50 protein-coding genes and 2 pseudogenes (1 of these 52 running past the window's edge) are annotated in these 57,671 nt (G+C 39.6%); 43 read left to right on the plus strand and 9 right to left on the minus strand.

Translation table 11 applies throughout. From position 1 onward, the window contains the following. Window positions 1–312 carry the 5' end (the start) of a substrate-binding domain-containing protein gene (locus ACZ9EE_RS18650; RefSeq protein WP_476029376.1) on the minus strand. Its footprint begins 2,271 nt before the window's first position, so 312 of the gene's 2,583 nt are visible here — the first part of the coding sequence; its start codon is at window positions 310–312; its stop codon lies off the left edge, out of view. A 470-nt stretch (window positions 313–782) separates the two neighbouring features. Between ACZ9EE_RS18650 and ACZ9EE_RS18655 the strand changes: the two genes are divergently transcribed. The 29 genes and pseudogenes from ACZ9EE_RS18655 to ACZ9EE_RS18795 all read left to right on the plus strand — a co-directional run bounded on the left by ACZ9EE_RS18655 (window position 783) and on the right by ACZ9EE_RS18795 (window position 31,516). Further along, window positions 783–1,496: a LytR/AlgR family response regulator transcription factor gene (locus ACZ9EE_RS18655; RefSeq protein ID WP_476029378.1), complete on the plus strand. Its 714-nt coding sequence runs from the start codon at window positions 783–785 to the stop codon at window positions 1,494–1,496. 129 nt (window positions 1,497–1,625) lie between these two features. Continuing rightward, a complete protein-coding gene (locus ACZ9EE_RS18660) occupies window positions 1,626–2,570 on the plus strand; it encodes a substrate-binding domain-containing protein (RefSeq protein WP_476029380.1) in 945 nt (314 codons plus the stop codon). A 198-nt stretch (window positions 2,571–2,768) separates the two neighbouring features. Beyond that, window positions 2,769–3,938 (plus strand): substrate-binding domain-containing protein, encoded by a 1,170-nt coding sequence (locus tag ACZ9EE_RS18665; RefSeq protein WP_335575645.1) that lies wholly within the window; start codon window positions 2,769–2,771, stop codon window positions 3,936–3,938. A 65-nt stretch (window positions 3,939–4,003) separates the two neighbouring features. Further along, window positions 4,004–5,500, plus strand: coding sequence for a sugar ABC transporter ATP-binding protein (locus tag ACZ9EE_RS18670; protein WP_476029382.1), 1,497 nt, complete (start codon window positions 4,004–4,006; stop codon window positions 5,498–5,500). Further along, on the plus strand, window positions 5,481–6,461 hold the full coding sequence (locus ACZ9EE_RS18675; RefSeq protein WP_476029384.1) for an ABC transporter permease: 981 nt from the start codon (window positions 5,481–5,483) through the stop codon (window positions 6,459–6,461). Before ACZ9EE_RS18670 ends, ACZ9EE_RS18675 begins: the two co-directional genes overlap by 20 nt. Window positions 6,462–6,675: 214 nt before the next feature. Then, a complete protein-coding gene (locus ACZ9EE_RS18680) occupies window positions 6,676–7,854 on the plus strand; it encodes a Gfo/Idh/MocA family protein (RefSeq protein WP_476029386.1) in 1,179 nt (392 codons plus the stop codon). Further along, entirely contained in the window at window positions 7,851–8,822 is a 972-nt protein-coding gene (locus ACZ9EE_RS18685) for a sugar phosphate isomerase/epimerase family protein (RefSeq protein WP_476029388.1), read from the plus strand. The genes ACZ9EE_RS18680 and ACZ9EE_RS18685 overlap by 4 nt, the downstream gene beginning before the upstream one ends. Window positions 8,823–8,939: 117 nt before the next feature. After that, a complete protein-coding gene (locus ACZ9EE_RS18690) occupies window positions 8,940–9,974 on the plus strand; it encodes a zinc-dependent alcohol dehydrogenase family protein (protein ID WP_251565891.1) in 1,035 nt (344 codons plus the stop codon). A gap of 56 nt (window positions 9,975–10,030) precedes the next feature. After that, window positions 10,031–10,873, plus strand: coding sequence for a sugar phosphate isomerase/epimerase family protein (locus ACZ9EE_RS18695; RefSeq protein WP_342042061.1), 843 nt, complete (start codon window positions 10,031–10,033; stop codon window positions 10,871–10,873). Between the two features lie 305 nt (window positions 10,874–11,178). Then, window positions 11,179–12,357, plus strand: a complete 1,179-nt coding sequence (locus ACZ9EE_RS18700) for a substrate-binding domain-containing protein (protein WP_476029391.1) — start codon at window positions 11,179–11,181, stop codon at window positions 12,355–12,357. Window positions 12,358–12,398: 41 nt separating this feature from the next. Then, window positions 12,399–12,635, plus strand: coding sequence for a hypothetical protein (locus ACZ9EE_RS18705; protein WP_476029393.1), 237 nt, complete (start codon window positions 12,399–12,401; stop codon window positions 12,633–12,635). Then, window positions 12,628–13,569: a substrate-binding domain-containing protein gene (locus ACZ9EE_RS18710; RefSeq protein WP_476029395.1), complete on the plus strand. Its 942-nt coding sequence runs from the start codon at window positions 12,628–12,630 to the stop codon at window positions 13,567–13,569. The genes ACZ9EE_RS18705 and ACZ9EE_RS18710 overlap by 8 nt, the downstream gene beginning before the upstream one ends. Before the next feature lie 138 nt (window positions 13,570–13,707). Next, window positions 13,708–14,532: a TIM barrel protein gene (locus ACZ9EE_RS18715; RefSeq protein ID WP_476029397.1), complete on the plus strand. Its 825-nt coding sequence runs from the start codon at window positions 13,708–13,710 to the stop codon at window positions 14,530–14,532. A 1-nt stretch (window position 14,533) separates the two neighbouring features. Beyond that, a complete protein-coding gene (locus ACZ9EE_RS18720) occupies window positions 14,534–15,619 on the plus strand; it encodes a zinc-dependent alcohol dehydrogenase (protein ID WP_476029399.1) in 1,086 nt (361 codons plus the stop codon). A gap of 73 nt (window positions 15,620–15,692) precedes the next feature. Beyond that, window positions 15,693–16,526, plus strand: coding sequence for a sugar phosphate isomerase/epimerase family protein (locus ACZ9EE_RS18725; RefSeq protein ID WP_476029401.1), 834 nt, complete (start codon window positions 15,693–15,695; stop codon window positions 16,524–16,526). Between the two features lie 31 nt (window positions 16,527–16,557). Continuing rightward, window positions 16,558–16,857 carry a putative quinol monooxygenase gene (locus ACZ9EE_RS18730; protein ID WP_476029403.1) on the plus strand — a complete coding sequence of 100 codons (300 nt, stop codon included), beginning with the start codon at window positions 16,558–16,560 and terminating at the stop codon, window positions 16,855–16,857. A gap of 249 nt (window positions 16,858–17,106) precedes the next feature. Next, window positions 17,107–17,916 (plus strand): AraC family transcriptional regulator, encoded by an 810-nt coding sequence (locus ACZ9EE_RS18735; RefSeq protein WP_476029405.1) that lies wholly within the window; start codon window positions 17,107–17,109, stop codon window positions 17,914–17,916. 353 nt (window positions 17,917–18,269) lie between these two features. Continuing rightward, window positions 18,270–19,181, plus strand: coding sequence for an alpha/beta fold hydrolase (locus ACZ9EE_RS18740; RefSeq protein WP_476029407.1), 912 nt, complete (start codon window positions 18,270–18,272; stop codon window positions 19,179–19,181). 124 nt (window positions 19,182–19,305) lie between these two features. After that, a complete protein-coding gene (locus ACZ9EE_RS18745; RefSeq protein WP_476029409.1) occupies window positions 19,306–20,541 on the plus strand; it encodes a substrate-binding domain-containing protein in 1,236 nt (411 codons plus the stop codon). 1,001 nt (window positions 20,542–21,542) lie between these two features. Next, window positions 21,543–22,550, plus strand: a complete 1,008-nt coding sequence (locus ACZ9EE_RS18750; protein ID WP_476029411.1) for a LacI family DNA-binding transcriptional regulator — start codon at window positions 21,543–21,545, stop codon at window positions 22,548–22,550. A 469-nt stretch (window positions 22,551–23,019) separates the two neighbouring features. Beyond that, window positions 23,020–24,199 (plus strand): annotated as a pseudogene (locus ACZ9EE_RS18755) (Gfo/Idh/MocA family protein). Next, window positions 24,196–25,167, plus strand: a complete 972-nt coding sequence (locus tag ACZ9EE_RS18760) for a sugar phosphate isomerase/epimerase family protein (protein ID WP_476029413.1) — start codon at window positions 24,196–24,198, stop codon at window positions 25,165–25,167. The pseudogene ACZ9EE_RS18755 and the gene ACZ9EE_RS18760 overlap by 4 nt, the downstream one beginning before the upstream one ends. Window positions 25,168–25,251: 84 nt before the next feature. Beyond that, entirely contained in the window at window positions 25,252–26,529 is a 1,278-nt protein-coding gene (locus tag ACZ9EE_RS18765) for an MFS transporter (RefSeq protein WP_476029415.1), read from the plus strand. A 39-nt stretch (window positions 26,530–26,568) separates the two neighbouring features. Next, window positions 26,569–26,862, plus strand: coding sequence for a putative quinol monooxygenase (locus tag ACZ9EE_RS18770; protein ID WP_476029417.1), 294 nt, complete (start codon window positions 26,569–26,571; stop codon window positions 26,860–26,862). 108 nt (window positions 26,863–26,970) lie between these two features. After that, window positions 26,971–27,771, plus strand: coding sequence for an SDR family NAD(P)-dependent oxidoreductase (locus tag ACZ9EE_RS18775; protein WP_476029419.1), 801 nt, complete (start codon window positions 26,971–26,973; stop codon window positions 27,769–27,771). Next, window positions 27,758–27,982, plus strand: a complete 225-nt coding sequence (locus ACZ9EE_RS18780) for a histidine kinase dimerization/phospho-acceptor domain-containing protein (RefSeq protein ID WP_476029420.1) — start codon at window positions 27,758–27,760, stop codon at window positions 27,980–27,982. The genes ACZ9EE_RS18775 and ACZ9EE_RS18780 overlap by 14 nt, the downstream gene beginning before the upstream one ends. Window positions 27,983–28,309: 327 nt before the next feature. After that, window positions 28,310–29,131 carry a sugar phosphate isomerase/epimerase family protein gene (locus ACZ9EE_RS18785; RefSeq protein WP_476029422.1) on the plus strand — a complete coding sequence of 274 codons (822 nt, stop codon included), beginning with the start codon at window positions 28,310–28,312 and terminating at the stop codon, window positions 29,129–29,131. Between the two features lie 66 nt (window positions 29,132–29,197). Continuing rightward, window positions 29,198–30,385, plus strand: coding sequence for a levoglucosan dehydrogenase (locus ACZ9EE_RS18790; protein ID WP_476029424.1), 1,188 nt, complete (start codon window positions 29,198–29,200; stop codon window positions 30,383–30,385). A gap of 147 nt (window positions 30,386–30,532) precedes the next feature. After that, window positions 30,533–31,516 carry an ROK family glucokinase gene (locus ACZ9EE_RS18795; protein ID WP_476029426.1) on the plus strand — a complete coding sequence of 328 codons (984 nt, stop codon included), beginning with the start codon at window positions 30,533–30,535 and terminating at the stop codon, window positions 31,514–31,516. A 125-nt stretch (window positions 31,517–31,641) separates the two neighbouring features. Here the strand turns inward: ACZ9EE_RS18795 and brnQ are convergent, their stop codons facing one another. The 7 genes from brnQ to ACZ9EE_RS18830 all read right to left on the minus strand — a co-directional run bounded on the left by brnQ (window position 31,642) and on the right by ACZ9EE_RS18830 (window position 38,839). Then, a complete protein-coding gene (brnQ, locus tag ACZ9EE_RS18800) occupies window positions 31,642–32,994 on the minus strand; it encodes a branched-chain amino acid transport system II carrier protein (protein WP_476029428.1) in 1,353 nt (450 codons plus the stop codon). A 188-nt stretch (window positions 32,995–33,182) separates the two neighbouring features. Next, complete coding sequence (locus tag ACZ9EE_RS18805) at window positions 33,183–35,030, minus strand: bifunctional diguanylate cyclase/phosphohydrolase (RefSeq protein WP_476033009.1); 1,848 nt, start codon at window positions 35,028–35,030, stop codon at window positions 33,183–33,185. A 173-nt stretch (window positions 35,031–35,203) separates the two neighbouring features. Further along, window positions 35,204–35,785, minus strand: coding sequence for a DUF5317 domain-containing protein (locus ACZ9EE_RS18810; RefSeq protein WP_476029429.1), 582 nt, complete (start codon window positions 35,783–35,785; stop codon window positions 35,204–35,206). Between the two features lie 748 nt (window positions 35,786–36,533). Then, entirely contained in the window at window positions 36,534–37,235 is a 702-nt protein-coding gene (locus tag ACZ9EE_RS18815; protein WP_476029431.1) for an HAD family hydrolase, read from the minus strand. 64 nt (window positions 37,236–37,299) lie between these two features. Then, window positions 37,300–38,166, minus strand: coding sequence for a hypothetical protein (locus ACZ9EE_RS18820; protein ID WP_476029433.1), 867 nt, complete (start codon window positions 38,164–38,166; stop codon window positions 37,300–37,302). 159 nt (window positions 38,167–38,325) lie between these two features. Further along, window positions 38,326–38,544 (minus strand): hypothetical protein, encoded by a 219-nt coding sequence (locus tag ACZ9EE_RS18825; RefSeq protein WP_476029435.1) that lies wholly within the window; start codon window positions 38,542–38,544, stop codon window positions 38,326–38,328. Window positions 38,545–38,638: 94 nt separating this feature from the next. Then, entirely contained in the window at window positions 38,639–38,839 is a 201-nt protein-coding gene (locus ACZ9EE_RS18830; RefSeq protein ID WP_476029437.1) for a hypothetical protein, read from the minus strand. A gap of 350 nt (window positions 38,840–39,189) precedes the next feature. Between ACZ9EE_RS18830 and ACZ9EE_RS18835 the strand changes: the two genes are divergently transcribed. After that, window positions 39,190–40,434: a cation:dicarboxylate symporter family transporter gene (locus ACZ9EE_RS18835; protein WP_476029439.1), complete on the plus strand. Its 1,245-nt coding sequence runs from the start codon at window positions 39,190–39,192 to the stop codon at window positions 40,432–40,434. A 190-nt stretch (window positions 40,435–40,624) separates the two neighbouring features. Here the strand turns inward: ACZ9EE_RS18835 and ACZ9EE_RS18840 are convergent, their stop codons facing one another. After that, on the minus strand, window positions 40,625–41,452 hold the full coding sequence (locus ACZ9EE_RS18840; protein WP_476029441.1) for a TetR/AcrR family transcriptional regulator: 828 nt from the start codon (window positions 41,450–41,452) through the stop codon (window positions 40,625–40,627). A 94-nt stretch (window positions 41,453–41,546) separates the two neighbouring features. Between ACZ9EE_RS18840 and ACZ9EE_RS18845 the strand changes: the two genes are divergently transcribed. The 13 genes and pseudogenes from ACZ9EE_RS18845 to ACZ9EE_RS18905 all read left to right on the plus strand — a co-directional run bounded on the left by ACZ9EE_RS18845 (window position 41,547) and on the right by ACZ9EE_RS18905 (window position 57,654). Next, window positions 41,547–44,630 carry an efflux RND transporter permease subunit gene (locus ACZ9EE_RS18845; protein ID WP_476029443.1) on the plus strand — a complete coding sequence of 1,028 codons (3,084 nt, stop codon included), beginning with the start codon at window positions 41,547–41,549 and terminating at the stop codon, window positions 44,628–44,630. A gap of 950 nt (window positions 44,631–45,580) precedes the next feature. Then, window positions 45,581–47,119 carry a maltose/glucose-specific PTS transporter subunit IIC gene (locus ACZ9EE_RS18850; RefSeq protein ID WP_476029445.1) on the plus strand — a complete coding sequence of 513 codons (1,539 nt, stop codon included), beginning with the start codon at window positions 45,581–45,583 and terminating at the stop codon, window positions 47,117–47,119. A gap of 33 nt (window positions 47,120–47,152) precedes the next feature. Then, on the plus strand, window positions 47,153–47,845 hold the full coding sequence (locus ACZ9EE_RS18855; RefSeq protein ID WP_476029447.1) for an N-acetylmannosamine-6-phosphate 2-epimerase: 693 nt from the start codon (window positions 47,153–47,155) through the stop codon (window positions 47,843–47,845). Between the two features lie 185 nt (window positions 47,846–48,030). After that, window positions 48,031–48,873, plus strand: a complete 843-nt coding sequence (locus tag ACZ9EE_RS18860; protein WP_476029449.1) for a MurR/RpiR family transcriptional regulator — start codon at window positions 48,031–48,033, stop codon at window positions 48,871–48,873. Between the two features lie 269 nt (window positions 48,874–49,142). Further along, a complete protein-coding gene (locus ACZ9EE_RS18865; protein WP_476029451.1) occupies window positions 49,143–49,268 on the plus strand; it encodes a hypothetical protein in 126 nt (41 codons plus the stop codon). A gap of 1,432 nt (window positions 49,269–50,700) precedes the next feature. After that, window positions 50,701–51,039: pseudogene (locus tag ACZ9EE_RS18870) on the plus strand (C40 family peptidase); the annotation flags it as partial. A gap of 451 nt (window positions 51,040–51,490) precedes the next feature. After that, window positions 51,491–51,835 carry a lmo0954 family membrane protein gene (locus tag ACZ9EE_RS18875; protein WP_476029453.1) on the plus strand — a complete coding sequence of 115 codons (345 nt, stop codon included), beginning with the start codon at window positions 51,491–51,493 and terminating at the stop codon, window positions 51,833–51,835. A gap of 25 nt (window positions 51,836–51,860) precedes the next feature. Then, window positions 51,861–52,502 carry a PspA/IM30 family protein gene (locus ACZ9EE_RS18880; RefSeq protein WP_476029455.1) on the plus strand — a complete coding sequence of 214 codons (642 nt, stop codon included), beginning with the start codon at window positions 51,861–51,863 and terminating at the stop codon, window positions 52,500–52,502. A gap of 169 nt (window positions 52,503–52,671) precedes the next feature. Further along, window positions 52,672–53,502, plus strand: a complete 831-nt coding sequence (locus ACZ9EE_RS18885) for an alpha/beta fold hydrolase (RefSeq protein ID WP_476029457.1) — start codon at window positions 52,672–52,674, stop codon at window positions 53,500–53,502. Window positions 53,503–53,557: 55 nt separating this feature from the next. Continuing rightward, complete coding sequence (locus tag ACZ9EE_RS18890) at window positions 53,558–54,349, plus strand: IclR family transcriptional regulator (protein ID WP_215041593.1); 792 nt, start codon at window positions 53,558–53,560, stop codon at window positions 54,347–54,349. A gap of 275 nt (window positions 54,350–54,624) precedes the next feature. Further along, window positions 54,625–55,902, plus strand: coding sequence for an MFS transporter (locus ACZ9EE_RS18895; protein ID WP_476029459.1), 1,278 nt, complete (start codon window positions 54,625–54,627; stop codon window positions 55,900–55,902). A gap of 159 nt (window positions 55,903–56,061) precedes the next feature. Beyond that, a complete protein-coding gene (locus ACZ9EE_RS18900; RefSeq protein WP_476029461.1) occupies window positions 56,062–56,598 on the plus strand; it encodes a cupin domain-containing protein in 537 nt (178 codons plus the stop codon). Window positions 56,599–56,739: 141 nt separating this feature from the next. After that, a complete protein-coding gene (locus ACZ9EE_RS18905; protein ID WP_476029463.1) occupies window positions 56,740–57,654 on the plus strand; it encodes a VOC family protein in 915 nt (304 codons plus the stop codon). Window positions 57,655–57,671: the final 17 nt, after the last annotated feature.

The following is a 57,671-nucleotide window of genomic DNA, read 5'->3' on the forward strand; positions in this document are numbered from 1 at the left end:
TGAAGTAATCGAAAGCCATTTAGTCCCATTATGTCGATCGCTTAATCCCAATACATAATCATGAAAAGGAATCCCCTGTTCGAGGGTGATAATTCCTGGCAATTCCGAATAGGGCAGGGGGGATCCATCTTCTTTTACATATTCTAATTGGCTTACATTGGATTCTGTTAATAAATCTGATTTAATCCCTAATACCTTTTCAACATTTTCATTAAGCGCAATCATTATCCCCGACTTTTCATGAATAATGACGCACTCGGACATGGTTTGTAAAACTTCCTTATATAAATTTTCTTTGGGGTTAATCTCCATTTTTATATCCTGCCTTTGAACGAATAGTTTTACATTTTCTTGGATGCCTTAGCTTTAGTATAGTCCACAGTATTTCTTCTTTAAAACTGCAAAAATCATCATACCTATTTAATATTAGGCTGTGTTAATCATTTATGTTGATTTCCGCTCCAGGCGGCTTCGCTTTCCGCGGGGTCTCCCCTGCCCCGTACTCCCGCAGGACTTTGAATTTGCATCCTCGAATCCGCCCACGCACGAAGGAAATGCGATAGCATTTTCGAGGAGTCTTCGCCGCCTTCCGCTCCAATCAACATGCTAAAAATCAACAATATTCTTTAACACAGTCAATATTTAAATACTTCCTATCCTGCTTAAACTACCTTATACTGAGAGTAGTTAGTTTGACAGCGATTTCAAATAGTAGTACGTTATCTATTAATTTTTATCTTAATGTTCCACTTAAATAAAAGCTTTTAATATGAGGTGATCTTTTGAGAGTTTTAATTGCAGAGGACCATGCACCATCCAGAAAACTATTGAAGCATCTCATTAAACCTTTGCAGAGTTATGAAATGGTTGGAGAAGCCGTTAATGGTGAGGATTTAATTTGCAAGGTGATGATAGAAAAGCCAGACATCATTTTGGTTGATATTAATATGCCATTGTTGAATGGGATGGAAGCGGTAAAATCTTGTAAAAAAGTAGTCCCCTCATTGCAAGTTATCTTTATCACCGGGCATGATGAGTTTGCCTTAGAAGCTTTTAATGTAAGTGCAATCGATTACATTGTCAAGCCTATTGACCGTGACCGTCTTTATGCAGCGTTAGGACGAGCAGCTGCACTTGCCAAGCCTCCAGTCGAAAGCGAACGCCAAACCGTTAAGAAGGATTTAATGGTTAAACAGTCCAATCAGTTTTCTTTTATACCGTTAGATGACATTATTTTTATTGAACGAGCAGACCGGAAGGCCGTCATCCATACAATTGATCAAAAAATAGAGGTAAATGAAGCATTAACGAATCTTGAAGAACTCCTTGATTCCCGTTTTGTAGCCTCCCATCGTTCCTATATTATTAATTTGCAATATTTAAAGAGGATTGAAACGGCAGGGCAAACGTACAAAGCATATTTTAAAAATTATGAGGAGACAGCAAAGGTTTCCAAGAATAAATTAGCTGAATTACAAAAAAATAAATCGTTGTGAGGTCCGGATTTACCGGACCTCACTTTTTTTGGTTTTTTTAAAAATTTATGATTTTATTGTCCGAATGAACGATGATTTTGTCCAAAAGGATAGAAAGCGATTTCGGTTGGATAAAAACCTTGTCGGAAGATGATTAGACGACAATTTTGTAATCGATTACAATCCAAATATAGAAACAAGAAAGGACAAATAACAAAGATGGTAGGAAGTGTAGATGTAGCAAAGAAGGAATTTGTTTCAGCTAAAACCATTCTAGTTGTTGTACCTGACATAACAAATCCGTTTTTTTCAAAGGTGTTTAGGGGGATTGAAGCAGTAGCGGTTACGAATGGATATCAAGTTATACTCGGCGATACAGGCAATGAACTGGTAAGAGAAAAGTGGTTTTTAAACCTTTTGCATCAAAAAAAAGCAGATGGAATGGTTTTATTAACTGCCCAAACGGATGCAGCGACCGTTGAAGAGACGGCCCAAAGATTTCCGTTGGTCCTTGCATGTGAGAATATCGAAGATTCCAACATCACAACTGTTTCGATTGGTAACATAAGCGGTGCCAGAAAAGCAACGGAATATTTAATCGATTTGGGACACGAAAGAATTGGCTGCATTATTGGACCTCTCAATAGTGTCTTGAACCGAGACCGTCTCAAAGGATTTTATCAAGCAATGTCAAGCAACAACCTTATCGTGGATCCAGTGTTAGTCCAGGAAGGTCATTTCTCTTTTGAAAGCGGTTTTAACCTCATGATGAAGTTTTTTGCCATTGGTCAACTCCCATCTGCGATTTTCGCTGCCAATGATGAAATGGCAATGGGAGTCATTAAAGCCATTAAATCTAAGGGGCTTAAGGTGCCAGAGGATATTTCGGTTCTCGGTTTTGATAATCTGAAATTCTCGTCCATATTCGAACCAGGTCTGACAACGATTGCCCAGCCCGCGTTTGAAATGGGAGAGAAAGTGGCCGAATTACTATTGAGGCTCATCAATAAAGAGGAAATCAAACACGAGCAAATGTTTTTCACTGACCAGTTGATTGTAAGACAGTCTTGTCAGCAGTATGTGAAAAATTTTTAGAAAAAAATGTAATCAATTACATTTTTTGAAGTCCATAGAAGCCTGGTTTTATAACTTAAATCAATGTAATCGATTACTAGTAATATTCTATTAAGCTTACATTTATGAAAAGGGGGTGGTGCCACACTTATAGATTGTAAGGTGGTACCGACAAATAACGAGCTTCAACTAAATAACTACTATAGTGGGGGTAATCAAATGAAAAAGAGTTTTTCTATTACAGTTTTACTGTTACTTGTTTTAAGTGTTTTTCTTGCAGGGTGTGGCGGAAAAAAATCTACATCTGAACCAGCGAGCACGAAAAAGAATGAAAACTACTCAGAAACAGCTTCAGGACCATTAACGATCAATCCAAAGATTCCTGATTTAGCGGTACAAGATAAAGGGCCGAACGGAGAACAGGCCGTTTCAGCTAAGACATTGCAGCTTACGCAAGATGAGCTAAAGAAGATTAAAGAAGGTCATTATAAAGCGGCGATTGTTATGCACTACTCTGGTACTGACTATATGAATGCCGCAGTTGGTGCGATGAAGGATACATTTAAGAAGATGGGCATCAAGATCGTTGCTGTAACAGATGCACAGTTCAAAGCGGAAAAGCAAGTAAATGATATCGAAACCGTTTTAGCGAAAAAGCCGGACATTATGATTTCTGTTCCAGTTGATGCCGTATCTACCGCACCAGCTTATAAAAAGGCTGTTGCCCAAGGCGTAAAGTTAGTATTCATGGATGGTGCTGCACAAGGTTTAGTTGCAGGTAAAGATTACATCAGTATTGTGTCTGGTGACAACATGGGTAACGGAGCAACAGCAGCAGACATTATGGCTGAAAAACTTGGCGGAAAGGGTAAAGTCGGTATTTTGTATCACGATGTAAACTTCTTTGTAACCAAAAACCGTTCTGATGCTTTTGAAAAAAGAATCAAAGAAAAATATCCAAATATTGAGATTGTCGCAAAAAGTGGGATTACTGGTCCAAATCAGGCAGAAGAAGTAGCATCCGCTATGATGACAAGACACCATGATATTGATGGTATCTTCGCTCCATGGGATGTACCGGCTGAAGGTGTTATGGCTGCAGCAAGAACGGCTGGCAGGGATGACTTAGTTGTTACAACAGTTGATTTAGGTACAAACGTAGCAATCTCCATTGCACAAGATGGAATTGTTAAAGGTCTTGGAGCACAGCTGCCATATGACCAAGGTGTAGCACAAGCTATCCTTGCCGGCTATGCCCTATTAGGAAAAGAAGCACCAGCGTATGTTGCTTCACCATCAATCAAAGTTACGAAAGAGAATGTATTAGATGAATGGAAGTTAATCTACGGAACAGAGGCTCCTGACACAGTAAAAAATGCGATGAAGTAATTTTAAAAAAAGGATAGAGGCTGCTTTTGAAAGCAGCCTCTAACATAAAAAGAAGGTGAACTTGGATGGAACAACCGATTCTCGAAATGAGAGGTATTAATAAAGCTTTTAATGGGATTACCGTTTTAAACGATGTTCATTTTTCCGTCAAAAAAGGTGAAGTTCACGCCTTGATGGGGGGAAATGGTGCCGGGAAATCGACGTTAATGAAAATCCTCACAGGCGTATACTCTGCAGACAGCGGCGAGATTTTAATTGAAGGAAAACCGGTAAGCATCAAAAGTTATGATGATGCTCAAAAGAATAATATATCGATGATTTTCCAAGAGTTTAGTTTAATTCCTACCCTTACCGTCGCCCAAAACATCTATCTTACTCGTGAGAAGAAAACATCATTAGGGCTGCTCGATGATAAGGATTGTGAGAAGAAAACAGAAAAATTGCTAGAAGAATTAGGCGTAGATATTAGACCAAATGATGTCGTTCAAAATTTGGGGGTTGGCTATTGGCAGATGACGGAAATTGCCAAAGCGCTTTCCCAAGAAGCAAAGATTCTGATTATGGATGAGCCAACCTCGTCCTTAACCAAAAATGAAACGGAAGTACTCTTTAGTTTTATTAACAAATTGAAAGCAAAAGGTTATTCCATCATCTATATTTCTCACCGGATGGATGAAATCTTTCAAATATGTGACCGAATCACGATTATGCGTGATGGCCAATATATCACAACAGAAAAATGCAGTGAAACCGATCTTGATACTGTAATCTCACATATTGTCGGAATGCAATTTGACCAAGCGTTTGAATGGAAAGAACGTACCTATGCAACGGACGTGCCGCCCATTTTTGAAGTTAGAAACTTAAGTGGCGACCATGTCCAGGATATTAATCTAAAAATTCAGCCGGGTGAAATCGTTGGAATTGCCGGGTTAATGGGAAGCGGCCGGACGGAATTACTTCGAAATCTCTTTGGGATTGACCCAATTAAGAGTGGAGACGTCTACATCAATGGTCAAAAACAATCCATTAAGAATCCTAAGAATGCCATAGAAGCCGGACTTGCACTGATTCCAGAGGACCGCCGGATGCAAGGATTGGTCCTTGAACATAGTGTCAAGGATAATATGATTCTTCCAATTCTTTCGAAGGTGAAAAAAGGGGCTTTTATTGATAGTAAGAAATCCAATGAGATTAGTAATGAATTTGTAAGGAAGTTAAATATTAAAACGGATAATATTTTTAAAAAGGCCGGGTTGTTATCGGGCGGTAATCAGCAAAAAATCGTTCTAGCTAAATGGCTGGCCAACGACCCTACTGTCTTGATGTTGGATGAACCAACGATTGGTGTAGATATTGGTGCAAAAACGGAAATTGTGGAGATTATTAGAGCCATGGCCGAAAACGGCAAGGCAATCCTTGTGGTTTCTTCCGAACTTCCAGAACTGCTTGCTTTGAGTGATCGTGTCATCGTTATGCATGATGGGGAAATTAAAAAGGAAATGACCCGCAGGGAGATTAAATCAGAGGAGGAATTACAATATGCAATCCAAGGTTTCTAGTATTCAAAAACCAGCCACTCCTTCATTGAAAGGATTCGAGTGGCGTAATTATATTGTCTATTTTGCCTTCGTGGGCGTATTAATCTATTTTTCTATCACCTTAAGTGATGAAGGTTTCTTAACTTCAGGGAACTTATTAAACATTGTTAGACAAACAGCGACGATTTCTTTGATGGCGTTGGCCATGACATTTGTTATTAGTACAGGGGAGATTGACCTTTCTGTTGGTTCCATTGCTGCCCTTTCTTCTCTCGTCGGTGCATTAGCCATCCAAGCGGGTTATGGCATTATTGGTGGACTCATCGGCGGTGTAGGTACTGGACTTGTGGTTGGATTAATCAATGGTTTGCTAGTAACAAAAGTAGCAATTCCTTCTTTCTTAGTAACACTTGGAACAATGGGAGCCGTTAAAGGTGCTGCGATGTGGGTTACAGATACTGCTCCAGTTCCGATTGTAGACGCAAATTTCAATTTCATCTTTGGTTCAGGGGATATTGGGCCGATTCCAGTTCTACTTATTTGGACTCTAGTATTTACAGTGATTGCTCATTTCTTACTTCGTAAAACATCTTTTGGCCGTCAGGTATTAGCGACAGGTGGTAACGAAAATGCGGCAAGATTCTCTGGCGTAAAGACAATGAAGATCAAGCTAATGGTTTTTCTTGCAACTGGTTTAATGGCTGGGTTAGCTGGTCTCCTATATGCGGGCCGTATGAATGCCGGACGTTTTTCCTTCGGTGAAGGCGATGAGCTTTCTGTTATCGCTGCGGTTATTCTTGGTGGAACAAGCTTGTTTGGCGGTGTAGGAACAATCATCGGAACGATTGTTGGTTCCTTAATGATTGGTACGATCAACAATGGTTTGATTATCATGGGTCTTGATGTCAGCCAGCAAATGATTATCAAAGGAGTTATCATTATCTTGGCGGTGGCTTTTGGTAAGAAAGCGTTGAAGAGGTAATTTTTAATAGCGGTTTCCGCGGAATAATTGCAAAATTCTGCATAATTCCCCCGGAAATTGATGGGATTAATAAGAAAACTGGCGGAATTTCCTCGGAAATTGACGGAATTAATGATAAAAACAGCGGAATTCTTTTCAAAAAAAGCGGAATGACCCTATATGGTCTTTAAATTTCCATTCTTGAACAACACGATTATGAACAGGAGGAAGAAAGGTGGAGAAGATTAAAGTTGGTATCATCGGTACTGGTTTTATCGGGCCGACTCACATAGAAGCCATTAGAAGGCTTGGTTTTGTAGAAGTAGCTGGTTTGGCGGAAACCAGTCAAGAAATGGCTGAAAAAAAGGCAGCTGAGCTGGGAATTCCGAAGGCATTTGGTGATTACCGAGAAATGCTGAAAGACAGCGAAATCCAGGTCGTGCACAATTGCACACCAAATCATCTTCATTTTGCCATTAATAAAGAGATTATTTTAGCTGGAAAGCATGTTGTCTCAGAGAAACCACTGGCTATGAACAGTGATGAATCAGCAGAATTGTTGGAGTTAGCAGAAAAACAAGGCGTCATCCATGCGGTGAACTTTAATTACAGACAGCATGCGAGTGTACAAAACTTAAAAGCGAAAATCACTGAAGGTGAACTTGGGAAAGTGAACTTGGTTCACGGAAGCTACTTGCAGGACTGGTTATTATATGAAACAGACTACAACTGGCGTTTGGCGCCGGAAGTAGGCGGAAAGTCACGCGCAGTAGCGGACATTGGTTCCCATTGGTGTGATACTGTCCAATTTGTAACAGGCAAAAGGATTGTCGAAGTTTTTGCCGATTTAGCAACTGTTGTTCCAATAAGAAAGAAGCCGACAGGAAACGTAGCTACTTTTGGGGCACAGACGGCGGAAGATATGCAATATGAAGATGTACCAATTAATACAGAAGACTATGCATCCGTTCTTGTCCGGTTTGAAGATGGAGCACGAGGAGTCTTTACGGTATCTCAAGTAAGTGCGGGACGGAAAAATAGATTAAGCTTTGAGATTAACGGTAATCAAGCTTCAGTATTTTGGAATCAGGAAGAGCCTGAGAAGCTATGGATTGGGCACCGGGATAAAGCAAATGAAGTTCTATTAGCGGATCCGGCGTTGTTTTCACCAGAGGCAAAGTCTGCTATCCATCATCCAGGAGGGCATAATGAGGGCTGGCCGGATGCTTTGAAAAATATGATGTTGAATTTCTACTCGTTTGTTCGTGACGGCAAAAGCCTGAAAACAGACAAGCCAAATTTTGCGACATTTGCCGATGGACACCTTTCGATGTGTATCACAGACGCAATCTTAGAAAGTAACCAGCAGCAAAAATGGGTGAAGGTTCAGGCTAGCAAGGAGGTACTTGCGTGAAATTAGGTGTATTTACCCCCTTATATCAGAACCTGCCTTTTGAAGAAATGTTGGATAAACTGGCAGCCATGGGTGTGGAGGCTGTTGAATTGGGGACAGGGAATTATCCCGGCAATCATCACTGTAATCCGGATGAGTTGCTTGAATCTCCTGAAAAAAGAAAATCATTCCTGAGAGCGCTTGAAGCTAGGGGAATAACGATCAGCGGCTTAAGCTGCCACGGTAACCCGCTTCATCCAAATGTAAACATTGCTCAAGAGTCACATGACGTTTGGCGAAAAACGGTATTACTTGCAGAACTTTTGGAAGTTCCTGTAATCAATGGCTTCTCCGGCTGTCCGGGTGATCATATAAGTGCAAAAAATCCAAACTGGGTTACATGCTCATGGCCTCCGGAATATTTAGAAGTGCTGAACTGGCAATGGAACGAAGTCGTTATTCCTTATTGGAAAGAGGAAGCAAAATTCGCGAAGTTGCACGGCATTAATCAAATAGCTTTTGAGATGCACCCAGGATTTGTAGTTTATAATCCTGAAACTCTACTAAAGTTAAGGGAGCATGCCGGCGAAAACATTGGAGCAAACTTTGATCCGAGCCATCTTGTTTGGCAAGGAATTGACCCGGTCGAGGCCATCAAAAAGCTTGGCAGAGAAAATGCGATCTTCCATTTCCATGCGAAGGACACTTATTTAGATCAAGCAAATATCAAGATTAATGGTGTTTTAGATACAAAGCATTATAGCCAAATTTTAGACCGCTCTTGGACATTTAGATCAGTCGGATACGGCTCGGACGAAAAAATGTGGAAAGACATTATCAGTGCCCTAAGAGCGGTGGGATATGATTATGTAGTTTCAATTGAACATGAAGATATGCTCGCTTCCACCGACGAGGGATTAAGCAAAGCTATTACTCTCCTAAAAGGGGCCATGTTCAAGGAGAAAATTACCGAGATGTGGTGGGCTTAAGGAAGCATGGGGACGGTTCTCATGCTTCCAAAGGGAGGGGCTGTTCCCTCCCGCAGCTCATTTTATGATAGGATAATTGTTTTTCAAAATTAATGATGAATGAATGGAGGCAGTACAATGACAACAATGAATGCAGTGTTTTTTCCAGGAGATAAAAAGGTAGAAATTCGTCAGGTTGAAATTCCAACGCCTGGCCAAGGGGAAGTATTAGTTCAGTTAAAAGCATCAGCGATCTGCCGAAGCGATATGAGCTTATATTATGGAACTTCCGTTTTTGAAGGAACAAAATGTGGCTGCACGGTGCCAGGGCATGAACCTGCAGGAGTTATCACAGAAGTAGGAGCTGGCGTTTCCAATTACAAAGCGGGTGACCGAGTTGCTGTTTACTTAGCTCTTGGCTGCGGGGAATGTGCTCATTGTAAGAGCGGCTACAAAATGTTCTGTAAAGAATTTAAATGTATCGGTTTTGACTCTCACGGCGGTGACGCAGAGTATATGGTCGTTCCAGCTGAAAACTGTATGAGACTGCCAGATAGCATGAGTTTCGTAACGGCTGCTGTTTCAACTGACGCTGTTGGAACCCTTTACCACGCGCAAAAGAGATTGGGAATTTCAGGAAGAGACTACTTGGTTATTTTTGGAATGGGTCCCATGGGCGGTGCGGGTGTGATGATCGCTAAAGGCCTAGGCGCAACAGTAATCGCTGTTGATATGCTTGATGAGCGCTTGGAGCTTGCGAAGGAATTGGGTGCGGATTATACCATCAATGGTAAAACCATGAATGTTCAGGAAGAAATCGCTCGTATTACAAAGGGTCTTGGTGCAGATGCTGCGATTGATTGTTCCGGAAGCCCTTACGGTGAGAATGATGCATTAGATTGCGTGAGAGCACATGGACGTGTCGCTTTTATTGGGGAAAGTAAAGAGACAACAATCAAACCAAGTGCGCAATTAATTCGTAAGCAGATTTCTGTAATGGGTTCTTGGTACTTCCCAATTCAAGAATTTGATGAAATTGCGGAGTTTATTGTTAGAAAGAATCTGCCTGTAGAAAAGTTGGTGACTCACCAATTTAAATTGGAAGAAGCGGAAACAGCTTTCCGTTTGTTTGACGAAAGAAAGACGGAAAAAGCTGTGTTTGTTTGGGAATAATCACATTGAATAACAAAAATTTGCTTTATGACTTAATTTTTGAGGAGGAACAAAAGATGAAACTTTCATTTAATACTTGGGTTTATAATTCTTTTCCATCCATGTTGCCCTTTTATCCATTAGAAGAAGTGATTAGTCGACTTGCTGCATTTGGATATGATGGAATTGAAATAGGTTGTGCGAGTCCGCATGCATGGCCTGATTATCTATCCACACAAAGACGTAAGGAAATTCTTCAGCATTTAAAAAGAAATAATCTTAATGTAGCTGCTATGCTTCCCGCACCTGGAGGTGGACCGGGAGTGAATCCAAGTTCAGCTTTGAAAGAAGAGCGTGAATTTACGATCAATCATTATAAAGAAGTCATTCGTTTAGCGCATGACTGGGAATGCCCAACTGTGATGTGGCTTGCCGGCTGGTTCGGTTTTGGTATGAACAAACAAGAAGCATGGAAGTATAGCCGCGAAGGTTTGCAAGATGTGGCAAAATACGCGAAAGACCTTGGAATCACATTAGTAGTTGAACCTCAAGCTGCTGATTGTAATTTAATTGAATCGGCAGATGATGCCCTGCAGTTGGCAGAAGAATCAGGTGAATCCAATGTGAAAGTCATGTTCGATACGTTCCATGCCCTATATCGGAATGAAGTACCGAGTGATTATGTTTATAAAATGAAAGATAAGTTGCATCATGTTCATATTTCGGATGACGATCGTTTACCGCCTGGACAAGGAACGGTAAATTGGGATTCCGTATTAAAAGCATTAAAGGAAATTGATTACAAGGGTTACCTCTCAATGGAAATTGGATTTGGTACTAGAAAAGCAGATCCTGATTGGTATGCAAAAACATCTATTGATTACTTGACAGAAAAGTTAAAAGGAATTGGATGTAAGTAATAACCTAATTGAAAAAGTATAATCGGGGCGGATGCAGGCGTTTAATTGCAACTGGTTCGCCCTGTAAATCTATTCAAATACTTAAAACATTTTTAATAGAAAACATAATCACCTAAAGAAAAACAGTAAAAATAATTTTTAATAGAAAACATAATCACCTAAAGAAAAACAGTAAAAATAATTTTTAATTAACAAAAAATGTAATCGATTACAATTCGAGAGAGGATGTGATACATAACAACAATTAAAATTCGATATTTTAATCAAAGTGTTAAAAAAATCTGATGCTCAATAGGGGGCTAATCATGAAAAAGTTACTATCTATTATCACTATGATTCTAGTTATTACTAGTATCGCACTTGTCGGCTGCGGGAAGGATAGCAGCACAACTAGCAGCGGAAGCAAAGAGACAGAGAGCACTAAAACAGAAGAAACAGCTGCAGTTTCAGGTCCAATAACGATCAACCAAGATATCCCTGATCAAGAGATTTTAAGTAAAGGCCCAAGTGGAGAAGCGGCCGTTTCTGCAAAAACATTGCAGCTTACGGAAGAAGAAGTACAAAAGATTAAAGAAGGAAAATACACAGCGGCGATAGTCATGCACTATGCAGGGAATGACTGGGCAACCGCTCAAATCGATGGATTAAAAGCAACCTTTGCAAAAATGGGAATTAAAGTAGTAGCAGTAACAGATGCACAGTTCAAGGCAGAGAAACAAGTATCCGATATTGAAACGGTTTTAGCTAAAAAGCCAGATATTATTGTTGGGATTCCGGTAGATCCTGTTTCAACTGCATCCGCTTTTAAGAAAGCGGCAGATGCAGGAGTCAAAGTTGTGTTCATGGATAATAAGCCAAAAGGATTAGAAGCTGGTAAAGATTATGTGAGCGTAGTATCTGCAGATAACTATGGGAATGGTGTTCAAGCAGCGGAAATCATGGCAAAACAGCTTGGCGGAAAAGGAAAGATCGGCGTCATTTATCATGATGCAGATTATTTTGTAACCAAACAGCGTACAGAAGCCTTTGAAAAAACAATCAAGGAAAAATATCCAAATATCAAAATCGTGGAACGCGGCGGTATCATTGGCCCTAACGATGGGGAAAAAGTAGCATCAGGTATGCTGACCAAAAATCGTGACCTTGATGGAATGTTTGTCGTTTGGGACGTTCCGGCTGAAGGTGCATTAGCAGCAGCCCGTACTGCAGGAAAGAAAGATTTTGTCATTACGACCATTGATTTAGGGACAAACGTAGCTTTAGACATCGCCTCAAATGGTTTGATTAAAGGTCTAGGTGCCCAGCTGCCATATGACCAGGGAATTTCAGAAGCAATTTTAGCCGGTTATTCTTTACTTGGTAAAGAAGCACCTGCTTATGTAGCCGTTCCTGCTTTAAATGTAACGAAAGAAAATGTATTAGGTGCATGGAAACTTGTTTACCACCAAGAGGCACCTAAGTCCATTCAAGGGGCAGCTAAATAATAAAACACTATGATTATCTAAATCTATTATTGGGGGTTACTATGAAAAAACTTACTTCACTAATCGTTACGATACTCTTAATTAGCAGTTTGGCTCTTATGGGGTGTGGAAAACAAAGTTCAACTGCTTCAGGTCAGCAAAAAGAAGGAAAAGTAGCATCAGCAAAAGTCACTTATCCTCTTACCATTAACCCTGAAATACCAAGCGATCAGAAAAATTTTAAGTACAGGTCCAAATGGAGAAACAGCCACACCTGCAGCAACTTTGCAATTGTCTGAAAAGGATGTAAAGAAAATTAAAGAAGGTAAATTCAAAGCGGCTATTTCCATGCACTATGCAGGAAATGATTTCTCAACAGCCATCATAAATGGTGTAAAAGACACTTTTGAAAAAATGGGCATCAAAGTTGTGGCCGTTACGGACGCACAATTCAAGCCTGAAAAACAAATTTCAGATATCGAAACCATCATGGCTAAAAAGCCAGATGTTATCGTAGCTCTGCCAGTTGATCCTGTTGCTACTGCTCCCGCTTTTAAAAAGGCTGCGGAAGCCGGTGTAAAACTAGTCTTCATGGATAACGTACCAAAAGGGTTCAAGGCTGGAAAAGATTATGTCAGCGTTGTTTCATCAGATAACTATGGAAACGGTATCTTTGCCGGTGAAATTATGGGTGATGAACTAAAAGGAAAAGGAAAAATCGGTGTTATTTTCCACGATGTTAATTTCTTTGTAAATAACCAGCGTAAAGAAGCATTTGAGAAAACGATTAAAGAAAAATATCCAAATATTAAAATTGTTGCCCATGGTGGAATTATCACTCCTAACGATGCTGAAAAAGTAGCTTCAGGTATGTTAACAAAACACAAGGATTTAGATGGGATTTTTGCGATTTGGGATGTACCTGCGGAAGGAACACTTGCTGCGGCTCGAACCGCAGGGAAAAATAATTTAGTTATTACGACAGTTGATTTAGGAACGAATGTAGCGCTTCAAATTGCTTCTGGAGGGAATGTAAAGGGTCTTGGCGCACAGTTACCATATGAAAATGGAGCTGCGCAAGCTCTTGTTGCCGGATATTCATTACTTGGCAAACAATTAGATCCATACTATGTTGTTCCATCGATGAAAGTTACAAAAGAAAACGTCTTAAAGGTTTGGAAAATGGCTTATCGTCAAGATGCCCCAGAAGTTATTCAAAAGGCAGCAAAATAGTCATCGCTTTAACTAATCAGAAAAGAGATTACAAACTTCCTAGAAAGGAAGTTAAATAGTGGCCGCTTTTACATGCGGCCCCTATTTAAAATCCAGAGGAAGTGTACATAGACAAAATAGTGATAAGGAGATGTTCAAATGATTAAGTATTCTTACAACACGCTAGTATATGCAGGAGAAGATATTGAAACTAGTATTGCTAGACTCGCTAAATATGGTTATAACGGTGTGGAATTTGTAGGCGAGCCAGAGCAAATGGATGCAGACCGCATTAAAGCATTATTGGAAAAATATAATATTGAAGCTTCCACTATTTGTGCGATTTATAACGCTGAAAGAGATTTAGTTTCTAGTAAAGAAAATATTAGAAGAAATGCAGTCGAGTATTTAAAAAGCTGCGTAGATTTTGCCAGCAAAATCGGAGCAAAAGGAATCTCGTTGACTCCAACTGCATGTATGAAAATTTATGGAGAGGCCGATCGAGAAACAGAATTGAAATGGGCTGAGGAAGGAATACGCGAAGCTGGTATTTATGCAGGAGAACATGGTGTCAGGTTGACAGTAGAAGCATGGAACCGCTATGAAAACTACTTAATCAATCGATTAGAGCAATCACTTGAGCTGGTCAATCGTGTGAATCTGCCAAGCGTAGGTGTGATGGGTGATACCTATCATATGAATATTGAAGAAGTCGATATTGCCGACACAATCAGAATGGTTGGGGACAAATTATATCACCTTCACATCGCCGATAGTAATCGAGCGGCACCTGGTCGCGGTCATATCGATTTTGAGCCAATCGCTCAAGCTTTACGTGATATTAACTATAGCGGTTATTTAACGATGGAGCTATTGCCTCCGTTTGCCGATCCTTTTAATGGCACTAGATGCGAAGAGTTTTATGATCAATACACTAAAGAGTCAATTACTTTCCTAAAAAACCTTTTTAAGGAGGAAAAATAAAATGGCACAAGATACAGTAGTAAACAATGAAAATTCAGAAGCAGGGTTTGATCAAAAAGTAATGAAAGCTGCTGTGTTATATGGTAAAGAGGATTTAAGATTAGAAGAAGTACCGATTCCTGAACTTGGGGATGAAGATGTATTGATAAAAGTAAAGTATACAGCAGTATGTGGTACTGACCCGCACATTTATGAAGGGCGTTTTCCTGCAAAACTTCCACTCATCTTAGGTCATGAATTTTCCGGTGAAGTGGCAAAGGTTGGTTCTAAAGTGAGCTTTGTACAGCCAGGAGACCGCGTGACAGCAGATATCAATATTGCTTGTGGTACATGCTATTACTGCCGCCATGGTCAAAAATTACATTGTGAAAAAATTACTCAATTAGGGGTACACATTAACGGAGCATTTGCTGAATTTGTAAGAGTTCCAGAGAATAATATTCATAAGTTGCCGGATTCTATGTCTTGGATCCATGGAGCCTATATTGAGCCATTAGCATGTGCAATCAGTGGTCAGGATAAAGTTAATGTCCAATACGGTGAAACAGTCGCAATTATTGGCGGAGGTCCAATGGGTATCGCTCATGCCTTACTTGCAAAATTGAAAGGTGCTGGTAAAGTAATCCTTTCCGAACTAAATCCTGCGAGAATTGAATCAGCTAAAAATATTGGTGTTGATTATGTCATCAATGCAGGTGAAGAGGACCCGGTAGAAGCTGTTAAAAGATTAACAGACGGACGCGGTGCTGACGTTGTTATTGAAGCGGTAGGTTCTGCCTATACTTACACGCAAACGTTTAAATTAGTGAGAAAAGGCGGAAAAATACTGGTTTTTGGAGCAGCCCCTGCAGATGTAACAATTCCTGTAAGCCCATTTGAAATTTACAGCCGTGAATTAACCATTGTTTCCTCCTATGCAGGAACATATGATACCTTCTCTAAAGCGATTGATTTAATCGCAAGCAAGCGTTTTGATCCAACTCCAATCTTCACAAATCATTTTGAATTTGCAGATGTGAAACACGGAATTGAAACGGCAGAGCATAATAAGGATATCCTTAAAACTGTAGTTAAAATCTCAGATTAATATATAGGTAGACAGAGTTCTCGACGGTTTGTATGGGAACTCTGATTTTTTCATTATCTAAGAGGTGAATTCAATGTTCAAATATAGTGCCACACAATGGATATTCGGAAATGAAAGTTTAGAAGATAGCTTAAAAAGGTTGAAGAAATATGGTTATCAAGGAGTCGAACTCGCTGGAGAGCCGTATACCATTGATATTGAGGAAACGAAAGAACTCTTAAAAAAGTATGAACTTGAATGCAGTTCTATTTGTGGAATTTTTACCCCTGAAAGGGATCTTTCCTCATCAAACGACGAAATTAGAAAAAAGGCAGTCGAATATGTGAAAAGATCGGTTGATTTAGCGAAGACTTTACATGCATCAACCCTAATTGTCGTTCCTACTTGTGTTGGTAAACTTAGCCCAGACACCACGCTTGAGGAAGAATGGAATAATGCCATTCAAAGTGTCAAAGAGGCGGGGCTGTATGCAAAGGAACAAGGAATCACCATAGCCATTGAAGCATTAAATCGTTATGAAACCTACTTAGTTAATAACCTCACCTTAGCCTTACGTTTTGTGGAGGAAGTGAATGTAGAAGGTGTAGGGATTATGGCGGATCTGTTCCACATGAGCATAGAGGAACGAGATATGAGGGGTTCGATAATGAAGATTTCACGTTATCTTGCCCATGTCCACATCGCTGATAATACAAGGGAAGCTGCTGGACTAGGACAAACGAATTTTGCACCAGTCATTTCCCTGCTTAAAGAACTTGGTTATAAGGGTTATATTACGATGGAGTTCCTACCTGCCGTGTCAAATCCTTATGTGGCTTCAGGCCTTCAAGGGGAAGCTAATGTTTTTGATGACTTCACAAAGCAATCTATTAAACATATGAAGGAAATTGTTGAAGCACTATCATAAAAGATATTAAGTATAAAAGGTGGATTTATAGATGATTATTATTCATGCGTACTTTAAAGTGGAACCTCAACAACGTCAAGTATTCCTGGATCAGGCAAACCTAGTAGCGGAACCATCTCAAGCCGAAGAAGGCAATATCAGCTATGAATACTTTGAAAATCCAAAACAGCCTAATACCTTTGTATTTATGGAAAAGTGGAAGGATCAAGCGGCGATTGGTGTTCATGAAGCGACCGCTCATTTTCAAAACTTCGTTAATATTGTCCCTGGACTCTTAAGTGAACCAATCCAAGTACAACTTTTCGATGCAAGCGAAATAAAAGGTGCCTAACTCTTAGAAGCTGTCCTTGCGTTATTAGTAACGAAAGAAAATGTATTGATACCATGGTAATAAAAATCACCAAAAATCTATTCAAGGTGCCGTAAAATAAACAACCAGCTGTAAAAATAAAGAGGCTCGATTTCTAGAGCCTCTTTTACTGTAAAAGCTCCTTTTTTATCAAATAAAGCAATCGGAGTGTACCTTTGGTCAAAATGGATTACTTAGAATGCTATTTATATTGAAAGGGGACATACCAGCGTGGGCAAGTCTTCTGTTTTATTAAATACTCCCCAGTTTATTAATATTAAAGAAATAAATGAAATCAGTCCAGATTGGATTAAAAAACATTCCGATCCTAATTATACAGAGATTGTGTATATTCAACAGGGGTGTGGAGAGTTTATCTTTGAAGAAAAACCTTTTATCGGACAAGAAGGAGACCTTATATTTATTCCCCCTTTTAGTCATATTGAAGGTAAATCTTGTACAGACGATCCTCTCAAAGGGATTTATATCTGTGTTTCGAATCTGCATATTAATGGTAATGATAAAGGTTGTTTAACCCATTCTAATGATCTTCCTATTATTCATTTGCAAGATGAAAAAAAGGAGATTGATAACTACTTAAGAGATATTTTAAGGGAATATCGGACGAAACATGCTGGATATCAAGACGTAATCTCTTCAATATTACAAGCGGTTATTATTAAAATTACTCGTCACTTGAAAGATTCCGATCATCAATCCTTTTCTCCTGTCTGCCTTGAAGTAAAGAAATATATAGAAGAAAATTTTAGACAAGAGCTGTCATTAAACGATTTAGCTAATCTAGTTTATGTAAGCCCCTACCATTTAGCTCATGTTTTCAAAGAAGAAGTAGGGATGCCTCCAATACAATATTTAATTCTTTGTCGTATAGAAGAAGCAAAACGGTTGCTTATGCATTCCAATCTTTCTGTAAAAGAAATTGCAGCTATTATTGGATATGAAAATCCAAACTATTTTAATTTACTGTTTAAAAAAATGACAGGCAACCCACCTGGGAAATTTAGAAAAATTAAAACCTAATGCACTAATCTTTTTAAACTTAACGAAAAGATTAGTGCGTTTTTTTGTCTTATTTAACAATTTTTGTGATTTATTTCAAAAATGGCAAAGGCACGTTCACTAGTCAATGTAGGAATGCAAATGCAAAAAAGCCTTTCTCAAAAAAATGTTGTAGCAGTCATTCTTTTATAATATGAGGAAAAAAATCACCTTATCTTTTGATTTTGGCCTTAAGCATTACCGCCATTTATAATCTTGTAAGCGTTAACAACATCGTGTAGTCATAATCGCAATTTTGTTAATTTTTAAACACTATCATCTAATGTAACATAATAACTGTAAGAACTATTATTTCTAATAGGAGGAAGAGTAAAATGGCGCAACAAATTAAAGATCACAACGGAAAAAATGTAACACACGGTAGAGAAACGGTTAATGGAGTTCGTCTTCATTATTATACAGCTGGAAAAGGAGAGGCAATTGTTCTATTGCATGGTGTGCCGAAGACTTCTTACTATTGGCGTAATGTTTTGCCAAAACTCTCTTCAGAATATACTGTTGTTGTACCTGACCTTCGTGGTTTTGGAGATTCAGGCCGCACTCTGGATGGTTACGACATGCCGAATATGGCTGAGGATATCGCACAGCTCATGGCGGTTTTAGGCCATGAAACATTCTACCTTGTTGGGGAAGATTGGGGTGCTGCAGTTGCCTATGCACTGACTGCACAATATCCGGAACGAGTGAAAAAGCTTGTTTACCAGGAAATGCTTCTTCCAGGTTTTGGACTAGAAGAATGGTCACACCTTACTACTGAGAACGTAAAAACAAACCATTGGATTTGGCATATCAACTTTTACAACGTACGTGATTTCCCAGAGCTTCTCATATCTGGTCGGGAAAAGACATACTTCTCCCATTTCATCAAGCATGAATGCTATGACCCCACTGCTATTAGTGATGAGGCAATTGACGAGTATGTTCGATGCTATTCTGCACCAGGCGGGCTCCGTTCAATGTTCGAAGTCTATCGTGCAACCTTTAAAGATGCCGAGTTTTTCCGAGAAGCTGCAAAGACGAAATTGAAAATGCCTGTGTTAGCGTTGGGAAGTAAGTATTTTATCAACGACGAGAACACACGTGAAATGAAACTGGTAGCAGAGAACGTCCAGGAAGTTATTCTGCCTTGGGGACACCAATTAGCTGAAGAGTGCCCAGAAGAATTGAGCCAAGTATTACTAGAATTTATCAAGAAAGAATCAAATATAGTAATCGCTAAAGCTTGATATGGAGTTTTAGCATCTTATAAATTGGAAAAGCATTTCTCATCGCGTCACTTTGTCATTCTCTTCTACGAATAACGAGGTGACGCGAAATTAAGTAAAAGGAGATTTATCTAGGGGGGGTATCATGAAAAGTAATAATAATTTGGTAAAAAAATTTGCGGTTACCATAAATGTTTTGATACTATCTTGGGGAATGATTGCATGCAGTAATAATAATACAGAACAGGCCAACAGTCAGTTGCAAAACAAACACTCAGGTACCAAGAAAGAAACAAATGCAAAACAACCTCCTTGGTATAAGGGACCGTCTGAGGAACAGCTAAAAGCAGTTCAGATGGACAATGCTTCTGATACTATTGTAAGTAGCGGCCCATATGGAGAGAAAGCCATTGGGGCAAATGAAATCCAAATTCCCGAAGAACAAATGGCGAAGATTAAAGCTGGCAATTTTACAGCTGCAATAGCAATGGGATTCTTAGGTGATGATTGGTCGGCCCAACAACTCGCAGGGCTTAAATCAGAATTTAAAAAACTAGGTATAAAAGTTATTGCTGAAACAAATGCAAGCTTCAAGGACACAACTCAAATCTCTGATCTTGAAACAATAAAGGCAAAGAAACCTAATATTCTTATCAGCATTCCCCTAAATGCACAAACGACAGCGAGAACCTATAAAGCCATTGCTGACTCTGGAACAAAAATTGTTTTTATGGACCAACCCGCGGAAGGTATGAAAGCAGGGAAAGATTATGTATCGGTTGTTTCTGCAGACAGTTTCGGCCTTGGTATGAATATTGCTGATGAATTAGCAAGGGCTATTGGCGGTAAAGGAGACGTGGCAGCACTTTACTATGCTCCTGACTTTTATGTAACAAATCAGCGATATGAAGGATTTGCCGCGCGATTAAAAGCAAAATATCCCGAAATTAATCTTATAGCTGTTCAAGGATTCCAGGATCCGAATAAATCTCAAGAAGTAGCAGGTGCTTTATTAACCAGATATCCTAAATTGAAAGGAATGTATGCTAGCTGGGATGTTCCTGCAATGGGTGCTTTAGCGGCAGCAAGGGTAGCTGGAAAATCGCCTGATGAATTTAAGGTTGTCAACGAAAACTTAGGTAATGAAGTTGCACTTGCCATGGCTAATAATGACTTTATAGCTGGAATTGGCTCCCAACGGCCTTTTGATCAAGGTGTCGCAGAAGCTAGACAAGCTGCTTTGGCAATAATCGGCGCTGAAACGCATCCATATGTGGCGGTACCATCATTGGCGGTGAACAGATCCAATCTGGAAAAATCATATCAGGAGATCTACCATAAAGATGCGAATGCTGAAATACTGAGGGCATTAAAAAAATAATTTTAATATTAAGCACTATAATGCAAGCAAAGCGGATTGAATTAAACGAATAAGTCATAATATGATTAAAATAAACAAAATACCTTATAAAGTCTTTATAAAAAATAAATTTTTTAGTTTCATAATTTAAAGACCGTACTGAATGACGGTCTTTTGTTTGTTTTAAAATCATTTAATTAGAGGGGTAATTCCAAATGTTTGGCACAGAAGACTATCTCGATTAAACAAAGACTTCCTACCAAAATTTAATTTTTGAACAGGTATCCCCATCAAAAAAAATGAAAAAACCACACTTTGCGGAGTTTTTAGTCCATATATTAAAGACCTTCTACTGGAAATCAAAGCTGGAGGAATTGAAAATGCTGAAAAGCCGTACGGCTGTGGGACTCTTTTGGGTACAGCTAAGGGCAAAGAGCAGTAATTTTAGCAGGTGCAATCACCGAACATTATTATGACGATGCAGGTTTTTGGCCATCTTGTGAAACGCTACTCTATTCGGTTATAAAGAGTAGCAGTAAAAAATGGCGAATTGCTATTGGCGAATATTGGATTTCGCAACGATTACCGGACCCAAAATCCTGACCGCTGATGGGAGATAAGATATTCGGGGGATGTCATCACAAGAAACGGGTTTTTTAAATTACGAAAGAAAAATCCATATCTAGTAAAATAATGATGAAAAAGAGTACGAAAATTTTCATGGTATTCCCGCCCTTAAAAGTTGTCTTTTGTAACGATAAATTGGATATAATCGTGTTTTTTTGAATTCCTGTATATAAAACGCCTCACCTCTAGTAAACTTTTCTAATCCATATTTTTTTATACAACATAGATGTTGATGTTACCCAAACCTATTTTAAAGGGCATTTTTGCTATTAAATTTTCTAAGAATGAGACAGTTTGTGTACAATGTCCATTTTTTCATTTATGTAAAGTTATTGTATTTATTCATGTAATCGATTACAATAAATGTAAACGAACACTGAAGGGGAAAGCAATACATGGTCAGAATTGCGGATGTTGCAAAAATGGCAAATGTTTCAACGGCCACAGTATCCCGAGTCATAAGTAATACAGGGACTGTAAAAAAAGAAACAGCTGAAAAAGTTTTAGAAGCCATAAAAAAATTAAATTACCACCCTAATATGCTGGCAAGACAATTGAGAAGATCTGAAACCAAAACAATTCTTGTGGTGGTTCCTGATATAACCAATACTTTCTTTTCTGCAGTACTGCGCGGAATTGAATCCGTGGCCATCGAAAACGGATATCAAGTACTTCTAGGAGATGCGCGAAACGATGTCGAGAGCGAAACTAGTTTTTTAACGATATTAGGTCAGAAAAAAGCCGATGGGCTGATATTATTAACAGCAAGGACCGATCAAAAAGTATTAGAAGATTTATCCCAGGATTACCCTGTAGTATTGGCGTGTGAATACTATGAGGGTTCCAAGCTGCCTACGGTCTCCATTGATAATGTTAGCAGTGCAAGAAAGGCAACTGAATATTTAATTAGCTTAAACCACAAGAGAATAGGACATATCTGCGGACCTTTGGATATTGTCGTTGGACGAGATCGATGCAGGGGGTTTCATCAAGCAATGGCGCAACACGGCCTGCCTGTGGATCCAAGTTTGGTACAGGAAGGCGAATTCTCTTTTGAAAGTGGATTTAATTTAATGATGAAATTTTTGTCACTAGAGAATCCTCCTACAGCCCTTTTTGCCGGTAATGATGAAATGGCTATGGGTGCCATTAAAGCCGCTAAATCTAAAGGTTTAAGAGTTCCAGAAGATTTATCTGTTGTTGGCTTTGATGATATTCAATTTGCATCGATTTTTGAACCTGCTCTAACAACCGTGGCACAACCAACGTTTGATATGGGTCAAAAAGCGATGCGTTTACTGTTAAAATTAATTAAAGATGAAGAATTAGAGAAAGATCAATTTATTCTTCCTGATAAACTCATTGTCCGTGAATCATGCAAAGAACTTACCATAGAAGAGTAGTCTAGCCTATTCCTGTTAGAATTAAAATAATGAAATACAAAAGGGGAGTGAACTTAATAATGGTTCACTCCCTTTTTATCATTATTAGGGGACCAGCGATTCTATTGGTTCCAGAACAGTTTTTATCATTCTGATTAAAAAAGAATCGAGGAAGTTTAAAAAAAAATATTGAATTCTATACTGTAATCGATTACAATAAGGGTGTCGAAAAAAAGAGTAAAGTATTTTAGTGATAAGTGAAAAGATAGTTTATTCTGAAAGGTTATTTCTTAATTTAAAAGTATAATAAATTCAAATTTTTTTCGACATAAATGTAATCCATTACATTTATGCGAGTTTGAAGGATAGGTAACTTATTTATTTACTAGGACTAGACACATATTTTTTTGCAAATTAGTGTAATCGATTACACTAATATTCTACTTATTCTTGGGTGAATCGAAAAGTTCGATTGGAGGACGGAAAACAAATGGAAAAAATAAAAGTAGGAATCATCGGGACAGGTTTCATTGGCCCGACACATATTGAAGCAATCAGAAGACTTGGATTCGTGGAAGTCGTATCATTAGCCGAGACGAGTCAAGAACAAGCAGAGAGAAAGGCAGCTGAACTTGGAATTCCGAAAGCATACGGAGATTACCGTGAAATGCTGCGTGACAGCGAAATTCAGGTAGTTCATAATTGTACCCCAAACCATGTGCATTTTGCGATCAATAAAGAAATTATTTTAGCAGGTAAACATGTCATCTCAGAGAAACCGCTTGCGATGAATAGTGAAGAATCAGCGGAATTGTTGACATTGGCTCAAAAACAGGGTGTTGTACATGGTGTGAACTTTAATTACAGACAGCATGCGAGTGTGCAAAACCTGCGAGCTAAAATTGCTAACGGTGACCTTGGGAAAGTCAATTTGGTTCATGGAAGCTATTTGCAGGATTGGTTACTATATGAAACGGATTTTAACTGGCGTTTAGCACCGGAAGTCGGCGGAAAATCTCGCGCAGTAGCAGATATCGGGTCTCATTGGTGTGACACCGTTCAATTTGTTACCGGTAAAAAGATTGTAGAAGTATTTGCTGATTTAGCAACGGTCATTCCAGTTAGAAAGAAAGCAATTGGAAGTGTGGCCACGTTCAGCACACAAAGTAATGAAGATGTAGAATATGAAGATGTTTCAATCAATACAGAAGACTATGCTTCCGTACTAGTCCGTTTTGAAGATGGATCAAGAGGAGTATTTACGGTTTCACAAGTAAGTGCAGGCCGAAAAAATCGACTAAGCTTTGAGATTAATGGCAGCAAGAGCTCTGTATATTGGAACCAAGAAGAGCCTGAAAAACTATGGATGGGGCACAGGGATAAGCCGAATGAAATCCTTCTAGCCGATGCGGCACTGTTCGCACCTGAAGCAAGAGCAGCCATCCATCATCCAGGAGGACATAACGAAGGCTGGCCAGACGCACTTAAAAATATGATGTTAAATTATTATGCCTTCATACGTGATGGCAAAGACCCGCTGAGAGGATAAGGCTAATTTTGCCACATTTGAAGATGGTCACATTTCAATGGCCATTACTGATGCCATTTTAGAAAGCCATGAACAACAAAAATGGGTCAAAGTTCAGGAGAAAAAGGAGGTTTTAGTATGAAACTAGGTGTGTTTACAGTTCTATATCAAAATCTTCCTTTCGAAGCCATGCTCGATAAATTAGCCGAAATGGGAGTAGAGGCGGTGGAGATAGGGACCGGTAACTATCCCGGAAACAATCATTGTAATCCGGAAGAATTGTTAGGGAATCCGGATAAAATCAAATCATTCAAACGGGCGATTGAAAGCAGGGGATTAACCATCAGCGGACTAAGCTGTCATGGGAACCCGCTTCATCCAAATGTAAAGGCTGCCAAAGACGCCCATGATGTTTGGAGAAAAACGGTCTTGCTGGCTGAGCAGTTAGAGGTGCCGGTTATCAATGGATTTGCCGGATGTCCAGGAGATCATCCGGGTGCCAAGTTTCCAAACTGGGTGACATGTTCTTGGCCTCCTGAATATACAGAAGTTTTAGAGTGGCAATGGAACGATGTGGTTATTCCGTACTGGAAAGAAGAGGCGAAATTCGCTGAACAGCATGGGATTCACCAAATTGCTTTCGAAATGCATCCGGGCTTTGTTGTCTATAATCCGGAAACATTATTAAAATTAAGAGAACATGCAGGACAAAATATCGGAGCTAACTTTGACCCAAGTCATTTGGTGTGGCAAGGAATTGATCCAGTTGAGGCGATTAAAAAATTAGGTCGTGAAAATGCGATCTTCCATTTCCATGCAAAAGATACCTATTTAGACCAAGCCAATATCAAGGTGAATGGTGTTCTCGATACGAAGCATTACAGTAAAGTGTTGGACCGCTCTTGGACCTTCCGCTCTGTTGGCTATGGCCATAACGAGAAGATGTGGAAAGACATCATCAGTACACTTCGTGCAGTGGGATATGACTATGTTGTTTCCATTGAACATGAAGATATGCTTGCATCCATCGATGAAGGTTTAATGAAAGCAATCACACTGTTAAAAGGAACATTGTTTAAAGAGCAAGTAACGGAAATGTGGTGGGCTTAAGGAAGCACAGGGACGGTTCTCGTGCTTCCGAAGCATGAGAACCGTCCCCCCGCACCCAATTAATAAAAAATAGAGGTGTTAAAAATGAAAACGCTTGTAGGTGAAGAACGTACTTTAGGCGGACTTCCAATGGGAGTCGTTTGGGGATTTGTTGCAACGTTAATTTTTATGGCCGGTGACGGTCTCGAGCATGCATGGTTGTCTCCATATCTGATTGAAAAGGGATTGACCGTTCAACAATCCGCGACTCTATTTGCTGTATATGGTGCTGTGTTGGCAATTGCATCTTACTTTTCAGGTGTACTGACCGAGATGTGGGGACCAAGGAGAGTAATGGTTATCGGTCTTGTTACTTGGTTAATCGGTCAGGTTCTATTTATTGAATTTGGTTTAAAGTTAAACAATTTCGCTATTATGCTCCCTACTTATGGGATTCGTGGTTTAGGTTATCCTTTATTCTGCTACTCTTTCTTAGTGTGGGTTACTTATCGCAGTCCAGAGCGGATTTTGGCAACGGCTGTAGGTTTGTTCTGGGCAGCGTGGAGCGGCGGACTTTATGTTGTTGGAAGCTATTTCCCTGCTTACATGCTTCCGAAGATTGGATATATCGGGTTATTGTGGAGTGCTGTAGCATGGGTATTAGTCGGAGGAATTGTTGGTCTTATTGTAGTAAAAGGTGATGTAAGAAAAGAACAAAAGGGAAATCCGAAGGAAAAGCTGAAGAGCTTAATGAGTGGATTCACCATTTGTATCGAACAGCCAAAAGTGGCGATCGGCGGCGTGGTCCGGATTATCAATTCAACGGGGATCGGTTCACTGCCAATCTTTTTCCCGATGTACTTGAAGTCAAATTATGGATTTACCACTGAACAGTTTCTGCAAATGTGGGGAACGATGTGGTTTGCAAATATTATCTTTAACCTAATCATTCCGTACATCAGTGATAAATGGTTAGGCTGGCAAAAAACGATTCAATGGCTTGGCAGCTTCGGTATGGGCGTCATGTTACTTGTCTTGCTTTACACGCCTGAAGTATTTGGCAGCAGTTTCTTGGCCTTGAATATTGCTGGTATTTTTATGGGGATTGTGCTTTGTGGTTTCGTGCCACTTTCCGCTCTGGTGGCATCGCTTGCTCCTGAGAAAAAAGGATCTGCGATGGCGATTGTAAGCTTTGGTGCAGGAGTGTCCTACTTTATCGCCCCAGCAATCGTTGGGTTATTTATTGGACTTATCGGTGCAAAAGGGGTTTTTTGGATTTTCTCAGGTATGTATTTCCTTGGTGCTTATCTAATGAAGTTTATGAAGATTGCTTCCGAAGAAAATAATAAAAACGAGATCGTATTAGAAAAACACGCAGGTTAGTTTTTTAGAAAAACCATCAACAATTAAGGGGGATGTACCATGATTATCATTCATGCAAGCATAAAGGTAAATGTGCCTTATCGTGAAATATTCTTGGAAGAGGCAAGGCTTGTCACAAAACCGTCTCAAGCGGAGTCCGGGAATATTGGTTATCAATATTATGAGAATCCGGAAGAGGCGAACAGCTTTATCTTTGTTGAGAAATGGAAGGATGAAGAAGCGATTCAACTGCATGAGGAAACCCCTCACTTTAAAAGATTCATAAAAGCTGTTGAACCCATTGTTGCTGAACCTATCCATGCAGAATTATTTGAGGCTTCAGTGAAAAAATAATATTGGACAAACATAAGGATTAACTCCGAGCTGTGTATCAGCTAGAGTTAATCCTTATTTGGTAACTACAATCTTATCAGGTTAGTATAGAAAGGGATGGATGAAAAAATGAATCTGGAATTAAAAAATAAAACCGCACTTGTGACTGGCGGCAGTAAAGGTATTGGGAAAGCAATTGCCATGGCGTTTGCGGAAGAAGGTGCCAACGTTGTAATTTGTGCGCGCGGCGCGGAAGCGTTAAATGAGGCGTCGGCTGAAATTGAAAAAACCGGAGGAAGTGTTCTTCCTATTCAAGCTGATCTAACGAAACAAGCAGACGTCGACAATCTTATTGCTTCTGCTATTGATCGTTTTAAAACCGTCGACATCCTCGTTAATAATGCGGGGATTGCAAGTGGATTTGATGACTTTGAATCATTAGATATAGACGAGTGGCAGCATATTTTTGACGTCAATCTTTTTGGAACTGTACGTGTAACTAAAGCAATTATTCCTTTTATGAAAAGAACAGGATTTGGCCGCATTATTAACATTTCATCAGAATCCGGCCTTCAACCAGACGCATTCATGCCTCATTACAATGCCTCTAAAGCAGCACTGATTAATTTTACAAAAAGCTTATCCAAGGCGTATGCTGCAGAAGGAATACTTGTCAATACGGTATCGCCTGCGTTTATCATGACACCTATGCTTGAGGACCTGTTGAAGGATAATGCCAAAAAGCTGAACATCAGTTATGATGAGGCAATCCAGCAATTTCTTAAGAAAAATCGTCCGCATGTTGAAGTGAAACGGCCAGGGACGGTGGAGGAAGTTGCTTCAGCTGTTGTGTACCTTGCTTCAAACAAGGCTTCTTTTATAAACGGTGTCAACCTTCGAGTTGATGGTGGCTCCGTTGCAAGTCTGTAAGTTGGCAGCGTTAGATATGGACCATCGTCAACATCTTGAAAAGCTGGCAGTTAGTATCGCTCATGAAATCCGTAACCCATTGACGACCATAAAAGGTTTTATTCAGTTGCTAAAGCCCGAATTGAAGAAAATAGGCAAGGAAAGGGACTGTATTTACAATTTCCTTTCCTCCTGCGCTTATCGTGAACAAATTGTGACAATCGAAATTTAGTTGTTGCAAATTTGGGTGTAATCGATTACAATAATTCATGTAAGCGATACAACATCTATTTTCTTGTCAGATGATAGTGAGGACTAGTGATAGATAGGGATAAATCATTACTTTCTTATAGGAAACAGCATTTCATCTGTAAACAAAAATGTAATGGATTACATTAAGGCTTTTTTATTACTTAGCTTAAATATTAATATTATTGAACGTGAAAGTTAATAATTTTAGCAAAAATGTAATCGATTACTATCTTTGAAGGTGGTTTGCCTCGGTTTTTCTATGATGAAATATGGCACACTAAATTCCAAAAGATATGGAGGTAATCAAATGAAATTAGGTTATCAAACAAATACTTGGGGCGGCGTAGTTGGTCATCCAGCAGGTGTGACTTGTGTGAAGGATAATTACTACCTTGCTTATGGATCAACGGAAGAAGCGTTAAAGGACATTGTGGAAGCTGACTATGACGGCTTTGAAATCTTCGATGGAAACCTGATGCAATATAAAGATAAAAAAGAAGAATTTTTAAAATTAATGAATGACTATTCTTTATCTTTGGTTGGCGTATATACAGGCGGGAATTTTATTTTCCCTGATATTTTAGAAGAAGAATTAATAAAAATCGAAAGTGTAGCACAATTCGCGTCAGAAGTAGGTGCAATCCACCTGGTAATCGGCGGCGGAGCGGTGCGTGCAAACGGCATTCTTGAAAGCGATTATACGGCTCTTGGTAATGCACTTAATAAAGTAGTTGAAATTGCTGAAAAATATAATCTGATTGCAAGTTATCATCCGCATTTAGGAACGAACGTTCAGGCTCCTGAACAATTAGATAAACTAATGCCATTAACAAAGATTAACCTTTGCCCAGATACAGCTCACATTGAAGCTGGCGGTGGAGATCCGGTGGCTGTCATCAGAAAGTATGTGGACCGCATCAAATATGTTCACTTCAAAGATTATGCCAATGGTGAGTTTTTACCATTAGGGGAAGGGCATCAAAAATTTGATGAAATGGTTAAAACATTAGAAGAGGCAAACTATGATGGCTGGATTACGGTTGAGTTAGACAGCTACCCAGATCCAAAACAAGGGGCTAAAATCAGCCGCAGCTATTTAAATCAATTTGATAAAGTAAATCAAGCATAAACGTTTCATCCATTAAGAATATCAAGCTTTTTAAAAATAAGAAGATAATAGTGGGAGGATACTAAAATGAAAAAATTAAACGTAGGTATGATCGGCGGGGGATTTATGGGTAAGGCGCATTCACTTGCATATGCAGGTATGCCAATGTTTTTCTGGCCTGCACCAGCAATCCCTCATCGCCACACAGTAGTAGATGTTAACGAAGGATTGGCTAAAGAAGCTGCAGCGAGATTAGGCTTTGACAACCATGCAACGGACTGGAGAGATGTTGTTAACAACCCAGAAATCGATGTCATCGACATTGTTACTCCAAACAATACTCATGCTGAAATCGCAATTGCAGCAGCAAAAGCTGGCAAACATATTATCTGTGAAAAGCCATTAGCATTAGGCGCTGAACAAGCGAAGGAAATGTTAGAAGCAGTAAAAGCTGCAGGTGTAAAACACGCAGTTGCTTTCAACTACAGAAGAACACCAGCTGTTGCTCTTGCGAAAAAATATATTGAAGAAGGAAGAATTGGTAAAGTTCTAAGCTTCCGTGGAACATACTTACAAGACTGGTCTGCGGATCCGAATTCTCCATTATCATGGCGCTTCCAAAAGAAAATCGCTGGATCAGGTGCTTTAGGTGATATCGGTACACACGTGGTTGATTATGCTCGTTACCTTGTGGGCGAAATTACAGATGTAAATGCAATCACAAAAACATGGATTCCTGAAAGACCAATTCAAACGGGCGGCATCGACAAGTTAGGTACAGTGAAAGCTGGAGGAGAAGATGTGCCAAAAGCAGCTGTTGATGTAGACGATGAATTTATCACCATGGTCAAATTCAATAATGGTGCAATTGGAACAATCGAGGCAACTCGTAATGCACATGGCCGCAACAACTTCCTAACTTTTGAGATTCATGGTGAAAAAGGTTCTCTATACTTTAACTATGAGCGCCGTGATGAGCTTCAAGTTTGCTTTGCTGATGATCCAAGTGATGCAAAAGGCTTCAGAACTGTTTACTCAGGACCAGCTACTCCATACGGTGAAGGATTATGGCCAATCCCTGCTCTAGGTATTGGTTACGGCGAAACAAAGATCATTGAAACGTATGACTTCTTTAAAGCAATCAGTGAAGGTACTGAATTCTCACCTAACTTCCATGATGGATACCAAATTGAATTAATTGCAGATGCAATCCTTGAATCCGCTGAAAAAGGACAATGGGTTAACCTTGAAAAAACAGCGGCAGCTGTAAAATAATGAGAGAAGTGAAAGTGCCAGCTAGTCGCTGAGCGCTCCAGCTAGACAATTCTCAAACTTAAAAGAGGCTTCTCAATTGAGGAGCCTCTTTTGTAAAAATGGCGCTTTTCGGAGAAGGAAAAACATGAAGGAAATGAGTGAATCGTTATGGAAGAAAAATGGTTAGTTGGTGTTGATATAGGAGGGACCACGATTAAAATGGCTTTTATCAGTTCGCAGGGTGATATCATTGAGAGCTGGGAGATTGATACAGATTCAAGTAAAAAGGGCCAACATATACCTGCCTCCATTGCCAGGTCGATTGATCAAAAGTTGATTGAATTGGATCAATCGAAAGATCAGTTAATTGGGATCGGAATCGGTGCGCCGGGTCCTGTGAATGCGGAGGACGGTTCCGTTGAAGTGGCGGTTAACTTAGGATGGGGGCAATTCCCTTTGCAGGCCATCTTAGAGAGGGAAACATCGCTGCCGGTTGTTGTGGACAATGATGCCAATATTGCGGCAATCGGCGAAATGTGGAAAGGTGCTGGCAACGGGGCAAAAAATTTAATCTGTGTCACATTAGGGACAGGTGTAGGCGGAGGAATTATCGTGGGTGGCGAGGTTGTGCATGGGGTAAATGGTGCCGGTGGTGAAATCGGACATATGAAATCGGTTCCCAAAGGAGGTGCACCTTGTAATTGCGGGAAATCAGGATGTCTGGAAACGGTAGCATCAGCCACAGGAATCGTTCGTTTGGCGATGGAGGAATTAGCATCTAACAATGAGATTAGTAAATTACGAGTTTATTATGATAGCCAGTCCCTATCAGCGAAGCTGGTTTTTGATGCCGCAAGCGAAGGGGATGAACTTGCGATCCGAGCGGTTGAGCAAGTGGCCTTTTATTTAGGAGTAGCTCTCGCTAATTTAGCGAATGGACTGAACCCTGAGAAAATTGTTCTTGGAGGCGGAGTTTCGAAAGCTGGTGACACTTTGTTGCAACCGTTAAAAGAGGAATTTGTTCAATATGCTTTTCCTAGAGTCGAACAAGGGGTCGAAATCGTTATTGCCACGTTAGGTAATAATGCGGGGGTCTTTGGAGGAGCATGGCTGGCGAAAGAGAAATTAATTAATAAGTTAGTATTACAATAAAGTTTATTTCAAAAGGCGAAAAACTAATGTTTTTCGCCTTTGTCTGTTTATATGATGTTTCATTGTTTGTTAACGTACGAGATACTATCTGCAGATGTGCAACTCACACATCAATCTGTTCATGGCTATTGAACAGCAACCTTTTTAGAGTTTGTCGGCCAAAAATACCCGATAACCGCACCTGCTAAGGCTGGTAAAATCCATCCAAGCCCAATACTGTAAAGCGGTAAATACTCTATATAGGCAGCTTTAATTGATTCGAACAATGCGTTAGACGCTCCTGGTAAACTGGCTGCTAATGTGCTGTAACCGTCGAAGAAACTAACACAAAAAGTAAGGAACATAGACGCTGCATAGACACTTTGCTTATGTTTAAACAATGGTGAAGTGAGTGCCAATAAGATCAAAACAATCGCTAAAGGATACAATAACATTAAGACAGGTACCGCGAATTGAATGATATTATTTAAGCCGAAGTTCGCGATAATAAACGATACAAGGCATAAGACCAACACAAACATTTTATAGCTTACTTTTGGAAAGACACCATTAAAGAATTCGCTGCAAGAGGTAATTAATCCGATGCTGGTTTTTAAACAGGCCAGTACGATAATAATCGCCAATAATATCGCCCCGAAGGACCCGAAATAATGCTGAGCAACCGCAGCAAAAATCAAACCGCCATTATCGAATGTTCCGATTGTGGATACGCTCGATGCCCCCATATAGGTGATCAATCCGTAAATCAACATCATTAGTGCCATCGCGAAAATACCTGATTTCCAAGTGGCCTTGGCAATCGCCTTTGTATCGGTGATGCCTTGTCCCTTAATGGCATTGATGACAACAATCCCGAAAGCTAGTGATGCGAGGGCATCCATGGTATTATATCCTTCTTTAAAGCCCGTAATAAAAGCCAATCTGCTATAGTCACCTGTCGGCTTATCGAAGTGTCCCATCGGCTTGACGATCGCAATAATAATTAAAAAGAATAAAAAAACTAAAAATGCCGGTGTTAGATACTTTCCTATATAGTCGATAATTTTCGCTGGATTTAATGAGAAATAATAAACGATAGCAAAAAATAGGAAGCTAAAGAGCCCGAGATATAAACTGGTGTGCTCTGGATTAATAAATGGTTCGAAACCAACCACAAATGGTACGGTTGCTGTACGTGGAATCGCGAAAAATGGTCCAATGGTTAGGTAAAGAGCCATCGCGAAGACGACGCCGAATATTGGATGGACACGGCCTGCTAAGTCACGTAGTCCGTTACTTCCTGACAATCCAAATGCCAAAATTCCCATAAACGGGAGGCCTATTGCAGTAACTAGGAAGCCAATTAAAGCTGGCCAAAAGTTTGTTCCAGCAAGTTGTCCCATTTGGATAGGGAAAATTAAGTTTCCGGCACCAAAGAACATTCCGAACAGCATCGTCCCAATGATGGCGTAAGTTGAAAATGATATTTTTTGTTGCATGCATGTGCTCCTTCTAGATGTATTTATTCTGAATTTCTACAATAATTTAATCATTTTAACACCTTTTTCTGATGTTAGCTATAACAGTTGGGTTATTAGGGGAGGAAAGTTTTAACTCGGTTTCTCCAAAAAATCCTCTTCCTAAAAAGAAGAGGACAATGTTGTGTATATGGGATCGAGTCCAATATCTAGTTATTTACCGCAGCCAACTCTCTTTCTATTTCTTCCTCAAAGTCATTCAACTGCTTAACCATTGAAATAAACGGCTCAATAAATTGCGGGTCAAATTGCTTGCCTGAGCATTCACGTAATTCGACGATCGCTTCTTGGAGCGTTTTTGTTTTTTGGTAAGGACGCTCGGTGGTCATCGCATCGAAGGAATCAAGTAAACAGAGGATCCGTGCTAGTTTTGGGATGGACTTTCCAGATAGTCCATATGGATAGCCTTTCCCGTCATAACGTTCATGGTGGAGTTCGACTAAAGGAATCAAGTCTTCTAACTTCTTATTCGTTGAAATAATCTCTTTTCCGAAAGTCACGTGCTTTTTCATCATTTCCCATTCATGGGGCTCGAGCTTGCCCTTTTTAGTTAAAATCTCCCGTGGGATTTCAATTTTTCCAATATCATGAACCAGTGCACCAAGAATCAGTGTTTTACGTTCGTGAACACTTAAATTTAGCATTCGGGAAAAATCGACAGCATATTGGTAGACACGCTTACTATGGCGATATGTATAAACATCCTTTGAAAGGAAAATTTTTAATTGATATTCCGCTTCTTCTAGCTCTTTTTCAAGGAATAACGAGTGATGGACAGTATACTCAGAATTTGCATTGTAAATTTGCACTAGGTTCTTTCCTTGGTTTTTCCCTGCATACATGGCTTGGTCTGCTTTGTTTAAAAGTTCTGAAATACTATAAGTTTCTTTTTCGCATTCGGCTATCCCGCATGAAAAGGAAAAGCAGCCATAGGGGAGACGTTCAACGCCGCTGTAATAAGTATCATTAGCCTTCTTTCTCAATTCGTTCATAAATGAATAGGCCTTATTCCGGTCGGTATTAGGCATGGCGATTGCAAATTCTTCTCCGCCATAACGGGCCACAATATAATTGGCCCTATCTGCCTCGGTTTGCAAGAGGGCCCCGAATTCCTGGAGAAGATGGTCTCCTTGGATATGTCCGTACAGGTCATTGTATTTTTTAAAATCATCAATGTCGAGGATGGCCACGCTTAGAGACTCATCACTTTCTTTGGCGTTGGTGACTGAATTCTGGAGAATTTCCTTAAAATAGCCGTGATTATTTAGACCAGTTAGGAAGTCCTTATTTGCCTTTTCCGAGATTTCTTTAAAAAGATGAAAATGCTGTTTGAATGCCAATGATAATAAAAAAGCTATTCCTGTGAAAAGAACTAATCCGAATAGTTTCTCTCTGCTCATTAAGATGACTAGTACTAGTGAAAGCATCAATGAACTGATATAGGTTGCAATGGTTTCCTTAAAAATATCTTTAAAAACCGTTACTAGGCTTTCTGCTGCCGCAATAAAAAAGTAGATACCTATCAGCAGTACGTTGATGGCAAAGTAAATACTTAATGATAATAAATAGGGAATAGAATTATTTATATAGACACTTCCAATTTTTCCACCTGAAAAAATGAAAGCATAATAGGCACAAATAATCATTAATGAATAGATAGAGAAATTAAAAACATGTTTCCACCACACAATTTTCCGTTCAGTGAAAGCAAATAGGATCGAATTGATTACGAGCACGCCCAGAGTAATATCCAGCCCGAATAAAAAAAGACTTGCTAGAAATATAGAGGAATCCATCGAAAGCGAATTGCCCTTTGGGGGAAGTAATATAGGATAATGGTTTAATAGTAAAATAGCTCCTGCTAAAGCAAAAATCATTACCCACTCAAATGTCGTATGAACAACAAAATGATTAAAAGTGAAAAAGGTTGTAAGACCTACTATTGATACAAGTATTAAGTATTTATTTGTCGCTGACTTTAATAACTGCATTTCCATCACTCTCATATATAAAAATATAGGAGAAGTAAAAAATTACTCCCCCTATTATGAAGTTCTTAAACTAGTCTAAATCCAGAAGTTAAAGCGATAATAACAGAACCGATAATAATTGCATTGTAAATGATTCCAGTTAATTTAATGCCATTTTTTTGTTCGTTTTTCATCTCTTCTCACCTCCTTTCACGGAAGGGAGTTACCACCTTACGGACCAATGGATGACGGACCATTAGGTATTGAATGAAAAGGAAGATTCCGATATTCATTACAATATCGCCAATACTTATGATTTGTGTCCGGGGATAAGGTTTAGTGATAGGAATAATATCACCCAAAAATCCAAGATGTGTTGAAGATGTTAACATGGTGTGTTTAGCGTATAAGCTTTCTTTGAGGGCTTGGATATAGCCTGGATCCAATACGGATGCTGCTTTTACTGATACCGGCATTCTTCCACCGTTGAGGACCATTACGATAAAGTTTAGAAATACTCCAATTAATATTAGCATAAAACCTGGACTTTTTCGGTTTAAAAATAAAAAGAGTAGACCGAGTAGATAAATTACTATGTAGATATATCCGCTTATTTGTCCAAGAAACTTGTTATCATTTTGCAGAAAAAAAACAGCTAGTTCCACAATTAATAGGAGAGGAAAAATCCAACCCCACCTTAACTTTAATTGTGCAAGTGCTCGTAAGTTTCCTTTGCGAAGAAGACCGACAATAAACGAAATAATGATGCCATCAAATACCATCCATTTTTACCTGCCTATACCTAGAATGATTAATAAAGTGCAAAAATTCCATGAAAGAAAAATATTCTTACAATAACATATATATATCTAATCAAAAAATTTTGTCGAAAGCAATGCAGAAATTGGAAAATTTATGTCTAAATTGTAGATTTTGTTACTTGGGGGCGTTGAGATTTATCGAATTTTGTCGAAGTATAAATGGGAGAACCGTAGGTTGAGATAATGGAGGTTTAAGAGGGAGGCTTGGATATTTTGTCTATTAAAAAGTGGCTATTTAACAGTATGACTAGTCACCTGAGGATATTGTCCAATAGGTTTGTCTAATGGACAAAAAATGAAGTAGACCGGCGGGTTTTGTCTAATAGAGCTCGTCTAATGGACAAAAAGTGAAGTAGAGCGCCGGTTTGTGTCTAATAGAGCTCGTCTAATGGACAAAAAGTGAAGTAGAGCGCCGGTTTGTGTCTAATAGAGCCCGTCTAATGGACAAAAAGTGAAGTAGAGCGCCGGTTTGTGTCTAATAGAGCCCGTCTAATGGACAAAAATGAAGTAGAGCGCCGGTTTGTGTCTAATAGAGCTCGTCTAATGGACAAAAATGAAGTAGAGCGCCGGTTTGTGTCTAATAGAGCCCGTCTAATGGACAAAAAGTGAAGTAGAGCGACGGGTTCTGTCTAATAGAGCCCGTCTAATGGACAAAATATCTTAATAGACTCAAAACCTACATCATGACCGTTTGTTTTTCTGAGAAAAACTAAAATAATAATTTGATAAGTTCCTCAAGTTGTTGATAGGATTTTATCTCGTAAGTTGGCTGAATCGATTCCATCGCCTTTGGCTTGTTCGTGGGATTGATCCAGATAGAATTCCAACCTGCAAGATCGGCCCCGATAATGTCATTCTCAAACGAATCCCCAACCATAATCGAATCGGCAGGATGGGTATTGGTTTTTCGATTCACATACTCAAAGAATTCTTTCCGCGGTTTGGCATAGCCGACTTCACTCGAAATGAAGATATTTGACTTGGGAATCAAGTTACCAATATCCAATGCATCTAGCTTTAACCTCTGGTGGCGGGCGGGCCCATTGGTGGTGATATAAATCGGAATGTCCTTCCTGCTTAAATGATGAAGGATATTCTTCATTTCCGGAATAAGCGAAACTTTGTACTGGTGATCTTTGTACTCTTTTTGAAAGGCGTCTGCCTCATCTGTCGAGATCGAATAACCGAAATCTTTAAAAGCATTGATCATTCGGTATTGATGCATCTTCTCTAAAGACATTTCTCCTGATTCTGTCAGGGCAAACACTTTATCACTGTATTCTCTGCTTTTTTTAAAGAGTTCCAGAATGGAAATATCGGTAATCGTTGCAAAAACTCGATGATAAGCTGCTTGAAACGGCTGCAGTTGGTCGTATAAGGTATCATCTAGGTCGAAGAAAAGAGCTTTCATGGTGTACACTCCTATTAAATGGATAGATTCACTTCATTATAATAACAGAAGTTGGGACGTGAAGTTAAACAATCCTGAATACAACCTCTCTATCATTCAACTCATACTCGTCCTGCATTTTTTTGTGCAAAAGGTTGCAAAATTTATTGTAAGAGATCCCATAAAAATAGGCGAACGGATTTTGGACGTTACGGCTAAACTTCAGCCTATTAATTAGCTGCTTAAAGGATTGAATGGCAACATCTTGGATTAGTTCAGGATCATTCTCCCACAGGTTTTGGTAGGCAGTGATTTTGGCCATTTTCCAATACTCCTCGATTGTCTTGGCATTATTAAAAAAGCACTTAACGAGTTGGACAAACGGCTGTGGAACACGATCGCTTACATAGGTATGGTCTAATTTTGCTGGTTCTTCTATACGTTTTTTTATCTTTTGATCTTTTTCAGTTTTTAAAAGATTACTAGCTTCTTTAGGGTGGTTCATCGTTTCCTCTTTAGCTGGTTCATTTGAAGGAAAACGATTAAATTGGTATAGATTGCTGGTCTGTGAACCGTTTTTTCTTTCCGTTTCAAAGACAGTGAGGATGCCTAGTTCCTTGGCCTTCAAGATCATCCGCTTAAAAGTGGAGCGGGAAATGCCGTTGTTATGGTATTCCTCATGGATGGATTTTAAGATGGTGCCGATTTTGGCATTGCAAACCCCAGGGATTTTAGCGGCATAACGTACCAATCTTTTTAACCCGATTAATTCACCTTTTGAAAAAGTTTGCTTATGTTCTAACAGCCACATCTCGATATGGTGATTAAATTCCTGAAGGGAACTAAATTGGGAATACTGATCGAATCTCTCGATATTACCTGATTTTAAATGGAGCATTTGTTTACACCCTTTCCCGCAGAGATTGGTGCCATTTGTCATTGAATTGGACATTTCTGGCATCTCTACGATATCGGGTTTTGTGGGGGAATTCGAATTCCACTTTATCGAATTTGGAGGCGTTTTTGGGGTGTAAAGCCACTTTTTGGGCTTCAAATGAGAAATTTGGAGCCGATTTTTGCAATTTCAGCTGAATTTTATATCGAATTTTTTCTAAAACAATTTAAATCTAGCGATAATGATCGTCCAAATAATCAGCGTTACGATTGGCAGTGTGACAAGCGTGACTAAAAAGGAACGTTCGAAGATGTTGTATCCCTTTTTTTCAGCAAACCATTCACAAAAAAGGACAAGGACATAAAGTAATACTAGTTGGACTGAAAGCGATATGAGTTTGTATAGAACGAATTGAAGGAAACCATGATTGTCCATTTTATGCCCCCTTTCGCTTGTATATATCTATTCGGCGGTGCGGGGGAGTATTATGAAATTGAAATAAAAAAGGCTCCGGAAAAGGAGCCTTTCGCTATATTAGGAGTGTACCTCTCTTTTCAAGATAAAGGTCGTACATTTCTAAACTCTCTAAAAGTCCGTGTTTATAAACCAATAATGCTTTCCTCACGACGCTGTTATAATCCATATTCGTAAGCTCTTTATTGCAATCTTCCAATTCCTTCGTTTTCACGATTGTTAAATCTCTAAAGATACTTTCTAAATCTCTCCCCATTTGCACAACCTCCAAAACTATTTCTTTTTCTAGTAACAGCATGGACCATTTCATTCCATTTTATTCAGATAAAAATCAGAATGCTCTCAAAATTGGGTAATTGGACCAATGTAGGAAGATATAACCGTGAGAATTATCCTAAAATACTTAATAATTGGGTAATGAATAGGGAATTTACACTAATACAATAGTAATAAACTTAATTAAAATTAGAAGCTGCCATTATTTTCAGTGTTGTGTATGTCGAAAGAAAAATCTAGAATTATATTGTAGTATCATGATATGATATTGATTAAACCTAATTTATGTTTTTGTTAATATAGTAATCAGTTTTAAGGAGGAGAGAGGTTATGAAAAGAATAAGTCTTGCATGGCAAATTTTCATTGGTCTAGCCCTGGGTATTATTGTAGGTGCGATCTTTTACGGTAACACTCATATAGCAGATTTTCTTCAGCCGATTGGTGATATCTTTATTCACTTGATCAAAATGATCGTTGTTCCGATTGTTATCTCAAGTATTATTGTTGGGGTTGCTGGTACTGGCGATATGAAATCGCTTGGAAAACTTGGCGGCAAAACCCTTTTATATTTTGAAATTATTACTACAATTGCCATTGTGCTAGGGTTACTATTTGCAAATGTTTTCCACCCTGGAACTGGTGTCGACCGTTCACACTTAGCTAAAACAGATATTAATACGTATGTGGAAACGGCGAAAACAACTGAATCTCATTCCAAAATCGATACGTTAGTTAATATTGTCCCAACGAACATTATTCAAGCATTAGCGAATGGTGATATGCTAGCGATCATTTTCTTTTCTGTTATGTTCGGACTTGGTGTCGCAGCGATTGGAGAAAAAGGTACACCGATTATCAATTTCTTTAGAGGTACCGCCGATGCGATGTTCTGGGTTACTAACCAAGTGATGAAATTTGCTCCGTTTGGCGTATTTGCCTTGATTGGTGTGACGGTTTCAAAATTCGGGCTATCATCGCTTATCCCATTAGGAAAATTAGTATTCGTAGTGTATGGCGCTATGATTTTCTTTATTCTGGTTGTCCTAGGTATCACAGCTAGAATTGCTGGGGTTAATATCTTCAAGTTCTTAGCCTATTTGAAGGACGAATTATTACTTGGCTATTCTACAGCGAGCTCGGAGGCTGTTCTTCCGAGAATTATGGAAAAAATGGAGAAGATTGGCTGTCCAAAGGCGATTACTTCTTTCGTTATTCCAACTGGTTATTCCTTTAACCTAGACGGATCTACGCTTTATCAAGCGATTGCAGCCTTGTTCATTGCACAAATGTATGGAATTCATTTAAGCATTACCCACCAAATTACCTTAGTGCTTGTCTTGATGGTAACGTCTAAAGGTATTGCTGGTGTTCCAGGGGTATCTTTCGTGGTCCTTCTTGCAACGTTAGGAAGCGTGGGAATTCCTGTTGAAGGTCTTGCGTTTATCGCTGGTATTGACCGTCTCCTTGATATGGCACGTACTTGTGTTAATATCGTTGGTAATTCCCTGGCTGCCGTTGTGGTGTCAAAATGGGAAGGTCATAAGCTTAAAGATGACAGTAATTTAGCAGCTTAATATAGAAGAAGACAGAGATGCAGATTGCGCTCTGTCTTTTTTTTTGTATTTATATGCGGATTTTGACAATTTTTTTGCAATCCGTTGTCCTAAAAATAAGCAATATCAAAGCTTCACGCTGTTTTTAACCAAACGTTTGTTTAGTTTTATAACTCCACAAAAAAAGCAGAACACATTGCGTGTCTGCTTTTTAAAAATCATAATACCGACGAAGTAAAAAGGAAATCCATTTACAATGCGGATGATTCCGAATATTCTCCAGTAATCCTCGGATAATGACAGCACTGTAGGTTGGCTCAGCCAGCTGCTCCCTGAGTAAAAGCAGTGACTCCTTTTCCACAGATTCTTCCATCTCCACAATCTTCTGCTCCAGTATATCAATAATCTGTTCCTTGCTGGCCTCCTCCTTGATTGGAGTTTTAACGATCTCGATTAGTTCTTCTGAAATAAACGGAACCGTTGTATGCTCCGCTAACAGGTTCGTCTTCTCCACTAATGATTGCGCTAATAGCTCTAAATCCAGCGGAACATTATAAAAGAAAAACAACTGTGAATAAGTATTCATAAATCCCTTAATGCAATACATTAGATCATATTTCGTCTCACTGACCCGTTTACCATATAATTGGTCCAGCATAATTAAGATCGTGTTCTCGAGGATGCGATCGTAATGATGCAGTTTTACCAAAAGGTCCTGTTTGAAGGTATGGGATTGCTCTTTCATAAGTAGTCGCGCAAAATCCGAGTGATGATAAGAAGTATGAAAGGTTGTGTAATAAAATGTATAGAGGAGTTCATCCTTATTTGTATTTCTGACTGCATAGTCAATTTCTGAGATGAGTTGATTCATAAAATGATCAATCAACGCCAGAATTAACTCGTCCTTCGATTTGAAGGATAAATAAAAGGCCCCTTTTGAAATTCCGCAAAGTTCGGTTATCTGTTGCACGGAAGTCGCTTCAAACCCTTGCTTCGCAAAAAGCTCAAGCGCTTTTTCCATAATTAATTGTTTTTTCATTGTACATCTCCTAGCGTCATTTATTGACAAATGACTGATTGGTCATTATTATAAATACTTGAGCTTAGTAAGTCAATCAAGGGTAGGTGTAACCGTGAAAGGTATAGCAAATTTTGTCCTTCGAAATAAACTGGCAGTCTGGCTGCTGACGATTATCATTACGGTATCTGGAATCTATTCAGGTACTCGTATGAATATGGAAACAATCCCGAATATTTCGATTCCATACTTGATGGTCACAGGTGTTTATTCTGGAGCTACGCCTGAAAAGGTAATGGAAGATATATCGATGCCGATCGAGAAAGCAGCTGAAGGTCTCGATCATGTAAAATCGGTCCATTCTAATTCATATTCTAACATGTCGAGTATTCAGGTCGAGTATGAATATGGTATCGACATGGACGAAGCAAAACGTTCATTGAAATCAGCATTAGATGACGTGAAGTTACCAGATGGTGCACAAGAACCAAAGGTTACGGCCATCAGTATGAATATGATGCCGGTTGTCGCTCTTAGTGTAAGTAGTTCAAAAGAAAATATCGTGGATTTAACTTCAACGGTAGAAGACATCCTCCTTCCAAAAATTGAAAAGATTGATGGTGTCGCGTCGGCCACTACTACTGGCCAGCATATTGATGAAGTGGACTTGACCTATAATCAAGCCGAATTGAAGGAATTTGGCCTCACTGAAGATAAAGTGAAGCAAATGATTCAAGCAAGCAATATGTCCGTTTCATTAGGACTTTATCAGTTTAAAGAAGGGGAGCAGGCGGTTGCCATTGATGGCAAATACATGACTGCGGATGAATTGAAGAATACGATCATTCCTGTTACCCCATCGAAAACACATCCATCGCCATTTGTGAAAATGAGTGATATTGCAACGATTGAAACTGTTGGTAAAGTACAGTCCGTTTCACGTACCAATGGCAAGGAAGCAATCGCGATTCAAATCGTTAAAGAGCAGAATGCCAACACGGTCGATGTCGTTAACGCGGTCAAGGATGTTGTAAAAGATCAAAAGGCAAAAATCGATGGTCTTCACATTGATGTCACCCTTGATCAAGGCAAGCCGATTCAGGAATCCATCTCCACTATGGTGGAAAAAGCAGTCTTTGGCGGTTTCATTGCTGTCTTGATTATCCTGTTGTTTTTACGCAGCTTTAAATCAACCATTACATCGATTATCTCGATTCCAGTGTCAATTTTCATGGCGTTGCTGATTCTTCACTGGCTTAATATTACGCTAAATGTTATGACTCTTGGAGCGATTACCGTTGCGATTGGCCGGGTCATCGATGACTCGATTGTTGTAGTGGAAAATATTTATCGCCGTTTGCATTTAAAAGACGAGAAATTAACTGGTCGTGCGCTTGTACGTGAAGCAACGATTGAAATGTTTAAACCAATCCTATCGTCAACATTAGTAACCGTTGCGGTCTTTGCACCATTAATTTTTGTAGGCGGAATGGTCGGTGAGTTGTTTGCTCCGTTCGCGCTAACAATGACCTTCGCACTGGGTGCTTCGTTACTCGTGGCGATTACCGTGGTGCCAGCCTTGTCACACACCCTATTTAAGAAAAAGTTATATGGGGAAAAGACCGGGAAGCGTCATAAAGAAGTAGGCGAGTTAGCGAAATGGTATAAATGGGGGCTAGAAAAGACCCTTAATCATAAGGTCATTACGTCCATCATTGCGGTGGTGTTATTGGCTGGCAGTTTGGCGCTGACGCCATTAATCGGCTTTAGTTTCCTGGGCAGTGAACAAGATAAGGTCATGTATTTAACTTACACTCCTAAAGCAGGTGAGTTAAAGGATGAGACGTTAAAGAATGTTAAATACGTGGAAGATAAGATGTTAAAACGTGATGATATTGATATCGTTCAATTATCAGTGACGGATAAAGCAGACACATCCACTGCCATGTTTGGCGGCAGCGGCGGCGGAGGGTTAATGTATCTGATTTTTGATCCAGATATGAAGGATTTCCCTAAGGTAAAAGATGAAATTGAGAAGTATGTGAAAAATCTTAATCAATCGGGCACATGGAAGAGCCAAAACATGGGTGCTTCAACCGTTGGTTCCAATGAGGTCAGCTACACTTTCTACAGTGATAACCTAGATAAACTCTATGCAGCTGTAGATAAGGTTGAAAAGGTGATGAAGAAGGATAAAGGTCTTAAGGATGTTACTTCTAGTGCAGAAGATCCTTATGTCGAATATACCTTTAAAGTAGCACAGAATGATTTGATTAAATATGGGTTAACCACAGGTCAGCTCGTAATGATGTTGAACCCGACCAAGACACAGGATGTGTTAACGACGATTGAGAAAAATGGTGAATCCCTGGATGTGATTGTTCAGCAAGAACAATCAAAACAGCCAAAATCCATTGATGAAATGTTAAAAACACCAGTCCCAACCGCCATGGGTGCGACTGTGCCGCTTTCACAGCTTGTAAAAGTGGAAAAAGGAACGACATTAAATACACTTGCACGCAGTAAAGGTGAATACTACGCAAGTGTATCTGGAACGATTCTTGGTAAGGATGTTAAAAAGGCCACAGATAAGCTAGGTAAAGAAGTTGATAAACTTGATTTACCAAAAGGAGTTACCGTCGGCACTGCCGGAGTGCAGGCAGATATGGCCGATACCTTTACACAGCTTGGTGCTGCCATGCTAGCCGCGATTGCGATTGTGTACTTTATCCTTGTGGTAACCTTCCGTGAAGGGGTCGCACCGTTTGCGATTCTGTTCTCGCTGCCGTTCGCGGTCATCGGTTCGTTTGTCGGTCTATTGATTGCCGGTGAGACCATTTCCGTTTCGGTTATGATGGGTCTATTGATGTTGATTGGTATTGTCGTCACGAATGCGATTGTCCTTGTCGACCGAATTATCCATATGGAACGAGATGGATTGAGAATGCGTGATGCAGTTCTCGAAGCGGGAGCTACTCGTTTACGTCCGATCCTAATGACAGCCATTGCGACGGTTGGTGCGTTAATTCCGTTAGCACTCGGCTCAGGCGGCGGCGGTTTGATCTCGAAAGGTCTTGGTATTACCGTAATTGGTGGTCTAATCAGTTCGACGTTATTAACGTTGTTTGTGGTACCGATTGTATATGAGGTCTTATCGAAGTGGTTTAAGAAGAATCGAAGAGAAGAGCAAGAAAATTAAGGAAATGCCCTGCGAGATGATTAATCTTGCGGGGTTTTTCTATTGAGGGGTTGAATATCAGGGTTTTTGGGTAGATATCAGCGAAAGGGGAGTCGGTTTATCGGCGGCTTTTGGGAAGATATCGGCGGAATGTGAACTTTTATCGGCGGTTTTTTTGAGTATATCGGCGGTTTTCATCCATTTATCGGCTTTTTTAAAATAGGTACCTAAGATTTGTTCAATGTGAGTTAAATTTCATTTCTTACATACATTAAATAAAAAGGTTTCCATTTTTTGAAAAAGAGGGTGTTGTAAATAACCACTATCCAGGAGATTGCTGAGGTCCTTACTGATATTAATCATCCGCTTGCCCCAATCTGGAGCCAAAATGATATCATCAAAAAGAATATCGCGATCAGTTTTGATTATTGGTTAGAAGATACCGGCATCCCGATCACTTTAGTGGAGTTTGTGGAGCAGTATTTGGCACATGCCGAGTATCTGGGGGAGATGTTTTCTTTCAAGCAAGACAATGAGCTGTCATGACTTAGGGAGAAGTGTAACGGGGTTCCATATCCAATGCTTTAAATCACATTAATAATTGCCTAATTGCCTCGCCTTTTGTTAACGATACTATAATTTTTAGAGGATACTATGTTCAATATGTGAGCATATATCCTCTTTTTTAGTACATTTCGGAATGATTAATAAGATGTTACTAGTACTATGTATAAAATGTTTCGGGCTATACTTTGTATTTTTGGGACATAGCCCCCAGCAGGAGATTATGTCCTAGATGTTAATCATTAATTAAATTTCTATAAAGCAGAATTTCAATATAAAACTAGTTTGTGAAAACTTTTTCGCAAAAGGACCGGCATTTACGAAAAGCCTTAAAAGCGCATTCATCTATATTGAATGTGTCTTTTTTTAATATATAGTTAAGATAAGAATAAAAGGAGGTAGGACCTATGAAGAAGTTTTTTGAAAAAGCGCAGCAATTTGGAAAGTCATTTATGCTTCCCATCGCTGTCTTACCAGCTGCTGGTTTGCTACTAGGTATAGGTGGTGCGTTATCAAATCCAAATACAGTTTTAGCGTATCCATTTTTAGATATTACATGGCTCCAAGCAATTTTTACGATTATGAGTTCTGCAGGAAGTATTGTATTTGGGAACCTACCGATTATTTTTGCTGTCGGGGTTGCGGTTGGCTTAGCTCGTTCTGATAAAGGAACAGCTGGATTGGCTGCCATGATTGGATATTTTGTTATGAATAGTACGATTAGTGCCCTGCTCTCAATTACTGGAAAAATTGCTAAAGATAATTTAGCTGGAGCAGGTCAAGGCATGGCTGTTGGTATCCAAACGTTGGAAACTGGTGTATTTGGCGGGATTATCATTGGGATTATCGCAGCCATATTACACAATAAATATAATAAAATTCAGCTTCCTCAAGTGTTAGGCTTTTTCGGGGGCTCAAGATTTATCCCAATTGTTGTATCCTTTACAGCAATCTTTGCAGGGGCTGTTCTCTTTATCGTCTGGCCTTTTGTCCAACATTTCATTAACCAATTAGGATCATTGGTTAACAACACGGGTGTAATCGGCACATTAATCTATGGCTTTGTATTACGGATGCTTGGGCCATTAGGCTTACATCACATCTTCTACTTACCATTCTGGCAAACGGCTTTAGGTGGAACCATGGAGATTGGCGGGAAAATTGTTAGCGGTACCCAAAATATCTTTTTTGCCCAATTAGCCGATCCAAGTACTAAACATTATTACGAGGGTGTTTCCAGGTTTATGTCTGGTCGATTTATTACCATGATGTTTGGTCTGCCTGGAGCAGCACTAGCGATTTACCATTGTGCTAAGCCGAAAAATAAAAAACTAGTTGCAGGGATTCTTCTGTCTGCTGCCTTAACCTCTTTCTTAACAGGAATAACGGAACCACTTGAATTCAGCTTTTTATTTGTCGCTCCAGTTCTCTATGTGGTCCATTCTGTATTTGATGGATTAGCTTTTATGATGGCTGATATCTTTAATATCACAGTTGGACAAACCTTCTCCGGAGGATTTATCGATTTCACGCTATTTGGTATCCTTCAAGGCGAGGCTAAAACGAACTGGATTTATGTATTGTTTGTCGGAATTCCATGGTTCTTCTTGTATTACTTTACGTTTAAATTTCTAATCAGGAAAAAGAATTATAAAGTCCTTGGTCGTGAAGATGATGAACAAGCTGTTACAACTAATCAAGTAGCAGCTACCGAGCGCGCGAAAACAATTGTTGAAGGTTTAGGCGGATCACAAAATATTGATGTAGTGGATTGCTGTGCAACTCGTTTACGTGTAACTATTAAAGATGAATCATTATTAAATGAGGGAATTATTAAACAGACAGGTTCAAAAGGAATTGTTAAAAAAGGAACGGGAGTACAAATTATTTACGGCCCACAAGTTACGATCGTAAAAAACGAAGTCGAAGAATACTTGGGTCATTAAGCAGTGAATCTATCTTACAAGGAAGTGTGTTGAATGAAGCCGATATTAGACCAAATAGCAAAAGGATTAATCGTTTCATGTCAGGCATTAGAGGGTGAACCATTACACAGCTCATTCATTATGGGTCGAATGGCGGTAGCTGCTAAAGAAGGAGGGGCGATAGGAATCCGTGCAAACTCTGTTTCTGATATTTTGGAAATTAAAAAACAAGTGGAGCTTCCTGTTATTGGTATAATCAAACAAGTATATGGAGATCATCCTGTTTTTATCACTCCAACCATGAAAGAAATCGATGCCTTAATGGAAACAGGCGCAGACATCATTGCGACAGATGCAACTGCTCGGATTAGACCTGACGGCAGCACATTAGAGCAATTTTATAAAAAGATAAAAGAAAAATATCCCAATATACTTTTGATGGCGGATGTATCCTCCGTAGAGGAAGCGATTTATGCTGACAAACTAGGGTTTGATATTGTAGCGCCAACATTATATGGATATACAGATGAGACACTAGGATTGAAAATTGACCATAATGAATATGAAGTAATCAAAAAGATAATAAAACAAGTGAAAGAGGCAAAGGTTATTGCAGAAGGAAATGTCACTACGCCAGAAATTGCCCGTTCCTTATTAGAAAACGATGTTTATGCGGTGGTAGTGGGTGGAGCAATAACAAGACCACAGCAGATTACTAAAAGATTTGTAGATGCTTTGCAAAAGTAATTCTATAAAATCTTTTAACGATTAGTACGGACCTGTAAAGAGGCTTTCAAAATAAAAATGGCTCAACATGATGTTGAGTCATTTTTGTTTTGAAGTTGTTTTATATGCATTAAAAATGTTATTGCCCGATGATGGTTATCCTAACTATAATTGAGTATGGAAAATATCCGAATAAGGGAGATAATATGGAATATCTAGGTGAAAACCTCATACACGGAATCGAGTGCAGTATGGACAAGTTAACAAATACAGAGGAGGAAATAGCGAATTATATCATTGAGCATCCAGAGGAAATTAGCCAATTATCTATTAGTCAAATTGCTAGCAAGCTCCATATTTCACCAGCCACGATAACCCGTTTTTGCCAAAAAATATCCTTTTCAGGGTTTAATGAATTTAGGCACGAATTGAAACGGTATGTTGACCTTAGAAACAAACCAACAACGGCCACGGATTTAAAGCAAATCGATTATTTTGCGAATTTATATCAAAGCCATCTCAATATTATCGACAAAACCTTTCAGAAAGTCACTTATTATGATATTCAGCAAGCAGTGGCCCTTCTCACTAAGGCTAGAAAAGTCCATGTTTATGGAATCGGCAACTCAGGAATCGCTGCACAGGAATTTAAATCGAAGTTTTTTCGAATTGGCTTAAATGTCGAGACCGTTACAGATCCACATCAAGCAGTCATGGATGCTGCATTAAGCACTGAAGACAGTGTCGTGATAGGCATATCTGTTTCAGGGAAGACAAAAGAAGTAATAAATGCAGTTAATATTGCTAAGAAACAAGGTGCATCCGTTCTTGTTTTTACTGGTGAAAAAGATTCAGAGCTAGCAGGAATGGCTGATATAACATTATTGGTTATGAATAAAAGTACTATGCATATGGGCCAGAATATATCTCCATCCTTACCACTCTTATTACTCTTTGATTTAGTCTATACCGAACTCATAGCAAAAGACTATAAAAACAGAATTCAAATTCGTGATAAAACGTTGGAGGCCTTATATGATACTTATTAAAACGGGTAGAACTGATAAGCGAGACCACCAACAATGATTCCGGTGACCGCACCATGGAAGAAATCCGTGGGCGGAAGCAGTAATAAGACAGTGATCAAGCTGCCGGTGGAGAAAAGAGCACTTTTCTGTACAGGGGTGTATCTTTTTCCACGGAGATGCTAAGAAAAATGAAAGTGGATAGGTCATAGTGGAAAACACGCCAAACTGTTCCCTGCCAAGTAATTTCTCCTCCTTCTTCTGCACTAATTGCTGCTGCAAAAATCGAGCCAATGACCAGAATACCAATCGAAACAACCTTTGAAGTGGTTGATGGTAAAACACTCCCGTTAAGTCAAGTGGTATTCCCGGCAAAAGTAGTTTCCCCATTAATTGCGGTGCTTTTTATATGGGTATAAAATCCTCTGCTCCTAATTGGAGTGATTTATTTTAATCTCGTTATTGAGTTCAGGAAGAAAACTGATCTAATCATCCTTGAGAATCTATTTTTAAAAATTACTAACTAATCATTCCCCGTTAATCACTTTATACTTATTATTTATCCATTTTTTGTAAGAAAAAAATATAATTTCTACCATTTGCATCAGTAGATTCATAACTTTTGACGGATGTTCTTTTGTCGAAAATTGCATTAATATGTCTATTGAAGTAAATAAAGGAAGGTAGGAAGAATAAATAGTGAAGAAAAATTTAGTAACAGCAGCTGCAACCGCTGGGCTTGTTCTCACTGCTTTTGGAGCCTCAGCGAGTGCACAGGAACCAGCATATACGGTCCGTCCAGGAGACAGCCTTTGGAAAATTTCTCATTCAAATCATGTGTCTATTAATCAATTAAAAGAGTGGAATGCTCTTTCCGGTGATACAATCTATGTTAATCAAAAACTCTCACTTACTTACACGGTAAAAAAAGGTGATACCCTTTGGGAGATTGCTAGATATAATGGTACAACGGTAAGTGAACTAAAACGGTTGAATGGCATGACATCAAGTTTCCTTCGTGCTGGACAGCAATTGAAAATAGTCGAAACGAGTCCAAGTGAATCTTCTTATACTGTTCAAAAAGGTGACTCTCTTTCTGTAATTGGGGCCCGTTTTAATGTAACGGTTCCTCAGCTTAAGTCTAACAATCAATTAACGTCTGACACTATTTTTCCGGGACAGAAGTTAAATGTTAGCGGTGGCGTGGTTAATAATACAACCACAGTGGCTGCACCGCAAAAAACAGTAGAAACCGCGGCACCAAAAGTGGAAACGCCGCAGCAATCAGCACCAGCAGCGGCGGCACCACAGCAGCCGGCAGCACCAAAAGTGGAAGCGCCACAGCAATCAGCACCAGCAGCGGCGGCACCACAGCAACCGGCAGCACCAAAAGTGGAAGCGCCACAGCAATCATCACCAGCGGCGGCGGCACCACAGCAGCCAGCGGCACCAAAAGTGGAAGCGCCACAGCAATCAGCACCAGCAGCGGCGGCACCACAGCAACCGGCAGCACCACAGCAACCGGCAGCACCAAAAGTGGAAGCGCCGCAGCAATCAGCACCAGCGGCGGCGGCACCACAGCAGCCAGCGGCACCAAAAGTGGAAGCGCCACAGCAATCAGCATCAGCACCAGCGGCGGCGGCACCACAGCAACCGGCGGCACCAAAAGTGGAAGCGCCACAGCAATCAGCATCAGCACCAGCAGCGGAAGCACCACAGCAGCCGTCAGCACCAGCAGCACCGCAGCAACCGGCGGCACCAGCAGCGTCAGCGCCACAGCAGCCAGCTGCACCAGCAGCGGAAGCAACCAAAAAACCGGCCGTTGCCTCAGCTTCTTTGGTGGAAGGAGTTATTTCGGAGGCTAAAAAATATCTCGGTTCTCCATACAAATGGGCCGGAAACACGCCAGCGGGATTCGATTGCAGTGGCTTTACCGTTTATGTATTCAATAAAGTAGGAATCTCCTTACCACGTACAGCTGCAACACAGTGGGAGGCAGCAACACCTGTATCTTCTCCACGAGTGGGTGACCTTGTCTTTTTTGAAACCTATAAAGTCGGACCATCCCATGTAGGAATCTATTTAGGAGACAACAAATTCATCAGCGCAGCATCAACGGGGGTAGTCATCTCTGATATGACTTCTTCTTATTGGAAAACTAGATACCTAGGAGCGAAATCTCCTTATTAATGTAATGGTGCCTGACACCGTAAGCCCTATAAGCATATTGCTTGTAGGGTTTTTCTGTATAAAGGAAACATCCTGGGTAATGTGAGTGAGCATTTTGTGCCCGTTGTATTGGGAAAATGTTCTCACATGGGCAAAAAGAGGAAATATTGTGCCCGCTCTTTTAGAAAATACTTTCAATAGGTAACAAAAAAGATTAATTGTGCCCGTTTCGCCTGGAAAATTACTCACACAGTCATAAAAATAGATTATTTTGACGATTGCTACCAAAACTCACTCATCATGGGCAAAAATTACTTCATTCAATGCCCAATTTATCAGGTCTCATATCAACTACGTCTCAGGTCTTATATAAAAATCAAGCTCTGGCGCAATTATGGAAAAGAACGAAAAAAGGTAAGATGATATCAAGATAAAGAAACAAATACCTGAACAATTCCAAGGAGGAATTAAAATGAAAAAGTTTGGTTTATTGTTAGCAGGCGGGCTGGCTGCTCTTATATTGCTTCACTCCATCGGCCCAATGGTAGGATTACTGGTGAGTCTCGTGTTGCTTTACTTCATCTTTAGACAGTTTCTCAAAACGGATTCGATTGCATGGAAGATTGGCCTAGTCATTATTGGCTTAATTGTCCTATCTTCCACCATCCACCACATCCCAGCTCTAATCGGAGTGGCCGCTGCTTATGTGCTTTACCTAGTATATAAAGAATGGAACAAGAACAAAAAGGCACCCAAAGATAAAGGCAATGACCCGCTTGTAAACTTTGAAAAGCAATGGAATGAATTTAAAAAATAATTTTTATCATAAGGAGAGAAAAAACATGACAAACTTATTAACAAGAATTAAAGACATTATTGTCGCGGATATAAATGAGGCCCTTAATAAAAAGGAAAATCAAAACCCGATTGCGATGCTCAACCAATATTTGCGCGAATGTGAGCGGGAAACTGAGAAGGTCGGCAAGTTAGTGGCTCGCCAATCTCAGTTGCGAGATGAATTTACAAAAGAGTATAGTGAGGCCATGAAGCTGGCTGAAAAAAGAAAACATCAAGCAGAGGTTGCCTCATCCGCTGGGGAAACAGAGCTTTACCAATTTGCTGCAGCTGAGCAGCAGCATTACGAAGAACGGACCCAGCGCCTGCAAGCTTCACTCACTCAAGTGACCGAACAGCTTGGTGAATTGGAAAGAAAGTATGAAGAGATGAAGCGTAGAGTGAAGGATATGCAGATTCGCCGGATGGAGTTAATGGGCAGAGAAAATGTGACCCGGGCTAACTTGGAGATGAACCAGGTGTTAGAAACTGATTCTTCCACTAGCTCATCTTTCTCAAAATTTAAGGATATTGAAGGCTATCTAGATCGTTTAGAGCAGAAGGTAAAGAGTTCTTTCTTCAGCAGTACAATCGATGAAAGAATTGCCCAGCTGGAAAAAGAAAAAAACGTAAACCTAACAAAAGATTGATGGAACAAGCAGTGGTCCTAAAAGGAGGACCACTGCTTATTTAGTTAAAGATTCTTTATGTCAATTTTAGTAACTTCAGAAAATTCCGTTGACTATTCCTAAATTTGATTTATCATTTAATTATAAAACGTTGTTTCGCTAATAAAACATGGAGATCTGGAGGGAGTATATGCCTTATTTACAAGTAGAGGATTTAAAGATTCATTTTGAAATCGAGGGCGAGGGAGCTCCATTAATTATTTTACATGGAATGGGGAACAACTCTCAATCATGGAAAAAACAATTAAAGGGCTTATCAGAGCATTATACGGTTATCGCTTGGGATGCGCCTGGGTATGGGAAAAGTTCTGATCCAACAGCGGAGTTAAAGGAATTCAAACAATTTGCAGATGTATTAAAAGGATTTATTGATAACTTACCATATGAATCTGTTACACTTCTGGGACATTCTATGGGTTCGGCCATTGCCCTAGATTTTTGTTATCGCTTTCCGGACATGGTAGATGCCTTAATCATTTCTGATGCGACCAGAGGGGCAGCTGCCTTGAGCAAGGAAGTGAATGAACAGAAATTAAAAAATCGATTAACCAACATTGAAACATTAGCGCCAAAAGAACTGGCTGCCCTGCGTGTAACGGAGCTTCTTTCTCCACAGCCGGCGCCTGAAGTGAAGAAGGAGGCAGAAAGAATCTATTCGCAAATAAGACCGATGGGCTTCAGATCAGTAGCCTATTCACTTTTTCATTTGAATCAAATGGAGATTCTGCCGCTCATTTCTGTACCTACCCTTGTCATTTGTGGAGAATTAGATAAAGTCACGCCTGTATCTGAATCACAGATTTTCCATGATGCCATTAAAAATTCAACCTTTGTTACGATCCCTTTGACAGGTCATTTGTGTTATCAAGAGGATCCCAATCAATTTAATTCCATTGTCCTAGACTTTCTAACCTCTTTAGACAAGGTTAAGGATGAGCACTGTAATGCCCTCTTTGATTAAACTTCATGAAAATAGTAGAATAAGTAAATTAAAGATAATGAGATGGTGAATCGTTATGGTAAAAGATGAAAAGGAACGTTATAATGCCAATGCTTTAGTAAGAGGATTGGAGATATTAAAGCTATTCAGTGAGGAGCGCCCAACGTTATCGTTGGTAGAAATCGCGAAAGAACTAGATGTGAGCCGGACAGTTCCCTTTCGATTATTGTATACACTCCAAACTTTGGGATACCTCCACCAGGATGAACATACGAAACGCTATAGTTTAACTCCAAAAGTTTTAGAATTAGGATTTGCGTATTTAAGCACATTGAAACTCCCGGAAATTGCGCAGCCATACTTAGAAAAATTAAGAGATGAAACAGGGGCTTCTTGTCATTTATCGATATTGGATGGCCAAGAAGTCGTTTATGTGGGCAGTGCGCCTGTTAGAGGTGTTTCGGCGGTTAATGTGAATATTGGGTTAAGGCTGCCTGCACATGCGATTGCAAATGGGAAAGTCCAGCTTGCCTATCAACCTCAGGACCAATTAAATCAAATCTTGTTTGGCTCTAATTTAAAACCATATACGGAAAGAACGCAAACAGATTACATGGAATTTCAGCAGGAATTGGCAGCGATTAGGCAAAAGGGATATGCGATTACAAAGGGAGAGTTTCACCATGGAATTCAATCGGTTGCAGCTCCTGTATTCGAACGTACCGGTAACGTAATGGCAGCCCTTAACATTGTCGCAACAGAAAAAACGTTCAATAGTGAATTTATTGAAAAAGTAGCTTTACCAAAAGTGCTTGAAGTTTCTAAAATATTATCCGGTTTTATGGGCTATCATACTAAAATGAATTAAAGCTTGCAGCTCGATGCAAGCTTTTTATTATGCATTATATGTTTTGTATATAAAACGTATTTTAAATAATAAAACAAAACGTATATTTTATGTTGACACAATTTTCTTAAAATTTTAAAATAGACTTAGTAGTAAACAGTGTTTTATATATAAAACACTAAGACTGCTGCCAACAATCAAAAAAGGAGGAGTGAAAAGTCAGTTATAGCCTTTGAATTATAGTATACTATGAATAATAATTTGGAAGCGTATTCATTTGAAAAGGGGGCTCTTTCATGCTGAAAGGTAACAAACGCTGGATCTATATTGCGATGCCTATTTTCTTCTTTTGGTTTTTTGGACAAATTGATAAATTAGGTATTTCTATTATTCAAACCGATCAAGGCTTCTTACATGATCTTGGATTAACAGGAGCAGATAGGAATGCCAAGATTGGAATGATTACCTTTTTATTTACCATTTCCTATGCATTGTCTAATATCTTTTGGGGATTTATCATTGACAAACTTGGAGCTAGAAAGACAGGTATTTTAGGTCTTTCTGTATGGGCACTGACCATGGTTATTGGCGGGCTATCCACTTCTTATGAAATGTTTATTGTTAGCCGTATTGTTCTTGGAATGGGTGAAGGTATGATGATCCCGATTTGCGGAAAGTTCATTTCCAACTGGTTTAACCAGCGTGAACTTGGCCGGGCGCAATCTTCGTGGCTGGCAGGAAACTATTTAGGACCTGCATGTGGAGCTGTAATATTAACGCTAGTTATTGCTACCTTCCATTGGCAGGCTGCCTTTTTCGCTTTAGCTGCGTTTAATGTTTTAATTGTACTTCCAATGTTTATATTCTTAACTCGTGATACCCCTGAAGAACATCCAGGACTCGATCAAAATGAATTGGCCTATATTCGGCAATCAGATTCCAAAGAATCTACTAAAAAACTAAACTTTACGCAAGACTTCCGTTATTGGATTGTTTGGTTTGGAATGTTAGTTTCGTCGTTCTTATTTTTTGGTATTAGCATTTGGCTCCCGACTTATTTAGTCGGAGCAAAGGGTTTCACAAGGGAAGCGATGACTGGAATCACCTCTTTATCGTGGCTATTTGCTTTAGGTTTTGTATTAATTTGCGGATTTTTAGCGGATAAAACGAAACGTCCTGGTTTAATAGCGACTATTTTATTTCTTTTAACGGCTACCTTCTTAACTGCTGCCATATTATCTCCACAGCCAGTAATGGCCGGGATTTGTATGGGCTTAGCGATGGGATCGCAAGGCGGTGTTTTCCATATAAGCAATTTATTTATTGTCAAATTCTCTACGCCTGAAACAGCTGGACGTGCTGCCGGGTTGATGGGATTCACCAATATCCTTGGCGGTTTTTCAAGCTATATTATGGGCTGGATGGTTGATGTTTCTGGCGGGGACTTTGGACCTTCTATCGTGATGCTCATTATTGCGGCTGCGCTAGGTTTCGCTGCGTATCTGTTTACATTAAAAAAAGAAGCATCTGAGCTTAAAATGGAGAATTTGTCGCCTAATCAAGTAACTGTTTAAAAAGCATATAAATATGGGTGCTTGTTTCCTATACAAAACACCGTTGTAAGAAATCGAATTTTCTCAATATTTTTAATTGACAATTATAATATTGGGATTTATTATTGGTTTATAAACAAAACAATGTTTTATATATAAAACATAAAAGGAGTGTTATGGATGTCCCAAGAGAAATTTTCATTAGAAGCGTTTGAGAACAAATATGTTGCGAGGTTAAAGGATCGCTCTCTTGATTGGAATGTGTTGAAGTTTCAGGAAGAAATAAACCCGGCTTATCGCAGAGCGCAAATGAGATACATTGGACGTGGTGCCACAGCTAATAACGATGCCAATGTCATTGCGGCTGAACACTTTACATTAAGCACGATGGTTTTACCAGCGGGATGTGAGGGACCGCTTCATTTACACGACGATGTGGAAGAAGTTTTCTTTGTCATCAAAGGAAGTGTGACAGCGCTTATCCAGGAAGAGGGAGAAACCGAAATTCATGAAATCGTCTTAAATGAGAGAGATTGTATTAGTTCCCCGCCGGGAGTATATCGTGGTATTCGAAACGATGGTGACGAAGAGGCTTTGATGCTGGTTATGTTAGGAGCAGTGAAGCCGAATTTACCAACCTATCCAAAAGGCAGTGCGTTAGAAGAGCTTCGTGTCCAACGAGCAAAAGAAAGAGAAGCCATTATTAAAGGAAACTAATTTTATAATTAGGCAGATGTTTCAACTAAGCATACTCCCTGATTCCTGAAAAAGTCTTCATTGACAGGGATGGTCCTTCTACTTCAATACGGGATCATCCCTGCCTGAATTTAAACATTTATTAAAAATGGAGGTGGCGAGATGTTAGGAATTACACATTTACGGCATATTAGCTTAATTACCCCAGTTCTAAAAGAGCAAGCCGACTTTTATGAGAAAATTTGGGGGTTGGATAAAGTTTCACAGGATAATCATTCTGTATACTTTCGTGGTGCCGGACCTGAAAATCATATTTTAAGTTTGCATGCTGGTGAAACAAGCGGTTTGCACCATATTGCATTTGGTATGGTGGATAAAAATGCCGTCGACCAGGCAGCTGAAATTCTTGCTTCAAAAGGAGTAAAAATTGTTACCCCACCGGGATATTTGGATGAAGAAGGTAAGGGTTATGGTTTACGTTTTGCTGATCCTGAAAATCGTTGTATTGAATTATCTGCCTGGGTGGAAATGCATACCACTATTTGGCAAAAGAAAAATGTGGATCCGGTCAAACTTAACCATGTCGTGATGAATACGAAAGACCTTGATATGATTACTGATTTCTATACGAATGTCTTAGGGTTTAAGGTGACCGACTGGAGCGAGCACCAAATGTCCTTCCTTCGCTGTAACAGGAAACACCACTCCATTGCCTTCAATCAGGATCAACACGCCTCTGTTAATCATATCGCGTATGAAGTGGATACAGTGGATGAGGTTATGAGGGGAATTAGTAATGTAAGAAAAGCAGGCTATCAAGAGATTTGGGGACCGGGGCGCCATGGTCCTGGAAATAACATATTTTGTTACTTTCAAGATCCAGGGAAGTTTGTGATGGAGTATACCTGCTATTTAGAAACGATTGAAGATGAGTCAGAATGGCGAGCGCGTGTCTGGAAAAGGGTACCGCATCTCATGGACCAGTGGGGAATTGCTGGACCTCCGAAACCGGAAACACGGGCAGCCATGGCTGGGAAGGCAGACCCGGGCTGGGTGGATGTAAAAGAATTGGTATAGCGGCTGGATGAAAAGGG

The sequence above is a fragment of the Bacillus sp. URHA0034 genome (assembly GCF_056280405.1).

Excerpts from the sequence above, each read along its gene's own strand:
- ACZ9EE_RS18840 (WP_476029441.1), bottom strand. The coding sequence starts at position 41,452 with ATGAAAAAACAATTAATTATGGAAAAAGCGCTTGAGCTTTTTGCGAAG.
- ACZ9EE_RS18790 (WP_476029424.1), top strand. The coding sequence starts at position 29,198 with ATGAAAAAATTAAACGTAGGTATGATCGGCGGGGGATTTATGGGTAAG.
- ACZ9EE_RS18770 (WP_476029417.1), top strand. The coding sequence starts at position 26,569 with ATGATTATCATTCATGCAAGCATAAAGGTAAATGTGCCTTATCGTGAA.
- ACZ9EE_RS18885 (WP_476029457.1), top strand. The coding sequence starts at position 52,672 with ATGCCTTATTTACAAGTAGAGGATTTAAAGATTCATTTTGAAATCGAG.
- ACZ9EE_RS18875 (WP_476029453.1), top strand. The coding sequence starts at position 51,491 with ATGAAAAAGTTTGGTTTATTGTTAGCAGGCGGGCTGGCTGCTCTTATA.
- ACZ9EE_RS18805 (WP_476033009.1), bottom strand. The coding sequence starts at position 35,030 with ATGGAAATGCAGTTATTAAAGTCAGCGACAAATAAATACTTAATACTT.
- ACZ9EE_RS18850 (WP_476029445.1), top strand. The coding sequence starts at position 45,581 with ATGAAGAAGTTTTTTGAAAAAGCGCAGCAATTTGGAAAGTCATTTATG.
- ACZ9EE_RS18775 (WP_476029419.1), top strand. The coding sequence starts at position 26,971 with ATGAATCTGGAATTAAAAAATAAAACCGCACTTGTGACTGGCGGCAGT.
- ACZ9EE_RS18810 (WP_476029429.1), bottom strand. The coding sequence starts at position 35,785 with ATGGTATTTGATGGCATCATTATTTCGTTTATTGTCGGTCTTCTTCGC.
- ACZ9EE_RS18830 (WP_476029437.1), bottom strand. The coding sequence starts at position 38,839 with ATGGGGAGAGATTTAGAAAGTATCTTTAGAGATTTAACAATCGTGAAA.
- ACZ9EE_RS18660 (WP_476029380.1), top strand. The coding sequence starts at position 1,626 with ATGATTAGACGACAATTTTGTAATCGATTACAATCCAAATATAGAAAC.
- ACZ9EE_RS18760 (WP_476029413.1), top strand. The coding sequence starts at position 24,196 with ATGAAACTAGGTGTGTTTACAGTTCTATATCAAAATCTTCCTTTCGAA.
- ACZ9EE_RS18890 (WP_215041593.1), top strand. The coding sequence starts at position 53,558 with ATGGTAAAAGATGAAAAGGAACGTTATAATGCCAATGCTTTAGTAAGA.
- ACZ9EE_RS18820 (WP_476029433.1), bottom strand. The coding sequence starts at position 38,166 with ATGTCCAATTCAATGACAAATGGCACCAATCTCTGCGGGAAAGGGTGT.
- ACZ9EE_RS18785 (WP_476029422.1), top strand. The coding sequence starts at position 28,310 with ATGAAATTAGGTTATCAAACAAATACTTGGGGCGGCGTAGTTGGTCAT.
- ACZ9EE_RS18690 (WP_251565891.1), top strand. The coding sequence starts at position 8,940 with ATGACAACAATGAATGCAGTGTTTTTTCCAGGAGATAAAAAGGTAGAA.
- ACZ9EE_RS18725 (WP_476029401.1), top strand. The coding sequence starts at position 15,693 with ATGTTCAAATATAGTGCCACACAATGGATATTCGGAAATGAAAGTTTA.
- ACZ9EE_RS18700 (WP_476029391.1), top strand. The coding sequence starts at position 11,179 with ATGAAAAAGTTACTATCTATTATCACTATGATTCTAGTTATTACTAGT.
- ACZ9EE_RS18860 (WP_476029449.1), top strand. The coding sequence starts at position 48,031 with ATGGAATATCTAGGTGAAAACCTCATACACGGAATCGAGTGCAGTATG.
- ACZ9EE_RS18705 (WP_476029393.1), top strand. The coding sequence starts at position 12,399 with ATGAAAAAACTTACTTCACTAATCGTTACGATACTCTTAATTAGCAGT.
- ACZ9EE_RS18695 (WP_342042061.1), top strand. The coding sequence starts at position 10,031 with ATGAAACTTTCATTTAATACTTGGGTTTATAATTCTTTTCCATCCATG.
- ACZ9EE_RS18665 (WP_335575645.1), top strand. The coding sequence starts at position 2,769 with ATGAAAAAGAGTTTTTCTATTACAGTTTTACTGTTACTTGTTTTAAGT.
- ACZ9EE_RS18750 (WP_476029411.1), top strand. The coding sequence starts at position 21,543 with ATGGTCAGAATTGCGGATGTTGCAAAAATGGCAAATGTTTCAACGGCC.
- ACZ9EE_RS18835 (WP_476029439.1), top strand. The coding sequence starts at position 39,190 with ATGAAAAGAATAAGTCTTGCATGGCAAATTTTCATTGGTCTAGCCCTG.
- ACZ9EE_RS18895 (WP_476029459.1), top strand. The coding sequence starts at position 54,625 with ATGCTGAAAGGTAACAAACGCTGGATCTATATTGCGATGCCTATTTTC.
- ACZ9EE_RS18730 (WP_476029403.1), top strand. The coding sequence starts at position 16,558 with ATGATTATTATTCATGCGTACTTTAAAGTGGAACCTCAACAACGTCAA.
- ACZ9EE_RS18865 (WP_476029451.1), top strand. The coding sequence starts at position 49,143 with ATGACCAGAATACCAATCGAAACAACCTTTGAAGTGGTTGATGGTAAA.
- ACZ9EE_RS18905 (WP_476029463.1), top strand. The coding sequence starts at position 56,740 with ATGTTAGGAATTACACATTTACGGCATATTAGCTTAATTACCCCAGTT.
- ACZ9EE_RS18855 (WP_476029447.1), top strand. The coding sequence starts at position 47,153 with ATGAAGCCGATATTAGACCAAATAGCAAAAGGATTAATCGTTTCATGT.
- ACZ9EE_RS18765 (WP_476029415.1), top strand. The coding sequence starts at position 25,252 with ATGAAAACGCTTGTAGGTGAAGAACGTACTTTAGGCGGACTTCCAATG.
- ACZ9EE_RS18720 (WP_476029399.1), top strand. The coding sequence starts at position 14,534 with ATGGCACAAGATACAGTAGTAAACAATGAAAATTCAGAAGCAGGGTTT.
- ACZ9EE_RS18880 (WP_476029455.1), top strand. The coding sequence starts at position 51,861 with ATGACAAACTTATTAACAAGAATTAAAGACATTATTGTCGCGGATATA.
- ACZ9EE_RS18795 (WP_476029426.1), top strand. The coding sequence starts at position 30,533 with ATGGAAGAAAAATGGTTAGTTGGTGTTGATATAGGAGGGACCACGATT.
- ACZ9EE_RS18715 (WP_476029397.1), top strand. The coding sequence starts at position 13,708 with ATGATTAAGTATTCTTACAACACGCTAGTATATGCAGGAGAAGATATT.
- ACZ9EE_RS18740 (WP_476029407.1), top strand. The coding sequence starts at position 18,270 with ATGGCGCAACAAATTAAAGATCACAACGGAAAAAATGTAACACACGGT.
- ACZ9EE_RS18670 (WP_476029382.1), top strand. The coding sequence starts at position 4,004 with ATGGAACAACCGATTCTCGAAATGAGAGGTATTAATAAAGCTTTTAAT.
- ACZ9EE_RS18675 (WP_476029384.1), top strand. The coding sequence starts at position 5,481 with ATGCAATCCAAGGTTTCTAGTATTCAAAAACCAGCCACTCCTTCATTG.
- brnQ (WP_476029428.1), bottom strand. The coding sequence starts at position 32,994 with ATGCAACAAAAAATATCATTTTCAACTTACGCCATCATTGGGACGATG.
- ACZ9EE_RS18815 (WP_476029431.1), bottom strand. The coding sequence starts at position 37,235 with ATGAAAGCTCTTTTCTTCGACCTAGATGATACCTTATACGACCAACTG.
- ACZ9EE_RS18745 (WP_476029409.1), top strand. The coding sequence starts at position 19,306 with ATGAAAAGTAATAATAATTTGGTAAAAAAATTTGCGGTTACCATAAAT.
- ACZ9EE_RS18900 (WP_476029461.1), top strand. The coding sequence starts at position 56,062 with ATGTCCCAAGAGAAATTTTCATTAGAAGCGTTTGAGAACAAATATGTT.
- ACZ9EE_RS18825 (WP_476029435.1), bottom strand. The coding sequence starts at position 38,544 with ATGGACAATCATGGTTTCCTTCAATTCGTTCTATACAAACTCATATCG.